43 protein-coding genes and 1 tRNA gene are annotated in these 57,671 nt (G+C 33.6%); 29 read left to right on the forward strand and 15 right to left on the reverse strand.

The window, feature by feature from the left end:
• Positions 1 to 334: 334 nt before the first annotated feature.
• The 14 genes from thrS to ACFSR1_RS08255 all read left to right on the forward strand — a co-directional run bounded on the left by thrS (position 335) and on the right by ACFSR1_RS08255 (position 15,948).
• Positions 335 to 2,281: a threonine--tRNA ligase gene (gene thrS, locus ACFSR1_RS08190; RefSeq protein ID WP_378291432.1), complete on the forward strand. Its 1,947-nt coding sequence runs from the start codon at positions 335 to 337 to the stop codon at positions 2,279 to 2,281.
• Between the two features lie 78 nt (positions 2,282 to 2,359).
• Complete coding sequence (gene infC, locus ACFSR1_RS08195; RefSeq protein WP_298549095.1) at positions 2,360 to 2,875, forward strand: translation initiation factor IF-3; 516 nt, start codon at positions 2,360 to 2,362, stop codon at positions 2,873 to 2,875.
• Between the two features lie 67 nt (positions 2,876 to 2,942).
• Entirely contained in the window at positions 2,943 to 3,140 is a 198-nt protein-coding gene (rpmI, locus tag ACFSR1_RS08200) for a 50S ribosomal protein L35 (RefSeq protein WP_027394180.1), read from the forward strand.
• 119 nt (positions 3,141 to 3,259) lie between these two features.
• Positions 3,260 to 3,604, forward strand: coding sequence for a 50S ribosomal protein L20 (gene rplT / locus ACFSR1_RS08205; protein WP_219010935.1), 345 nt, complete (start codon positions 3,260 to 3,262; stop codon positions 3,602 to 3,604).
• Positions 3,605 to 3,966: 362 nt separating this feature from the next.
• Positions 3,967 to 6,756, forward strand: coding sequence for a PAS domain-containing hybrid sensor histidine kinase/response regulator (locus ACFSR1_RS08210; protein ID WP_378291434.1), 2,790 nt, complete (start codon positions 3,967 to 3,969; stop codon positions 6,754 to 6,756).
• A 33-nt stretch (positions 6,757 to 6,789) separates the two neighbouring features.
• The gene (locus ACFSR1_RS08215) at positions 6,790 to 7,599 is read left to right on the forward strand and encodes a TrmH family RNA methyltransferase (RefSeq protein WP_378291436.1); all 810 of its coding nucleotides are present in this window, start codon (positions 6,790 to 6,792) and stop codon (positions 7,597 to 7,599) included.
• Between the two features lie 60 nt (positions 7,600 to 7,659).
• Positions 7,660 to 8,892: a M48 family metallopeptidase gene (locus tag ACFSR1_RS08220; RefSeq protein WP_378291438.1), complete on the forward strand. Its 1,233-nt coding sequence runs from the start codon at positions 7,660 to 7,662 to the stop codon at positions 8,890 to 8,892.
• Positions 8,893 to 9,028: 136 nt separating this feature from the next.
• Entirely contained in the window at positions 9,029 to 11,236 is a 2,208-nt protein-coding gene (locus tag ACFSR1_RS08225; protein ID WP_378291440.1) for a RelA/SpoT family protein, read from the forward strand.
• A gap of 84 nt (positions 11,237 to 11,320) precedes the next feature.
• Positions 11,321 to 11,788 carry a Fur family transcriptional regulator gene (locus ACFSR1_RS08230; protein ID WP_027394175.1) on the forward strand — a complete coding sequence of 156 codons (468 nt, stop codon included), beginning with the start codon at positions 11,321 to 11,323 and terminating at the stop codon, positions 11,786 to 11,788.
• Positions 11,788 to 13,059 (forward strand): adenylosuccinate synthase, encoded by a 1,272-nt coding sequence (locus ACFSR1_RS08235; RefSeq protein ID WP_378291441.1) that lies wholly within the window; start codon positions 11,788 to 11,790, stop codon positions 13,057 to 13,059. Before ACFSR1_RS08230 ends, ACFSR1_RS08235 begins: the two co-directional genes overlap by 1 nt.
• Positions 13,060 to 13,228: 169 nt before the next feature.
• Complete coding sequence (locus ACFSR1_RS08240) at positions 13,229 to 13,714, forward strand: DUF1203 domain-containing protein (RefSeq protein WP_378291443.1); 486 nt, start codon at positions 13,229 to 13,231, stop codon at positions 13,712 to 13,714.
• A 183-nt stretch (positions 13,715 to 13,897) separates the two neighbouring features.
• Positions 13,898 to 14,494, forward strand: a complete 597-nt coding sequence (locus ACFSR1_RS08245) for a hypothetical protein (protein ID WP_378291445.1) — start codon at positions 13,898 to 13,900, stop codon at positions 14,492 to 14,494.
• A gap of 135 nt (positions 14,495 to 14,629) precedes the next feature.
• Complete coding sequence (locus ACFSR1_RS08250) at positions 14,630 to 15,070, forward strand: hypothetical protein (RefSeq protein WP_378291447.1); 441 nt, start codon at positions 14,630 to 14,632, stop codon at positions 15,068 to 15,070.
• A 68-nt stretch (positions 15,071 to 15,138) separates the two neighbouring features.
• Positions 15,139 to 15,948 carry an OmpA family protein gene (locus tag ACFSR1_RS08255; RefSeq protein ID WP_378291449.1) on the forward strand — a complete coding sequence of 270 codons (810 nt, stop codon included), beginning with the start codon at positions 15,139 to 15,141 and terminating at the stop codon, positions 15,946 to 15,948.
• Positions 15,949 to 16,049: 101 nt separating this feature from the next.
• On the opposite strand, the gene ACFSR1_RS08260 is transcribed toward ACFSR1_RS08255, so the two are convergent.
• Complete coding sequence (locus ACFSR1_RS08260; RefSeq protein WP_378291451.1) at positions 16,050 to 16,895, reverse strand: helix-turn-helix domain-containing protein; 846 nt, start codon at positions 16,893 to 16,895, stop codon at positions 16,050 to 16,052.
• A 127-nt stretch (positions 16,896 to 17,022) separates the two neighbouring features.
• Between ACFSR1_RS08260 and ACFSR1_RS08265 the strand changes: the two genes are divergently transcribed.
• The gene (locus tag ACFSR1_RS08265; RefSeq protein ID WP_378291452.1) at positions 17,023 to 17,379 is read left to right on the forward strand and encodes a hypothetical protein; all 357 of its coding nucleotides are present in this window, start codon (positions 17,023 to 17,025) and stop codon (positions 17,377 to 17,379) included.
• Between the two features lie 335 nt (positions 17,380 to 17,714).
• Here ACFSR1_RS08265 and ACFSR1_RS08270 read toward each other — a convergent pair.
• The 3 genes from ACFSR1_RS08270 to ACFSR1_RS08280 all read right to left on the reverse strand — a co-directional run bounded on the left by ACFSR1_RS08270 (position 17,715) and on the right by ACFSR1_RS08280 (position 20,167).
• A tRNA-Pro gene (locus ACFSR1_RS08270) sits at positions 17,715 to 17,792 on the reverse strand.
• Between the two features lie 31 nt (positions 17,793 to 17,823).
• Positions 17,824 to 18,861, reverse strand: coding sequence for a cytochrome d ubiquinol oxidase subunit II (locus tag ACFSR1_RS08275; protein ID WP_378291454.1), 1,038 nt, complete (start codon positions 18,859 to 18,861; stop codon positions 17,824 to 17,826).
• Between the two features lie 7 nt (positions 18,862 to 18,868).
• A complete protein-coding gene (locus tag ACFSR1_RS08280; RefSeq protein WP_378291456.1) occupies positions 18,869 to 20,167 on the reverse strand; it encodes a cytochrome ubiquinol oxidase subunit I in 1,299 nt (432 codons plus the stop codon).
• A gap of 281 nt (positions 20,168 to 20,448) precedes the next feature.
• On the opposite strand from ACFSR1_RS08280, the gene ACFSR1_RS08285 reads away from it, so the two are divergent.
• The gene (locus tag ACFSR1_RS08285) at positions 20,449 to 22,365 is read left to right on the forward strand and encodes a tetratricopeptide repeat-containing sensor histidine kinase (RefSeq protein WP_378291458.1); all 1,917 of its coding nucleotides are present in this window, start codon (positions 20,449 to 20,451) and stop codon (positions 22,363 to 22,365) included.
• Positions 22,349 to 23,002, forward strand: a complete 654-nt coding sequence (locus ACFSR1_RS08290; RefSeq protein ID WP_378291460.1) for a response regulator transcription factor — start codon at positions 22,349 to 22,351, stop codon at positions 23,000 to 23,002. Before ACFSR1_RS08285 ends, ACFSR1_RS08290 begins: the two co-directional genes overlap by 17 nt.
• A gap of 241 nt (positions 23,003 to 23,243) precedes the next feature.
• On the opposite strand, the gene ACFSR1_RS08295 is transcribed toward ACFSR1_RS08290, so the two are convergent.
• The 8 genes from ACFSR1_RS08295 to ACFSR1_RS08330 form a co-directional block, all read right to left on the reverse strand.
• The gene (locus ACFSR1_RS08295) at positions 23,244 to 23,813 is read right to left on the reverse strand and encodes a hypothetical protein (RefSeq protein WP_378291462.1); all 570 of its coding nucleotides are present in this window, start codon (positions 23,811 to 23,813) and stop codon (positions 23,244 to 23,246) included.
• Entirely contained in the window at positions 23,740 to 25,371 is a 1,632-nt protein-coding gene (locus ACFSR1_RS08300; RefSeq protein ID WP_378291464.1) for a LysM peptidoglycan-binding domain-containing protein, read from the reverse strand. Before ACFSR1_RS08300 ends, ACFSR1_RS08295 begins: the two co-directional genes overlap by 74 nt.
• A 46-nt stretch (positions 25,372 to 25,417) precedes the next feature.
• Entirely contained in the window at positions 25,418 to 27,121 is a 1,704-nt protein-coding gene (locus ACFSR1_RS08305; RefSeq protein ID WP_378291465.1) for a DUF4280 domain-containing protein, read from the reverse strand.
• Positions 27,122 to 27,123: 2 nt separating this feature from the next.
• Positions 27,124 to 27,918 carry a hypothetical protein gene (locus ACFSR1_RS08310; protein WP_378291467.1) on the reverse strand — a complete coding sequence of 265 codons (795 nt, stop codon included), beginning with the start codon at positions 27,916 to 27,918 and terminating at the stop codon, positions 27,124 to 27,126.
• A gap of 31 nt (positions 27,919 to 27,949) precedes the next feature.
• Positions 27,950 to 29,740: a type VI secretion system Vgr family protein gene (locus tag ACFSR1_RS08315; RefSeq protein WP_378291469.1), complete on the reverse strand. Its 1,791-nt coding sequence runs from the start codon at positions 29,738 to 29,740 to the stop codon at positions 27,950 to 27,952.
• Between the two features lie 747 nt (positions 29,741 to 30,487).
• Positions 30,488 to 30,943 carry a methyltransferase family protein gene (locus ACFSR1_RS08320; RefSeq protein WP_378291471.1) on the reverse strand — a complete coding sequence of 152 codons (456 nt, stop codon included), beginning with the start codon at positions 30,941 to 30,943 and terminating at the stop codon, positions 30,488 to 30,490.
• Between the two features lie 73 nt (positions 30,944 to 31,016).
• Entirely contained in the window at positions 31,017 to 34,391 is a 3,375-nt protein-coding gene (locus ACFSR1_RS08325; protein ID WP_378291472.1) for a starch-binding protein, read from the reverse strand.
• Between the two features lie 620 nt (positions 34,392 to 35,011).
• Positions 35,012 to 37,342, reverse strand: a complete 2,331-nt coding sequence (locus tag ACFSR1_RS08330) for an ATP-dependent helicase (protein ID WP_378291474.1) — start codon at positions 37,340 to 37,342, stop codon at positions 35,012 to 35,014.
• A gap of 273 nt (positions 37,343 to 37,615) precedes the next feature.
• Between ACFSR1_RS08330 and ACFSR1_RS08335 the strand changes: the two genes are divergently transcribed.
• From ACFSR1_RS08335 to ACFSR1_RS08375, 9 genes are all read left to right on the forward strand, one after another.
• A complete protein-coding gene (locus ACFSR1_RS08335) occupies positions 37,616 to 37,903 on the forward strand; it encodes a hypothetical protein (protein WP_378291476.1) in 288 nt (95 codons plus the stop codon).
• A gap of 207 nt (positions 37,904 to 38,110) precedes the next feature.
• The gene (locus ACFSR1_RS08340) at positions 38,111 to 40,489 is read left to right on the forward strand and encodes an Ig-like domain-containing protein (protein WP_378291478.1); all 2,379 of its coding nucleotides are present in this window, start codon (positions 38,111 to 38,113) and stop codon (positions 40,487 to 40,489) included.
• Between the two features lie 137 nt (positions 40,490 to 40,626).
• Complete coding sequence (locus ACFSR1_RS08345) at positions 40,627 to 41,163, forward strand: DsrE family protein (protein ID WP_378291480.1); 537 nt, start codon at positions 40,627 to 40,629, stop codon at positions 41,161 to 41,163.
• A 13-nt stretch (positions 41,164 to 41,176) separates the two neighbouring features.
• Entirely contained in the window at positions 41,177 to 42,460 is a 1,284-nt protein-coding gene (locus ACFSR1_RS08350; protein ID WP_378291481.1) for an amidohydrolase, read from the forward strand.
• A gap of 11 nt (positions 42,461 to 42,471) precedes the next feature.
• A complete protein-coding gene (locus ACFSR1_RS08355) occupies positions 42,472 to 44,046 on the forward strand; it encodes an FMN-binding glutamate synthase family protein (protein WP_378291483.1) in 1,575 nt (524 codons plus the stop codon).
• A 10-nt stretch (positions 44,047 to 44,056) separates the two neighbouring features.
• Positions 44,057 to 44,578: a DUF7935 family protein gene (locus ACFSR1_RS08360; protein ID WP_378291485.1), complete on the forward strand. Its 522-nt coding sequence runs from the start codon at positions 44,057 to 44,059 to the stop codon at positions 44,576 to 44,578.
• Between the two features lie 107 nt (positions 44,579 to 44,685).
• A complete protein-coding gene (locus ACFSR1_RS08365; RefSeq protein ID WP_378291486.1) occupies positions 44,686 to 45,780 on the forward strand; it encodes a DUF695 domain-containing protein in 1,095 nt (364 codons plus the stop codon).
• 154 nt (positions 45,781 to 45,934) lie between these two features.
• Positions 45,935 to 46,537: a YkgJ family cysteine cluster protein gene (locus ACFSR1_RS08370; RefSeq protein ID WP_378291488.1), complete on the forward strand. Its 603-nt coding sequence runs from the start codon at positions 45,935 to 45,937 to the stop codon at positions 46,535 to 46,537.
• Between the two features lie 252 nt (positions 46,538 to 46,789).
• On the forward strand, positions 46,790 to 48,157 hold the full coding sequence (locus ACFSR1_RS08375; protein ID WP_378291490.1) for a hypothetical protein: 1,368 nt from the start codon (positions 46,790 to 46,792) through the stop codon (positions 48,155 to 48,157).
• A 190-nt stretch (positions 48,158 to 48,347) separates the two neighbouring features.
• Here the strand turns inward: ACFSR1_RS08375 and ACFSR1_RS08380 are convergent, their stop codons facing one another.
• Together ACFSR1_RS08380 and ACFSR1_RS08385 are read right to left on the reverse strand one after the other, a co-directional pair.
• Complete coding sequence (locus ACFSR1_RS08380; protein WP_378291492.1) at positions 48,348 to 49,271, reverse strand: patatin-like phospholipase family protein; 924 nt, start codon at positions 49,269 to 49,271, stop codon at positions 48,348 to 48,350.
• Between the two features lie 8 nt (positions 49,272 to 49,279).
• A complete protein-coding gene (locus tag ACFSR1_RS08385) occupies positions 49,280 to 51,400 on the reverse strand; it encodes a M1 family metallopeptidase (protein ID WP_378291494.1) in 2,121 nt (706 codons plus the stop codon).
• Between the two features lie 623 nt (positions 51,401 to 52,023).
• Here ACFSR1_RS08385 and recG point away from each other — a divergent pair.
• Positions 52,024 to 54,126: an ATP-dependent DNA helicase RecG gene (gene recG / locus ACFSR1_RS08390; protein WP_378291502.1), complete on the forward strand. Its 2,103-nt coding sequence runs from the start codon at positions 52,024 to 52,026 to the stop codon at positions 54,124 to 54,126.
• A gap of 370 nt (positions 54,127 to 54,496) precedes the next feature.
• Here recG and ACFSR1_RS08395 read toward each other — a convergent pair whose 3' ends face one another.
• Complete coding sequence (locus ACFSR1_RS08395; RefSeq protein ID WP_378291496.1) at positions 54,497 to 54,874, reverse strand: hypothetical protein; 378 nt, start codon at positions 54,872 to 54,874, stop codon at positions 54,497 to 54,499.
• 130 nt (positions 54,875 to 55,004) lie between these two features.
• Here ACFSR1_RS08395 and xerA point away from each other — a divergent pair, with 130 nt between their 5' ends.
• Both xerA and ACFSR1_RS08405 read left to right on the forward strand, forming a co-directional pair.
• On the forward strand, positions 55,005 to 56,135 hold the full coding sequence (gene xerA / locus ACFSR1_RS08400; protein WP_378291498.1) for a site-specific tyrosine recombinase/integron integrase: 1,131 nt from the start codon (positions 55,005 to 55,007) through the stop codon (positions 56,133 to 56,135).
• Positions 56,136 to 56,209: 74 nt separating this feature from the next.
• Positions 56,210 to 56,734 carry a hypothetical protein gene (locus ACFSR1_RS08405; RefSeq protein ID WP_378291500.1) on the forward strand — a complete coding sequence of 175 codons (525 nt, stop codon included), beginning with the start codon at positions 56,210 to 56,212 and terminating at the stop codon, positions 56,732 to 56,734.
• Positions 56,735 to 57,671: the final 937 nt, after the last annotated feature.

A 57,671-nucleotide genomic window follows, 5' to 3' on the forward strand; every position in this document is an offset into this window, starting at 1 on the left:
TTTGCGGGTGCAAACATACAACCCTTTTTCAATCCAACAACAAAAAATTAAAAGTATTTTTTAAAAAAAATATAAAGATTTTATAATACACTCTAAACAATAAACTTACACCAAGAAAAAAATATATTAATACCTAAAAATTAAACCAAAACAACCTCTAAAGTGACTACGATATCGATCCTTAATATATAGTATCACAAAAAACTTTAAAACATAGAATTCTTAATAGATACCAATGACAACTAATAACCTTCAATATTTTAATAAATGTACACTGTATTTATTGTGAGGATTTTATTATCGTATTATCTTTGCCTCTTTAATTAGAAAAATAATGATCAAAATTACGTTACCAGACGGTTCGGTTAGAGAATACGATAGCAGCTTAACTGTTATGGATGTAGCAAAAGATATAAGTGAAGGTTTTGCCCGAAATGTTATTTCGGCTAAATTCAATGAAACTATTGTAGAAACCTCAACAGAGTTAACAACCGACGGAAATCTAGTTTTGTTCACTTGGAGAGATGATGATGGAAAAAAAGCATTTAGACATTCTACTTCACACGTTTTAGCACAAGCTTTAGAAGAGTTATACCCAGGAGTAAAGTTATCTATAGGTCCAGCGATTGACAATGGATTTTATTATGACGTAGATCTTGGGGACCAAAGCATATCTGAAAAAGATTTTAAGTCAATTGAAGATAAAATGCTTGAAATTGCCAGAGGAAAGCATGAATTTAAAATGAGATCGGTTTCCAAAGATGATGCTTTAGCTAAATATAAGGAAGAAGGTAATGAATATAAGGTTGAATTAATTGAAAACCTTGAAGATGGAACTATTACTTTTTGTGACCACGACACATTTACAGATCTATGTCGTGGAGGACATATTCCTAATACCGGACTCATAAAAGCTGTCAAGATTATGAGTGTTGCCGGTGCTTACTGGCGAGGAGATGAGAATAATAAGCAACTTACCAGAGTTTATGGTACTTCTTTTCCAAAGCAAAAAGAACTTAAAGAATATTTAGAATTACTCGAAGAAGCAAAAAAACGAGATCACAGAAAACTAGGAAAAGAATTAGAATTTTTCACCTTTTCTCAGAAAGTAGGTCAAGGATTACCTCTGTGGCTACCAAAAGGAGCAGCTTTGCGTGAAAGACTAGAACAATTTCTAAAGAAAGCTCAGAAAAAAGCTGGTTATGAAATGGTAGTTACGCCTCATATTGGACAAAAGGAATTGTATGTTACATCAGGCCATTATGCAAAATACGGAGAAGATAGTTTTCAGCCAATAAATACACCTGCAGAAGGAGAAGAGTTCTTATTAAAGCCTATGAACTGTCCGCATCACTGTGAGATTTACAATAGTGGACCTTGGTCTTACAGGGATCTACCTAAACGATATGCTGAATTCGGTACTGTCTATAGATACGAGCAAAGTGGTGAACTTCATGGACTTACGAGAGTACGTGGATTTACACAAGATGATGCTCACATATTTTGTACTCCTGATCAACTAGATGAAGAGTTTAAAAAAGTAATAGATCTTGTACTTTATGTATTTGGGTCTTTAGGTTTTGAAAATTTTACAGCACAAGTATCGGTAAGAGATCTAGATAATCCTGAAAAGTACATCGGTGATGTAGAAAATTGGGAAAAAGCTGAAAATGCAATAATAAGTGCAGCCAAAGATAAAGGTCTTGATTATATTGTTGAAACCGGTGAAGCCGCTTTTTATGGTCCAAAGTTAGACTTTATGGTCAAAGATGCTTTGGGTAGAAGTTGGCAATTAGGAACCATACAAGTAGATTATAACTTACCAGAACGTTTCGATCTTGAATATAAAGGGAGTGACAATGAGATGCATAGACCTATCATGATCCATAGAGCACCTTTTGGAAGTATGGAAAGATTTATCGCTATTTTGCTAGAACATACAGCGGGTAACTTCCCGCTTTGGTTAATGCCTGAACAAGTTATTGTTCTATCAATCAGTGAGAAATATGAAAAATACGCTGAAAAAGTTTTAAATTTGTTAGAAAATAACGAAATTCGCGCCCTTGCGGATCATAGAAATGAAACTATGGGCAAGAAAATAAGAGAAGCAGAAATGAAAAAAATTCCTTACATTGTTATTGTAGGGGAACAAGAACAAAATGATAATACTATTTCAGTAAGAAAACATGGTGGAGAAGATGTTGGAGCAATTAGTATTGAAAAGTTTGCAGAAATAATTACAGAAGAAATCAATAGAACGTTAAAACCGTTTAACGGATAATATAAAATAATTAAGTTTAATTTAAATCTTTAAGTCATAGCAATAAGAAGAAGAAGGTCTCAGAAACCACTAAGAGTAATTAAAGAAGATGCTCACAGAATCAATCATAAAATAAGGGTTGATGAAGTACGTCTTGTAGGCGACAATGTAGAAGTTGGTGTTTACCCAACCAAAAAAGCACTAGCACTTGCTGAAGAGCAAGAACTAGATCTTGTAGAAATTTCTCCAAAAGCGGTACCTCCTGTTTGTAAAATCATGGACTATAAAAAGTTCCTGTACGAGCAGAAAAAAAGAGACAAGGCTCTTAAAACCAAAGCCACCAAAGTCACTATAAAGGAGATTAGGTTTGGACCAAACACTGACGAGCACGATTACGAGTTTAAGAAAAAGCACGCAATTAAGTTTTTGAGTGAAGGAGCTAAATTAAAAGCGTATGTCTTCTTTAAAGGACGTTCCATAATCTATAAGGATCAAGGGCAAATTTTGTTATTAAGACTTGCTCAGGAATTAGAAGAGTATGGTAAGGTAGAGCAAATGCCTAAACTAGAGGGTAAGCGTATGATTATGTTTATTGCTCCAAAAAAAACTAAATAATAAAAACTTCTTTATATGAAGAAGTTCTAAAGATAATAAGTGAGATTATTATAAAAACAAGGATACAATGCCTAAAATGAAAACAAAATCCAGTGCTAAAAAGCGTTTTAAGCTTACCGGTACTGGTAAAATCAAAAGAAAGCACGCTTTTAAGAGTCACATTTTGACAAAAAAATCTAAAAAGCGTAAGCTAGCTTTAACGCACTCTACATTAGTGCATAAAAGCGATGAAAATAGTATTAAAGAACAATTACGTTTGAAGTAATCGCTTTTTAATCAGGTTAAAATTATTATAAACCCAGGAGTTGGGCCTTTAAAAGAATTCAGAATTCAGAATTGCAAATTCAGAATTATTGAATCGCCTACTACTAAAAAATTTAAATTATGCCAAGATCAGTAAATTCTGTTGCAAAAAGAGCTAGAAGAAAAAGAGTTCTTAAGCAAGCAAAAGGTTACTTCGGACGTCGTAAAAACGTTTGGACAGTAGCAAAAAATGCAGTCGATAAAGCAATGTCATATGCTTATAGAGACCGTAGAAACAAAAAAAGAACTTTCCGTGCTTTATGGATCACTCGTATTAATGCAGGTGCACGTTTACACGGTATGTCTTATTCTCAATTTATGGGGAAAGTAAAAGCTAATAATATCGAATTGAACCGTAAGGTTCTTGCAGATTTAGCTATGAACAACCCTGAGGCTTTTAAAGCGATTGTAGAAAAAGTAAAGTAATTTTTAATAATATATTCTCTCACTTATAATGAAAACCCACTTTTACGAGTGGGTTTTTTTATTGCCATTCGTCGATAAAAAATGTATTTTATCGTTAAAAAATCCCTTTTTAACGATAAAAATAAAAGATGATTGACATTTTTTTACTACATTTGTCCGAGCTAAATATAAAGGAAAGCCAAAATATAAGGTAGTATACTATTGTAAAGTATGTATAAACCATATTCTGCCACCTGTTTTTTAACTCTTTTTTTAAAACGTGTTTTTTTTGGGGAAAAACAAAGGTTCATCAATTACCTGTAACTCTAATTTTTAGTATTAGATATTTACAAAACGGATGTAACTGATAAAAATAATGCCCCATGATCCAAAATTGGTTTAAAACTCTACCCAAAAAGAGAAAATCTAGGCTCCCTTCAAATAGGGAAGAAAAGGATATCTTGCACCTTATACACTTCTTGTGGAATGAGATTGATACAAAAACCAATACATCAGCAATAAAAGCCCAAATTGATGTTTTCACTAAACTTTCTTTTGAAAACAAAATCAAATCGCTACCCGAGATATATTTATTTTTAGAAGATCATTTAATTGAAAAAAATATAATTCGTAAGCATACAAAACGAAAATTAAGAGATAAAATACGAACAGCTTATCCTTCGCTATCTAACTATCCAAATTTTGCTCCTATACTATTAGACCTTAAACGGCAAGAACTATCCATCTGTAAGATATTTCTATCTAGAATAATTGAAAAATCTTTGGAATTAATCGGTGTTTTTAATGATCCTGATTTAGACAGCATAAAAATAGATTTGGACGCTTTTGACAATGCTTCTTCTATAGATATAATAGAGGGAAGAAAGAAATTATTAGAGTTTTCTTCAACAATATTCTCAAAGATGAAAGAGAATTTGGGAGAGAATGCAATTACCAACTTATATCTAAATGCATATAAACAACATTTTCAGTCCTATCACCTACTCGATTCTTTCACAGCTACATTAAATGTAATCCCCGAAGAGATTTTCGCAAAGGAACTTATAAATTTTCCTAGTAAACAGCAAATGCTCAAAATGCTTCAAAAGCAATTGCATAGCCTGGAAGAAGTTAATGAAAGACTTACTAAAGAAATTATCGAACGCAAAAAAATTGAAGATGATCTTAAACACAGTGAACACCTAAAATCCAGAATATTAGATACTGCATTAGATGGCATCATCCTAACAGACAAAAATGGTATCGTACTGGATTGGAACAAGCAAGCAGAAATCATTCTAAGAATAAACAAACAAGAGACAATAGGTCAGAGCATCTATTCTCTTGTTCCCTATAAATTAAGACAAGAATTACAGAATAGTTTTGAAAATTATATAAATACCGGAGAAGGACAGTTAATTAACAAAAGAGTAGAAACTTCGGTTCCTCTAAGAGATGGTACCATTGTATATGTAGAGCTTACCATAATAGCGATTAAAACCAAAGACGATTATTTGTTTAATGCTTTTTTTAGAGATATTACCAATAAGAAGCTTATTGATAATGAAATCAGGGAAGCAAAGGTTTTTGCAGAAAAATCCGCAAAAGCAAAATCGATATTTCTCTCTAATATGAGTCACGAAATTAGAACGCCATTAAACGTTATTTTAGGACTTACTGGCATTCTGCAGAAAGGTGGATTTTCCAACCCTGAAGCAGATAAAGCGAATCTGGATGGTATTCAGTTCTCGGCAGAAAATCTTCTAGTACTAGTAAATGATATTTTAGATTTTTCTAAAATAGAAGCAGGAAAACTTACTTGGCAAGAAACTGATTTTAACATACATGAACTGATTAATAATATTTCAAGAGGGTTTAAAATTAAAGCAGACGAGAAAGGACTTACCTATAAAACCGTTATAGATCCTACTCTACCTAAATTTATTGTAGGAGATCAATTCAGATTAAACCAAATTCTGACCAATCTTTTAGGGAATGCCATAAAATTTACTCACAAAGGTGAGGTTGTTATTAGTGTAACCGCAGAAACAAAAGAATTAGACGTGATCGCTATAAAGTTTTCTGTAAAAGATACTGGTATTGGTATACCAAATGACAAACTCGATAATATTTTTAGTAGTTTTTACCAGGTCCACGAGCCCGGAAAACATAAAATTGAAGGAACTGGATTAGGACTTTCTATTTCCAAACAACTTATAGAATTGCAAGGAGGTATTTTGCAAGCCGAAAGCACTCCAAATATTGGTTCAGATTTTACGTTTTCTATAGAATATAAGAGAAGTAAACTTACCACATTAAAAAGTATTTCCAATTCAAACATCACAACCAGGTTTCCGCAATCCATTTCCGGAATGAATGTATTAATCGTAGAAGATAATAGAATGAACCAATTCTTTATCCAGCAATTATTTTCTATTTGGAATATTAACGCAGATATTGCCGAAAACGGAAAAGTAGCTCTTCAGAAACTTGATCATATGAACTACGATTTGATTTTAATGGATATGCATATGCCGATAATGGATGGACCAGAAACTGCTATGTATATCAGAAATCATGAAAATCCAAAAATTAAAAATATCCCTATAGTAGCTTGTTCTGCAGACGTATTCCCTGAATCCAAAAAGACGGCTATGGATTCTGGAATGAACTTTTACCTAACAAAACCCATTAGAGAAAAAGCGTTAGAGGAATTATTATTTAGCTTAAAACCTTATTCAAATAAACAGGAAATAATAGCACAATCTTATACAAGTTTCACCCAGGAAATCATTGATGATAATGATCAAAAATTATGTGATTTCTCCGGATTACACCAAACATTTTCTGGTGATAATGAAATCATTCAATCTGTACTTGAAATGTTCATAGAAGAAACTCCACAAGATTATAATAAATTACAGGCGGCGGTAAAAGATCATAACCTAATAGCGACTTCAGAGCTTGCTCATAAACTAAAATCAAGTTTTAAGACAGTGGGACTATCAGAACAAGCACTTGTTCTTCAACAAATGGAAAAGTACGGAAAATCAAAACAAAATTCTGATTCTATCGTAGCACTAATGCAGGAATTAGATCATTCTTATTCATCTATCATTTCAGAAATTAAAAATGAAATTAAAAATTTAGTTTCTTTGAAAACTTTAAGTTAAACATTTCATATTTCTCTGGCTATATTTGCATTTATGCATACACAAATTACCAGCCATCAAAATCCTAAAATAAAACGCTTGCATCTGCTTAAGGAGAAGTCTAGAGTGCGTAAAAAAGAGAATCGTTTTTTTATTGAAGGTAAACGCGAAATAATCCTAGCTATTTCTGGAGGATATCGACTAGAACAGATATATTATTGTGCTTCTATTATTTCTAAAGAAGAGGTTTTACGAATTACAGAAACAAGTAATAATCAAATTGAGTTTTTTGAAGTTACCTCGGATATTTATCAAAAGCTTTCTCATCGATCTACAACCGAAGGTGTTTTGGGAATAGCGTTCTCAAAAGAAACCTCCCTGAATAACCTAGACCTACATACTAACAACCCCTTAATACTGGTTGCAGAATCCCCAGAAAAACCTGGAAATATCGGTGCATTACTTCGTACTGCCGATGCAGCAAAAGTGGATGCTTTTTTAATTGCCAATCCCAAAACAGATATTTATAATCCAAATATTATTAGATCGAGTGTAGGTTGTGTCTTTACAAATAAAATTGCTTCTGGTACTACAGAAGAAATCATTCGTTTCTTAAAGGAAAGAAAAATAAATATTTACGGAGCAGCATTACAATCTTCTGAAAATTATTACACCCAAGATTATAATAAACCTACTGCAATTGTCGTTGGTACAGAAGATAAGGGCTTAACCGATGAGTGGTTAAAAAACACTACACAAAATATTAAAATCCCCATGAGTGGTGTTATAGATTCAATGAATGTTTCAGTAGCTGCAGGAATATTAATTTTTGAAGCAAAACGACAACGTGATTTTGTTGTCTGATACTTAAAAAATCATTAACTTTCTAAAACCTACAAATCCCAAAGCTACAAACCTATACAAATGACATCAAATTTGCTCTTTTACCTATTGATTGCTATTATCATAATAGTATTTCTGATAGATTCTTTACTAGATATTCTTAATGCCAGGCACTACAATAACAATATACCGGAAGAACTTTCTGATGTGTATCCAGAGGATGAATATCAAAAATCAATAGCTTATAAAAAAGCTAACTATAAATTTAAGATGGTTTCTTCATCCATTTCTTTATGCATTATGCTATTGTTCTTTTTTCTGGATGGTTTTGCATGGGTAGACAAAATCGCAAGAAGTTTTTCGGATAATTCTATTGTAGTAGGTCTCATATTTTTTGGTATCATAATGATTAGCAGTGATATTTTGTCGACACCCGCATCGTATTATAGAACTTTTGTTATAGAGGAAGAATTTGGATTTAATAAAACTACAGTCAAGACATTTTTTATTGACAAAATAAAAGGAATTATTATGATGATCCTGGTTGGTGGAGGATTATTAGCTTTAATTATTTGGTTTTACGAGATTACGGGAAATTATTTTTGGGTGTACGCCTGGATATTGATTTCAGTTTTCACACTAGCCATGAATATGTTCTACGCGAAACTTATAGTACCTCTATTTAATAAACAAACACCTTTAGAGCCTGGAGAACTAAGAGATACTATCCAAGAATATTCTAAAAATGTAGGATTTCAGCTAAAAGATATTTTTGTTATCGATGGATCTAAAAGAAGTACTAAAGCAAATGCATATTTTTCTGGTTTAGGTAGTGAAAAGAGAATTACACTTTATGACACCTTAATAAAGGATTTAAATAAAGAAGAAATTGTTGCAGTACTAGCGCATGAAGTTGGACATTATAAGAAAAGGCATGTCATCATTAATCTTCTTTTATCCATTCTGCTTACCGGAGTAACCCTTTGGTTTTTATCACTTTTTATAGCAAATCCTCTTCTCTCTGAAGCTTTAGGAGTAGAAATACCCTCATTTCATATTGGATTGGTCGCATTTGGAATTCTGTACAGTCCAATATCAGAGGTTACTGGTTTGATAATGAATGTTGTTTCCAGAGCATTCGAATACCAAGCAGATGATTATGCAAAAGACTCTTATAATGGTGAAGCGCTGATTAACAGTCTAAAAAAACTATCAAAAAACAACCTTAGTAATTTGACTCCACATCCCGCTATGGTATTCATACATTACTCACATCCAACGCTTTTACAGAGGATCAAAAATATAAGAAAATAAATCCAACAGCATAGACTTGGTCATTACAATTCTTAGTTGTATTTTTATCTATAACTCGAAGTTAAGACGAAGGTTTTATGTATCGAGAAGTCACACAATGAGATAATAAAAGGGCTTTCTAAGAAAACTTTATAGTATGACTGAAGCCGCTATAGAAGAGGAAAACAAGCAAATTGCCAAGCAATATAAAGAATTGCTTCGTATTAGTTATCGAGATCTAAGCAAAGATGATAAAAAACTAATACGACAGGCATTTGATATTGCCGTAGATGCGCATAAAGACCAACGACGTAAAAGTGGAGAAGCCTACATCTTCCACCCTATAGCTGTGGCTAAAATCGTAGCCAGTGAAATTGGGTTGGATGCAACCTCCATTGCAGCTGCATTATTGCATGATGTAGTAGAAGATACAGAGTACACACTGGTTGATATCGAGCAAATGTTTGGAGAAACTGTTGCTCGTATAGTCGATGGACTTACAAAAATCTCTTCTTTAAAAAAAGATAAAGATATATCCCTTCAGGCAGAAAACTTCAGAAAAATGTTACTTACCCTTAATGATGATGTTAGGGTAATTATTATAAAAATCGCCGATCGTTTGCACAATATGCAAACTATGGACTCTATGCGTCCTGATAAACAAGTAAAAATTGCCTCAGAAACCTTATACATTTATGCTCCATTAGCGCATAGGATTGGTCTTTACAATATCAAAACTGAGTTAGAAGATTTAGGTCTAAAATACACAGAACCCGAAGTATACAAAGATATACTTGAGAAAATAAAGGAGAGCAAGGAAGAACAAGATGCCTACATAAAAAGATTTTCTGATAAAATTAAAGAAGGGCTTGATAAAGAAGGGCTTGATTATGAAATCAAAGGTCGACCAAAGTCAATTTTTTCTATCAGGCGTAAAATTCTAAAGCAAAATATCTCTTTTGAAGAAGTCTACGACAAATTTGCCATTCGAATTATCTACAAAGCAGATGATATTGAAAACGAAAAATTCGTAGCCTGGAAAATTTATACTATTGTAACGGATTATTATCGCCCTAATCCAATTAGACTAAGAGATTGGATTTCACAACCCAAGTCTACTGGATATGAAGCATTGCACATTACGGTAATTGGTCCGGATAGTCAATGGGTCGAAGTTCAGATACGTAGTGAACGAATGCACGAGATTGCCGAAAAAGGATATGCAGCGCATTATAAATACAAAAACACAGAAGAAAAGCAGGATCAAGGTCTTGATGGTTGGCTAAACAGACTGCAAGAAGCATTAGAAAACTCTGAAGCAAATGCAGTAGATTTTGTAGAAGAGTTTAAACTTAATCTATATGCTAAAGAGATTTTTGTTTTTACCCCAGAAGGTGACCTCAAATCCTTACCTAAAGGGGCAACAGCATTAGATTTTGGGTTTAGTGTACATACCGAAGTGGGTCTCCGTACCAGAGGTGCTAGAGTAAATAACAAATTGGTTCCTTTAAGTCATGAACTTCAAAGCGGAGATCAGGTAGAGATCATCACTTCCACCAAATCAAAACCATCCTCTAACTGGTTGGATTATGCGACCACAGCTAGAGCAAGGTCAAAAATAAAATCTGCTTTACGTGATGAAAAGAAACAAATTGCAGAAGAAGGAAAAGTAGTGCTTAAACGTAAACTACGTTCGCAAAAAATTACGATGAGCGAAAAAGTAGTGAACGAGCTTGTATTATATTTCAAGCTAAAAACTAGCCAGGATCTATTTTACAGAGTGGGTATCGGTACCATTGATAATCAAAAAATCAAAGAATTCGCTACCACTCGCAGTAATGTATTTATGAATTTTATTAAAAATAAAATTCGAAGAGGAAATGCAAAAGATGTTAACAAAGATGAGATTACGTCTAAGTATGACTTGTTAGTTTTTGGTAAAGATTCTGAAAAACTAGAATATAAATTATCCAACTGTTGTAATCCGATTGCCGGAGATGACGTTTTTGGGTTTATTACGGTAAATGAAGGGATTAAGATTCATAAAAAAGATTGCCCTAATGCATTACAACTGCAAAGCAACTATGCATATCGTATTATTCAAGCTAAATGGATAGACTCCAGTCAGGAAGAATTTAAAGCGGTTATAAGACTCAATGGAATTGATAATATAGGTGTTGTTAATGAAGTGACTCAGATCATATCAAACAATATGCATCTGGCTATTTACAATATGAATTTTGATACCAATGATGGAGTTTTTACCGGTAAAATTACCGTAGGCGTTAAAAATAAAAACACCTTAAAAACAGTCATTCAAAATCTATCCAAAGTAAATGGTATTGATAAAGTGGTAAGAGAATAAATCATTCATTTTTTTCTGAATAACTATTTATAAATTGGTCTCTCACTAATAAAAAAATAATGTAAATTTGCTTTTTAAAGCATTATGAGTACCAAAACAACTACGCAAAACGATCAAAACATCGTTAAAAATGTGTTTACTAGTTTTCTAGAGGAAAATGGTCATCGAAAAACACCTGAGCGCTACGCTATACTCCAGGAAATTTATGAAAGCGAAGAACATTTTGATATAGAATCCCTTTATATCAAAATGAAAAATAAAAACTATCGTGTTAGTAGAGCAACTCTTTACAACACCATAGAACTTTTGCTAGATTGTAAACTAGTACGTAAGCATCAGTTTGGTCAAAGTCAGGCACAATACGAAAAATCATATTTCGACAGACAACATGATCATCTTATTCTAACGGATAGTGGTGAAGTTCTGGAGTTTTGTGATCCCAGAATACAATCCATAAAAAAAACAATCGAAGAAATTTTTGATGTAGAAATCACCAATCATTCACTGTATTTCTACGGAACTAAAAAGAAACCAACTAATCAAGAAAACTAATGGCGGTAAACTTATTACTTGGTCTTCAGTGGGGAGACGAAGGTAAAGGAAAAATTGTAGACGTTCTAACAAAAAATTATGATATTATAGCTAGATTCCAAGGCGGACCAAACGCCGGACATACATTGGAATTTGATGGTATTAAGCACGTATTACATACGATTCCAAGTGGAATTTTTCACGATAAAGCAATTAACTTAGTAGGAAACGGTGTTGTTATCGATCCGGTAATCTTCAAAAAAGAATTAGATAACTTGGCTAAGTTTAATTTAGATTATAAATCAAAGTTAGTCATATCCAGAAAAGCACATTTAATATTACCTACTCATAGAATTCTTGATGCGGCATCAGAAGCCTCAAAAGGAAAAGCAAAAATTGGTTCTACTTTAAAAGGTATTGGTCCAACTTATATGGATAAAACCGGTAGAAATGGTATCCGCGTAGGAGATCTGGAATTAAGTGACTGGAAAGAGCGTTATCGTAATCTAGCCAATAAACACGAAGCGATGATCGATTTCTATGATGCAAAAATAGAATACGATCTGGAAGAACTAGAAAATGAATTCTTTGAAGCCATAAAAACTTTAAAATCTTTAACTTTTATTGATAGCGAAGAATATTTGTATCAGGCACAAAAGGAAGGAAAAAAAATATTGGCAGAAGGAGCACAAGGATCTTTATTAGATATTGATTTTGGAACATATCCTTTTGTAACATCTTCCAATACAACTGCTGCTGGAGCTTGTACTGGATTGGGAGTGGCTCCCAATAAAATTAAGGAAGTATTTGGTATTTTTAAAGCGTATACTACTCGAGTAGGTAGCGGACCTTTTCCGACAGAATTATTTGACGAAGACGGAGAAACGATGGGACGTGTAGGTAATGAATTTGGTGCTACTACCGGAAGAGCTCGCAGATGCGGATGGTTAGACCTTGTTGCTTTGAAATATGCTGTACATGTAAATGGAGTAACACAGTTAATGATGATGAAAGGTGATGTACTAAGTGGTTTTAAGACCCTAAAAGTATGTACTGCTTATAATTATCAGGGAAAAACTATCACTCACCTACCCTACAATATCGAACCAGAAAATGTAACTCCGGTGTATACAGAGATGAAAGGTTGGTCAGAAGATCTTACCAAAATGAATGATAAGTCACAATTCCCTAAGGAATTAAATGACTACATCGACTTTTTGGAAAAAGAACTAGAAACTCCAATCACTATAGTTTCTGTTGGACCTGATAGAACACAGACAATTCATAGATAAGTTTTACTTACCAATAATATTAAAATTACACTCCTCAAACATACTATGTTTGGGGAGTTTTTGTTTCATATAATCATATTAAAAATTTAAAATAGCAGATTAAGCAAGAATCGGATTGCATTGAGATTCCTTTTAAATGAACTTTGTGACCAAATAAAAGTATATTCAAATGAATCGCATACAACATGATTTTCAGGTTAAGGCTATTAACCAAAATACAATCTCTCCACTGTTTGAATTATCTGATTCAGAATTGGTAAAACAGAACGTTATAAAACTAGTAGTAGACAAAAAACCCGGATTTCCATGTCGCGTAAGCTTGGAAGACGCTAATATTGGAGAAGAAGTACTATTATTTTCATATCGACATCACGATGTTGATTCACCATACGAAGCATCCGGACCCATTTTCGTTCGCCAAAAAGTAAAAACTGCAACTCTAAAAGTTAATGAAATTCCGGCCATGCTAACAGATAGGCTTCTGTCCGTTAGAGGGTATGACAAGAATGCTATGATGATTGATGCCAAAACGGTACACGGAACTACCTTATTCGATACCATTCAACATCTATTTAATGATTTAAAAATAGTATACTTACATATCCATAATGCCAATCCCGGTTGTTATAATTGTAAGGTGGATCGAATAAATTAAATTAGTACTATGTGTTTGCGAAAAATATAAGAGTAAAAAACTACAGAAATCGCTACCAAATGACACTTCAAAATCCGCAAACAACTGAAAAACATAAAAATATATCGTATATTTGACATACCTCCCACAGATTTTATAACCAATTAAATTATAAACATTGTTCCCCTAATAAATAATCATATTATGGGCAACGAAAATTCAAATGAAACTAAAGAACTTCAATCACAGGTTTTTGATTTAGAAAAGGAAATCAAAAATATTTCTAAAAAAGTACAAAAACTACATATTGAAAAAATAGGAGAGCTTTTAGTTTTGGAAGAAGCAATGCTAAAGAGTCGTTTCAGGTTAGTTATACTTATTTTGACTTCTTGCATAATACTAACTTCTTTAGTTATTATTTTAGATTATAAATTTTTTCTGGAGACTATTTGGATCTGTATCTCATCAGGAATACTAGGTAGCAGTATCTCCGCATTAGTTTCTGCACTTCAGCGAAAAGCTAATGGTTGGGAATTTAAAAACGGTTTGAAGTATCCTAATGAATCTCCAAAAGATAAATTTAGTATAAGGATATCTTCTTTTTTTATGGTAAGACCTCTACTGGGTATTTTATCAGGTTTTGTAATTAATTATGGTTTTCAGGCTACAAGGAGTTTTAAGCTTCATTCAGAAGGATTGGATGAAGCTAGTTTAATTTTTTGGTCAATATTAGCTGGGTTATTTGCTAAATCTTTGATTGAAAAACTAAAAGATCTTTTTAAAAATCTAGTTGGCGTATAAACATCTTAGGATAATTTCATCAAATAAGAAAATAATCTGTATGCTTTGTTTAATCCAATCATAATTTAATAAAGAGATGATATTTTATGATTCGATGGAAAAACAATACATTTGAATCACAAAAGAATAGTACTTATGAAACCTATTAAATTATACTTCTTCCTGTTAATTACAGGATTTCTATTCAACTTTTCCTGTAATCAATTATCCAAAGAAGAACAGGAATTTGATACCTTAATGCAACAAGTAATCGATGTCCACGATGAAGTAATGCCTAAAATGGGAACAATGAGTTCCTTAATCAAGGATCTAGAACCCAAAATTGATACTACCTCAACTGGAAAATCATATGCAAAAGCACAGAAAGACCTTAAAGACTCCTATGATTTTATGATGGATTGGATGAGTGATTTTAGTAATAAATTTCCTCACGGAGAAGAAATTACAACTGATGACTTAGAAAAGTTTACCGCCAAGATGAAAATGCTAAAAGAAGAGGAAGTAGAAGTTAATAAGCTAAGAGATCAAATCAATTCTAGTATTGATAACGCAAAGAAACTATTAGAAAAGTCATAACCTCTGGTTTTTGGTTATAGTTTCTAAAATTGTTTTATTTTTGCTGCTGCAACAAATCGCTTAAACCAATGAGAAAAATTATTTTATTTGCCTCTGTACTACTATTAACTAGTTCGGTTGTACACGCTCAAAAAAAGAAAGATCTATTAGCAGAAATTGATAAACTAAGAAAAGAGTTAAAAACTACTGAAGGAGAATTGACTGAAGCTCGTAAGAATGAAAAAGTAGCTCAGTCCAAAGTAAAAACAATGGAGACTCAAGTAGCTGACCTGAAAGAAACTAATGCTACGCTATTAACTAATATGAGTAGTTTTACAGAGCTTTCTAACAAAAAGGCTAGTAACCTTCAGACATCTCAGGAAATCATTAAAGTAAAGGATCAGCAACTCAATGCTATCAATGATGCTATAACCTCTAATGACTCTATCAATTTAGCGGTGTTTAGTAAGTTCAAAAATGCTATTGGAGGTGATAATATAAAAATCAGTAACGGTACGATATATATAGTTTTACCAAATACTACTCTTTTTGGGGAAAATGATAAGAATTATATTGTAGATGAAAAAGCAAAACCAACTTTAGAAAAGATTGCTGCTACGCTGAATGCTAATCCTGATCTAAATATCTTAGTAGAAGGAAATAGTAATGCTTTGAAGCTTGATGGTAAAAATCTAATAGATAATTGGGATTTAAGTTCTCGACAAGCAGCATCTGTGGTGAGGGTACTTCAATCAGATTATAAAGTAGACCCTAAAAGAATGGAAGCTTTAGGAAAAAGTGAATATGCTACAGAAGGTATTGAAACAGTAACGAGAATTATAATTGATCCAAAATTTGATAAGTTCTACAATATGGTCAAAGATAATATGAAGAATTAATCAAAACGTTAATTCTACAATTCATACAAAAGACCAACTATTTCTAGTTGGTCTTTTTTGATATTACATATTCAATGTTATATAGTTTAGCAATATCTTGTCTATGAATTCCTGGTTTTTTTAGTTTTAAACTCTGTAGGATTCATTCCCACATGTTTTTTAAAAAATTTTGAGAAGTGCCCCGCTTCTTTATATCCCAACTCATACGCTATTTCTTCTGAGGTTTTATCCGAATATAACAGTAACCGTTTTGCCTCTAGCACAATACGCTCGTTAATAGTAGCTAAAGGTGACTTATCGTTATATTTGTGAAACAAATTAGACAACGTTTTAGGAGATTTAAATAATAAAGCTGCATAATCAGCAACTTGATGTTTTTCACGAAAGTGCTGTTCAATTAAAATATTAAATTTTCTGATAATATCTAATTGATTATTCGGTAAATCCGGCTCCGGCAAATCTTCTTTTATAAGTCTTCTCGATTTAATAAGAAACCTTTTTAAAAGCGTTTGAAGCATTTCTCCTTGTATCTGATCTTTGTTTTCAAATTCTTCTCTAAAAGAATCAAACATCGCCGAAAAACTAATTTTTTCTTTTTCATTAAGAGACACTATTTGAGGTACAGAGGAACCAAAGAACAAAAATCCGTTACAAGAAACTTCCTGATCGTGATCCCTGATACAATAGAATTCTCTATTAAATACCAGTGAAATCATTCCGTCTGTGTTTTTTTGGATCTCCAATACATTCATCGGCGTACAAAAAATGATTTGATCTTTTTCTAACTCAATAAGAGATCCATCTACACGAAAACTAACCGCTTGATCCTTACTCCATATAATCTTATACAGTCCTTTATCTCTTAGTAAATCTAATGCAGGAGAACAATTAAAATCTGTTAGAATAAAAGAACTCTCATCCTTTATACTTGAATAATCTAATCTCATACTCAAATTAACAAATAAATTTTATCAAAAAAGAAAAATCTATCAGTCTTAAGGAATAATTTACATTTCACGGCCTTTACTTCTGATCTAAATTTGCAGGTATAATTAATCTAAAAACAAAACACATATGGAAACTATAATCGAAAACAACCTGAAACACGTTCACCAATTATTATCTAAAGGAGCTTTTATTGAGGCAATGGAAACATACTTACACAATGATGTGGAACTTAGAGAAAGTAATGATGCTCCTAAAAAAGGAAAAGCGTTTAATCTAAAATTCGAACAAGATTTTATTGATAACCAACTTTCGGAGTTTATCCGATATGATGTGATAAATTATGCAGTTAATGGTAATCATTCTTTTTATGATGCGATCATGGAATTGAAGTTAAAAGATGGAAGCACAATGCTTTCTGAACAAACTGTAGCTACAGAATGGAAAGATGGAAAAATCTACAGAGAGCGCTATTATCACGCATAGTAAATACGAGTAATAATAGAAAATCCAATTGCTTTCACAATTGGATTTTCTTGGTCGGGTAGAGAGGATTAACTGTGTTGATCCTCCACAGAGATCAGAACTGAAAAAAATCCAATATTAGCTAGCGCCCTATTTGTCTTTTCTATTTCAAAACATAAACTCAAGTAAGCTTGATTCAGGATTAACTGCGTTGATCCATCAAAGGGATCGGTGCTCAAAAAAATCCAATATCGGCTAGTGCCCTATTTGTCTTTTCTATTTCAAAACATAACTTCAAGCAAGCTTGGTTCTATTTTAAAATAGAAAATCCAATTGCTTTCACAATTGGATTTTCTTGGTCGGGTAGAGAGGATTCGAACCTCCGATCTCTGGTCCCCCAGACCAGCACTTTAACCGGACTAAGCTACTACCCGAAATTGGGTGACAAATATAAAAATACTTTTGTTAAACTGAAGGATTATTATTCTGTTCTAATATCTTAATCATTTTAAATGATTTTAACAAATGAAACAGTCCAGGAAGAATTACAGCACCACCGATAATTAAAGATATTCCTAAAACATTAATCACACTATCAGGCGCAATATTGTCTAATAAACTTACGCTATTAGATTCTGTAATTATGATATTAGGGAAATGAGATACTAAAGCCGCTAATAAAATCAAAAACACCTGCAACCCTGCAAAAAGTCTACTTAATACTCTCCTGCCCTTTTTTATGGTAAACCATAACGGAATCAGTAACAATCCAGAAATTACCATTGCTATAATAGCATAAAAATTGGTAACAAATCCACGTACAAATAAGTAATCATTAGCATATCCATAAATAAAAGTCAATAACCCCATGACAAATACTACAATAGTGGCAATGGTGGCTTTTCTAACATAAATATTTTCTTTTCCCAGCTCGGATTCTCCTATCAACAAAACTGCTGACAGAAATGCACAAAGAGCAGCAAAAAACAACCCAACTAATATGCTAAAAACGTTAAACCACGGTTTTACAAAAACTTCATAAAAAGTTAAGGTGCTTACATCATCCGTAAGTTGAATTTTTCCACTTATCAATGCACCGAAAACCATTCCTAAAAATATTGGGGTAATTAGACTTGATACTTTAAACATAGCATCATATAACTTCTGAGAATTATCAATCACCGCGTCATAATGTCTAAAAACAAAAGCAACACCTCTCAATGTGACTCCTAGTAAAACTATAGTAAGTGGGATATGTAAGTTAACTACTAATATATTGTAATATGCCGGGAAAGCGATCCATAAAATCACGATCAAAATAATAATCCATATATGATTTGCTTCCCATACAGGTCCCATCACACGGTAGATCGTTTTTTTGGTGATTTTTTGATTTTCTTCTGACGAAAACAACTCAACAATCCCAGCCCCATAATCGGCACCACCCAAAACAACATATAGATACAAAGAGAATATCAAAAAGAATAATACAACGTATAGCATAAATCAATTATTTTTCGGCATTGAGAACTTTAATCTGACGAATCATTAACCAGGTCACAGCGACAGATAAGGTTAAGTATACCACTATGTACGTATAGAAACTAAAAACGATTCCAGGCATTGGTGTTACTGCATCCTTGGTTCGCATGATTTTATGAATGATCCAGGGTTGTCTCCCTACTTCTGTTACGATCCAACCAGCTTCTAACGCTATAAATCCGAGAGGTGCTAAGAAGACAAAAAGCAACCAATACTTGTTACTTTTAAACCATTTTTTCTTTCTTAAAGAAATAAAATATAATAACCCGGCTAACATCAATACACCACCAATACCCACCATTGTCTGAAAGGCATAATGGACTATAGGTACATTAGGTCTTTCATCCTCAGGAAAATCATTTAATCCTTTTACCTCAGCGTCAAAATCCCCAAATGCTAAAAACGATAACATACCCGGAATAGCGATTTTATACTTAACTTCTTGTGTTTCGGCATCTACGATACCTCCAATATATAATGGAGCTCCATTTTCTGTATTATAATGCGCTTCCATCGCAGCTAGTTTAACCGGTTGTCTCTCTGCGATATCTTTTGCCGATATATCTCCACTAACAGGTTGTAATATCGCTGCAACGGCACCAAAGGTTAATGCTATTTTAAAAGCTTTTGTATGTAAGGCTACTTTTCTTCCTTTATAAACCTGATAGGCGTGGATTCCTGCTACTGCAAAACCTGTAGCCGTAAAAGCTGCCAAGGTCATATGTAATGCTTGTGTAAACCATGCAGGGTTTAACATAGCTTTTACGGGATCTATGTTCAGAAACTGTCCATCTATGTAATCAAATCCGCTCGGAGAATTCATCCACCCATTGGCAGCCACCACTAAAATCCCTGAGGCTACTCCTGATAATCCAATAATGATACCAGTAAACCAATGAAATTTTTCAGGTAATTTGTTCCAACCGTACAAATAAAATCCTAAAGCTATAGCTTCTACAAAAAATGCTGCTCCTTCCAGCGAAAATGGCATTCCTATGATTGGGCCTGCGTGTTTCATAAATTCTGGCCACAACAATCCTAATTCAAACGACAATGCAGTACCCGAAACAGCACCAGTGACAAAAAAAATTGCTACTCCTTTTTGCCAAGCTTTGGTAAGGGTTAAATAAACTTGATCTTTGGTTTTTAGCCATTTATAATGTGATACTACCATAAAAAAAGGCATCACCATACCAATACAAGCAAAAATAATGTGAAATATTAGGGTAAATGCCATCTGGAGTCTTGCCGCATCAAGGTTTTCCATAGAAAATATTTAGAGAAAGATTGGGTTTCTAATTACCCTCTAAAGATACGACGCAAGGATGGTTTTAAGAAAGAAAAAGCAGGTGTTTTTTTGTTATTTTCAACACTTAAAATTGAATTTAAATTTAGTATAACACAACTCGCCTACTTTGTAGTTTATTTCATTGGATTGAAATTCTATGATGTTAAGTTTTATTAAATATGAACTTCATTAACCAAACTTCATTACGGAATCTTTACCTTCGTATATAAGACCAATTTATTATATTAACATCAGCCCAAATGGATATCACATTCCTTAGAAAAACTTTAACATCTGTATTTCTATTGAGTACGTTTATTTGTTTTGGCCAGGAAATATCGTCACTACTACTCGATAGTGCAATTGATTCTTTAGATAATAACCCTACATATTCCTACACAGTATTATCCAAAATTTCGAAGCATCAAAAATATCAAGATTCTATTAGAGCAAAAGCAAAACTTTATTTAGGAAGTTATTTCAATTCTATTGGTGTAGTAGATTCCTCAATGTATTATACCAGAGCGTCTTTAATACATCTGAGAAACAAAAAATACTTGGCTAAGGCATATAGACTGTTAGGATCTAGTTTTCGTAGAAGCGGTCAAATGGATAATGCTATTGAAATTTTATATAAAAGTCTTACAATTTCTGAAGAAATAAACTATAGGGATATGATAGTCAAAGTAAAATCTGATTTAGGTTTACTTTATGCTAATAAGAAAAAATATACTAAAGCAATACAATTTTTAGAAGAAAGCATTGACCACGCAGAAAATGAGCAGGCGATTTATGGTAATTATGTAAATATTGGCGCTATATATTATTTCCAGAAAGATTTTGAAAATGCTGAGCAATATTTTCTCAAAGCTTTTGAAATGATGCCACCGGACAAAGACCCCAAGGTATCAGCCACAATTGCTCTAAATTTAGGATCTGTGCTTTATGAAAACGGAAAGTACAACCAGGCTATTGAATACTATGAAAAAAGCAAAGAGATAGCCGATAAGCACGGTTTTGTAGATAAAAATCTGAATGCTACAATACATAAAGCACTTGTAGTAGGTATACTGGGAAATCATTCTGAAGCTATTCAAACCCTTAAAAATTCTATAGTAAAAGCTGAGGAAATTTCTAATCTGGAAATACAAAGAAACATCTATGACAATCTAGCGATTGTATACAAAGAAGCAAAGGATTACAAAGCTTCTAACGAAGCCTTAATTCAATATCACGTATTCAGGGATTCATTAAATAACAGAAAGCAAAGAAAAGAGATCACCGAATTGGAAGTAAAATATGAAACTGCTACCAAAGAAAAAGAAATTTTAGAGCTTAAAGAAAATCAGTTATTAAAAGATGCTGAAATTAAAAGACAAAGATTATTAAAGCGGTTTTATGTTTTTGGTTTTATATTGGTTCTTATTCCGATCCTTGGGTTACTTCTTGTTTACTATCAAAAATTACAAGTGAAAAACAAGTATAATGCTCAAAAAGAAGAAATTAATAAACAAAAAATTACTTCTTTTTTAAAAGAACAGGAATTAAAACTTGCGAATACTTATGTGATTGCTCAGAATGAAGAGCGCAGCAGAATCGCCAGAGAATTACACGATAGTATTGGTGGTAATCTTGCGGCTATAAAGCTCCAGATGAAAGATATCCAAAAAGATAAAGACATTCAGAATACAATTATTGATCAACTGGATGACACCTATGAACAAGTACGGGAAATATCACACAATCTGATTCCTAAGAAAATTAGTCAGACAGCATTTGCAAACTATATCGCTGATTATATAAATACCATAGAAAAAGTAACAGAACCGGAAATTACTTTTATACCACATCCTGAAGAAAAAATTAATTCTATTGATGACCATCAGAAGGTTGAAATTTTTAAAATCATCCAGGAGTTAATGACAAACGCATTAAAGCATGCTAAGGCCAAAGTAATTGAGATTTGTCTAAACGTATATAATGATTCTATAGAAATTATTTTTGAGGATGACGGTATCGGTTTTGATGTTAAAAATACAAATACCGGTATTGGCCTGCAAAATATAAAAAAACGTTTGTCGTTATTAAAAGCAAAAATAGATATTGATTCTGCAATCAATCGAGGAACAGCTATACGGATCGAAATTCCTACTGAACTAAATGACAAAAAAATATAAATACAAGTTAGTTGTGGCTGATGACCATAAGATGTTTCTGGATGGTCTACTCAGTATTATATCTCATGAATCAGATTATGAGATTGTCTACACAGCGAGTAACGGTTTGGATCTAAAAAAGTATCTGGATATTAATGCTTCTGACCAAATTGACTTAGCTATTTTGGATATCAATATGCCAAAAATGGATGGAGTTGCTCTTAATCAATATATAAAAGAACATCACCCTTCTATAAAAACATTGATCGTTAGTATGCTATCAGAACCACAAAAAATTTATGAATTAACACAAGATCAGGTAAATGGCTATATCCCCAAAAATGCTAAAAAAGAAGAGCTTTTAAAGGCCATTGAAACCATCTTAAACGGTTCTAATTATTTTTCGGATAGTATTAAAGAAGTCTACACCAGAAGCATTTTTGAGCAAAAGCAAAACAATGAGATAAATCTTAGTAAACGAGAAAAAGAAATACTTCAATTAATCGCTAAAGAATACACCACACAAGAGATAGCAGACCAGCTTTTTTTAAGTAAGTATACGATTGAAGGATATCGTACCAGTTTGATTTCTAAACTCAATGTAAAAAACGTGGTAGGCCTAGCTAAACACGCTATTAAATTGGGACTGGTGGATTAAGATAACTTATTTTTTATTAAATGAACTTAATATAATATAACCTTAAAGAGTTATATATAGTTTTAAAGAATTCTTCCGAAAGGTATTAAAAGCTTCTGTTTTGGAATGTTATTTATTACTTTTTGTATTTAAAAGTATCGCCGAGATTAAGACATACATCTATGGGTTTCTTAAATATTTGCTTTTTTAAATACTTAATTTTTGGGATAGTGTCTAAATTCTAAACGCCATCTACGTCTAATCACCCAATACAGTTTACTGATTTTAACTCCATATGATTATTATCAATTTTGAATTTGTAAAGTGTTGTTGATTCTATTTCTTCACCCTTTGTATTCACTGGAATAACGAGAAGTTTATTTTCCATTATTACAGTATCATAGCTTCTTAGTACGTTCATTAAATCTTGTGTAAATACTTTTTTGCTTACTATTTTTTTCTTTAACAAAAAGATATCTCCTCTTTCATATAACTCTTCTAATTCCAATTTATGAAAAATACAATCCCCATAAATTGTATCAGATAAATAGCGATTATTAAGAGATTTGTTATCTATATTCTTATAATCTTCTTGTAGAATTTTAATAAGTTCTTTAATACTAACTGAGTCTGAATCTGTCTTTTTAAAAGAACTAATTTTTGTAGTATCTTTTTTAGTATCTACAAAAGATATAGCATTGTTTTTAGGACTCCCACAGGAAGAGATCAATAGACAAATCAAAAGTAGGAGTAACAAATTACTCAGTAGGGCCAGCTTCGCTTGAAGAAGCTTCACTACGATATTGATAAAATATTTCATTTCTTTCGTCATATATATATTCTTGAGGTAATACGTACCCTAAAAGTTTAAAGTTACCTTTAAAATAATCAGAACCAGATTTAACAAAAACATACGTTTCTACCTGAACTCTGTGGGTTTGATTACCTCCTAAAAGTTTAAAAGTTAATTGATCTCCAGAATTTACATAATCTATCACAAAAGCTGCGTGACCAGAGTGACTATTTCGTTTTTTCATGATTAGAACACTGCCATAAGGAGGCTTTTTATCCGGTGATAATCTTACTCCTCCCGGATATCTAGACGGGTTATACCAATTAATAGCAAGAGCAGGGTTATTAATATTTGCATTTAAAGGGATGGTAGAAAAATTTGTTCCTTTCACCTTGTTCGTCTCGATAAATACCCAATTGGTAAAACTAGAACACCAAGCGTGATTAATGGGATGTAATGCCTGTCCTGCACCATTCAAGAAAAATTCTTTTACTCTATTAAAACCGCCTGTAGCAGTATCCCCCTCATATACACCTAATTCAGCCCAAGCAATCACCATCCAAGGCGCAATTTCATTTTGTAACTGAAAATATTCATTAGTAAGCTTTAAAAACTCTTCTTCATACGAATTGTTGTCTCCTTGCACTTTTACTAATAACCATAGTGGATCAGATACAGTTGCTGGAGGATTCGGAGTATAATTTAAAACATTTGTTCCATCGACATTTTCTGAAGTATACGTTCCATTAGCGCTTTCCATAGTTATTCTATTTCTTTCATTTTCCGTTTCTGGGTCTAACATAAAATCCGATGTATCAACCGATGCCAAATCGTTTTGATCAGAATTTGGTTCTATCGTAAAGTCTTCCAGCGGATCTTCTGGAGTAAACTTTTCTTTCCACGCATTGAACACCTTGTCTTCTGCATTTTCTCCTTCAGGTTTTTCAGGTCTTAATTGAATTTTTACTACCGCTTCACCTTTATCATTAAATTTGGCTTTTAATTCTATTCTATTTTCATTCACAGGTTTTTCCGCATCTACAGGATCATATTGAATTACCGTAAGAGGTGTTTCATTTTCCATTAACAAATAAGGACTCTTTTCGTAAATTTCTATAGTAGCTTCTTTATCTTTTAATGCAAAACCTTTTGCTAAAATATACACATCTCCTCCTAACACCCCACTATTTACCTTTTCGTAAAAAACCTCAGTTATTGTTGGAATCTGATTAGGTATTGATAACTGTACACCGACACCAATATTATAATTCGGTCCAGGACCAACCTCATCCGGATTAGCCAGTGCTATATCTTCTACGCTTACTCCAGAATAGTTTCCGGCTATCTTAGTAAGGTTATCTCCACTTACTACCGTATAGATTACGGGCTCAGTTTCTGCCGAATTACTTACAGGAACTTCTCTTTCTTTTCGTTCTGCAAAGTAGGCATCCAATAATCCTTCTTCTGCTTCATTAGTAGCAAAAGTGGTTTGATTTGCATAATCTGCCCAATTGCGATTAATCTCCTCAATTCTTTTAGAGCGAGCCTCTAACAACTGTTTTGTTAGATTTTGTGATGCTTCATCATGTCCACTCATATTAATATCTTTTATTATATAATGATCTTTTTAAAACAGACTATGCTTACTGTAAAGCCTTATTATCTTCATAAACCAAACTTTTATCTTCTCTCATAATATCCCATTGCCATTTAAAAAAAGAATGCATATTACCTTTAAAAAAATTATCCGCAGCTATTTTGTTTAGATCTGGTTCAAACTGAGTTGGATAATCCAGGTAATTATCCGTAAAACCTCTATAAAAAAAGAAAGGTGTATTTAATTCCTCTTCAAAAGAATGAGGTAATGAAAGAGAATGCCCTATTTCGTGAGGAACGTTGTGAATTTCTGACAATCCCCCGCCAAATATAATACATGCATTCCCCCATTTTACATTGGATACATCCGTTTGATCAGCAGTTGCCAAACCTCTCCACTGCAAAGGAGGTAACCCCTCCCGTTCAAGAATCCCGGTAACATTGGTATAAAACATAAATGTTTTATTATGTCCAAATTCTTCAATACCAGTTACTGGTTTATAATGCCCGTATTTATCATACAACCTAACCAAATCATTTAAAAACCCATTTACAGAATCAAACTGAACTCCAATATCTAAAGTTTCTGTAATAAAATCTTCTTTAAATTTCTTTACATCTGGATCGTCATCAGGTAAACTATCAATATCAAAATTATCATCAATAACTTCTGCTTGTATTAAACATTGACCTAAGGATTTATATTTAATTGCCGTCTTATAATTAGGGTTCAAACTTGCAGATTTTCCGTCTATAATCACATTAACTGCGATAATACTAGCATTAGCAATATCATTATTTTTATACACCATCAGTTTTCCAACTTCTTCTTTTTCTCCATCTAGTTCTGCGAAAATTTTAATTTCTTCGTGATTTTCTAGTGGCTCGCCATCACATTTTATATTGATTACTTTTTCGGTTACATAAAAATCCTTTGTGGCAGTGCCTAAATCCTTAGTTTGTTTTTTTCCTAAAAGTTCACTCAAGCTTAGTTCGGAAGGAGTGATTATAAGTGAATCATTAGCAGATTCAAAAATGATTTGCGTTCCATCACTTTCTAACGGCTCAATTTCTTCAATTTCAATATTTAAATCGACTTCATTAATATAACCATTAGATGCATAGGAAAAAATAGATAGCCACGCTGGATAATACTCTACTCCATAAGGTGTGATAGGATTTACAACATCCTTTGTTTTATACTCATTCTTTAGATCTTCTGGATTTTTACAGATTGGCACAAGTTGATTTAAGGAGGTTCCATCATTATCAAATACTACGGTTTCGATAGGATAAATATACTCATCACGCAACCAGTCAAATCCGTATTCTCCTTTATAGTCATCTGGTCTTCTAACATTAACCAAAAACTTTTTTAATAAAGCATTCTCGATATCTGGCAAATCTGTAGGAGCATCCATTTGTGCAGTATCTTCGATAGCGATATCTACACCACCTGTACTGCAGGTTATGGTAGAATCTTCTAATAACATAAACTCTCCATCGATTTCCACATCTATTGCTACTCCAGCCCATTGGGTCGGTGAAATCACACTGGCACAAGGTGGTGGGCTTTTTCTCCATTTTTTACAAACACCGCTAAAAACAAGATTAGACTTACTTCTATCTCCATTAGTGGCACAAGGTGTGTCTTGTAGTTGTACTTGAGTATGTGATACGACTAATGTACCACTACTAGAACAAAGTGGACATTTTAACGTAGCTCCGTTTTTAACAAATTGTCCTGCCATTATTACAATTGAATTACACTAACAGTATTGTGATATTCTTGTCTGCCATATTTTTCGATGCTAGAAATTACGGCCCGCTGCAACCACGACTCAAGTATACCTTTAAAATTATAAGTCCCGTTTACAGAAACATATTCTTCATTTTTGGGATAATGTGACTGTAATTGTAACTGAATTTCTTCTGTTTCTTTTACCGATTGTAATAAAACATCTTCTTTCATAAAAATTTTCCCATACTTTGTGGATAAATACTGAGATGTGTTACTACACGAGTCAGAACTATATTTTTGGTACATTGATTTTATTAATCCTCCAAAGTTATGATATAGAGAGATGTCTTTAATGGCTTCTTCTTCAGAGTTTAATATAGTGTCTGTTTTTACTATAAAGCGCTGTATCTGATTTCCTTTAAATTTACTTTTAAAATATATTTTCAATTCGCTCCAATTTTCCTGTAATTCTTCCATATTATCTATTGCCAAAATCTCTCCTAGATAAGATAAACGTAAATTAAGTTTGGCATAGACGGAAGCCGTTCTCTTTATGATATCTTGCATTGCAAAAGACCCATCAGAAAATTTAAAACTATTACTTTCAATCTCAATATGAACAAAACGAGTATAAGGTTGGTCTTCATTATATTCGAGAGAAAAAGAGATTTCTTTCTTATTAGAACAACGTATTTCTCCGGTATAGTTAATATAGTTTGTACTTTCTATCAAATACTTACGTGCTCCTTCTTTTGGTATATTTAATTGAACCTCCGTTGTTCTGAACTTATATTTACTTGAAATCATTGAGTTATGAATTGTATATTTTACGTTATGTCTACCCTTTACTAATTTTTACATTTCCACCTCCTTGAAATGAAGCGGTTGCTCCACAAGCAATCTTCATATTTCTTTTACTCTGTATTTGCGCATTTCCACTATTTTGAATTAGATCTCCCCCAATAGTAGTTTTCATTTTATTTTCTACGGTATTTGTATGATCAGAAGAAGAGGTATTAAAATTCTTTTCTGTATAAATTGTAGTATTCCTACCAATATTAAAATTAGCATCTTCCTGAATGTTCATTTCAAAATTTTTAGCATTCAAAGTCATCTTTTCTATTGCCGTGATAGTTATATTATTATTAGCTGTGTCAATATGAATAGTATTAGCATTTTGATCGATGATCGTAATGAATTCTTTTCCTTCGGTATCATTGAACTCAATCATATGACCACTACGAGTTCTGATTGCTTTAATATCGTTATTATCGGTTTTCCATCCGGCAGATTTTGCATTCCCATTATAAAGTGTGCCCATCACGTAAGGCCGTTCTGCATTTCCTCCTTCAAAACCTACCAATACTTCTTCACCAATTTCCGGTATAAAGTGAAACCCTTTTTCTCCACCTGAATGCGGTGTCATCACTCGTAACCAAGGTGTGTATTCCCCTAATGGTTTCTGCCAGGGAAATTGCACTTTTACACGACTAATCCCGTCAGGGTCCACGTTATCTGTAACAATTCCTACTTGTGTTTCGCTTTTAGGTGTCTTAAAAATATTAGTATTTGGGTATACATCCTGATCTACTGCGATTCCTTCAAAATGATTTACATACTTCCCGTTTTCTGTAGCTGTATGTGTTATTTTTATAATTCTATAAATCCCTTGATCATTATTCTTTTCTTTTATTTTTACTTTCTTCCCTAAGCTAACTCCCGGATTATCGCTTTTACCAGTGACAATAACTTGCTTAATCTCTTCAGCTTTTTTTTGTTCTTTTACAAGGTTGCTGAGTCTTTGTTTAGTTTGAGTATCATTATATGTATTTAAAAAAACCTGAGTCTTATGAGGAAACATTTCTTTACTTTTATTAGAAGCGTATCCGTTATGTCCGTTTATGGAGCTTGTAATTTCTGAAGTAGTTACTTCGTGTTTTTCATCATTTAAATAATCATTCGTAAAAAAGGAATAACTATTAGACCTAGGATGCAAACTTCTTGAAAACTCTTGCAGGTCATATCCATAAGTTAGGTGTACCTCTTCGGATTCTGAAGGTTTACCAAAAACCAGATTCTCTCCATCGTAATAAAACCACTCGCCATATTGAGCAGATAATCTACTGGCAAACTCAAAACTGCTTTCTCCTTGTTGTACACAATAATGCAAACTACTGTCAGACCTTGTTGATAGTATTGTATTCAATTTCGAACGATCATACTTCTGAAAAACATTGGAAAGAATTGATTCTAAATTTTCATCACTAAATGATGCATAATGGGGTCCGTCATCGGTTAGTATTGAATTACTTTTGGCTCTAATCAAAATAGAATCTCCCATCGATTGATGGAAGCCATTAGTAACCTTCACCTCAGTAACTACTCCGTTAAATTTAAGCTCCTTATACAGATCTATAGCATCAAGAGAAGATATGGAAAGAATAATTGTTTGTCCTAAAAAATCATTGCTTTGATCGTCATTTTGATCAGAAATATTTTCCAGAACATCTTTTCTACATAATAATTCGAGTGTATGATGATTATCAATTTCCTGCTGAAGGGTAAGTCCCTTGAATGCCTTTATAGAAATTCCACCAATGAATAATTGAATGTTAGACTGAAGTGCCATCGCTGAGTTTTAAGATTAATTTGTGTACACCCAAACAGAACATCAGAAATTAGCTAATATTTCTATAAATAACATATTCATTGACAACAAAATAGATTGTTAGAATATAGAACAGTTCTGTGTTTCGGTTATATCAAATTTAAAAAACTATAGATGCAAAATCACCCAGATTTTCAGTGGAAATATACCCCTGAAAACAACCGCACTAAATAAAGGTTTGTTTCTAGAGAAACTAGGGTTTAGCCATAAAACACTTTAATTGGTTTAAAAAAACGGAAAGAAAAACTGGATATAAAATAGAATTTATATCCAGTGATTAAAAGTAATTTGTAAACATTTTGTTTGGGGTTTAGTTAGAAAGTCTATCTGTGAATTGCATGGCTACTCGCTGCTGGTAATTCTTGTAAAAACTTTCTTAAAACGCTCCAATTGATTTTGAATGAAATAAAATTTGTCATGATTTCCTTATTTTAAATTAATAAACATTTTTTAACTGATATTATAATTGCCCTATCAGTTGCTTAGTAATTTTCAAAACGCGTGCCAAACTTTTGTAAGCAAAACCAAAATATTCGCAAAACATTGGTAATCATTATTTTATATGGTTAAAAATATTTTTAAAAACGACCACACTACATGTATTAAGACACGCACCTTGTGCATTTAAATTAAAAAAAATAATACTTTATTAACCACTAATATGGATTCATAAGAGTTATTAGAATCATAATTACTAGGGTAACTCTTTCAAAAAATCTTCGGAAAAAACCGTCCCACTCTTTTCTTATATTTTTTATATCCTATATATTTTTTAAAGAGTAATTCTTCTTCATAAGAACTTTTAAAATAAAATAAGATGAGTAATGCAATAGAAATTATCATCTTGAAACCCGAACAACTATATAAAGCATAAAAGAAACAACTGATCAATATTCCAGAATAAATAGGATGCCTAGAAAATCTATAAAAACCATTCTCTATCAAAACTCCATCCTTCAAAGGTGCTGGAAAAGGCGATAATTGATTTCGGAGTTGTAACATGGAACCAAGAATTATAACTCCTCCGATTATGGTTGCTACTAAAAACAGATAACGAATAGATGGGAAACAAAATATCTTCCAATCATAGATCGGAAGTATATACAATAAAAACAGGGTAGACTGAATCAATACATAAATGAAACCTTTTTTATCTTTTTGCATAGTCTAAAAATAAAAAAAACCTGCCAAGGATAATCACTTCCTCAACAGGTTTTTACTTCAGCAAAATAATCGTCTACTTTACCATTTTCATCACCTTCACATTTTTATTAGAAGTCATCTTTAGAAGATAAATTCCTTTTGGAAGATTGGTTGTATTTATGGTAATAGTGTTTGTTTTAGTATCTTTTGTCTGCGCGGTATTGGTTTTCTTTCCCGTTAAATCAAACAATTCTATCCTTACGAAATTATCTTTCATATTTCCGGTAAAAGATAACGTCAACGATTCATTAAAAGGATTAGGCCAAGCTTTGGCAACTTGTAATTCGTTGCTTACAGGATCCTTATCAGAGAAAGAAGCTTTAATGTCATCAACAGATGGACAATCACTTGGACAACTATCAAACCATTGGTTATCATACCATCCATCTATAGTTCTAAACAGATCCCCAGTTTGTGCTCCTCCGTTATCATTAAATACAATTCCTACCTCAACAGACTCATCTATTGTAGAAGAATACCAAGGAGATCCATTGATAGCGTTCATAGGTGCACCAGGCCAAGCCGGAGCTCCGGGAATAGCTGCATTTGCATTTTTATCATAGATGTAGATAAAAGCAGTATTCCAGAAAGATGGTTTCTTAAAGTATACATCGAAAGAAGTGTCTGGAATAATTCCCGGACATTCTCCAGGGCAGGTATCTGTCCATACGTTATTAAACCATCCTTCAGTGTTTCTGAATAGATCATCAGTTTGTGCTCCTCCATTATCATTGAACACTATTCCTAACTCAACAGATTCGTCGATATCATAAGTAAACCAAGGAGAAGTATTTAACTGCGTCATTTGAACTCCTGGCCAAGCAGGGAATCCTGGAATCGCTGCATTTGCATTTTTATCATATACATAAATATAAGCCGTTCCCCAGTTATCCGGTTTTCTGAAATTTACCGTATATCCAGGTGTATCTTGTATCGTATATGTTCTATTGATTTCTAAAGAGCTTCCAGCATCATTTATCGCTACTGCCTTTAATTGTGTAGTTCCTGTAGAGGATATTGTAAATGTTCCTGAGTACAATGTACTTGTTGCATTAGGAACAGAACCATCTAATGTATAATATATGACTCCAGAATTGGTAGCACTCATGTTTACTTCTACGCTTCCATTAAATATACCTGAATCAGGAGATACGTTTAATACTGGTGGTTGTAGTCCTGTTGGACAATCACTTGGACAATCATCAAACCATTGGTTATCATACCAGCCTTTGGAAGTTCTTGTTAGATCATCGGTTTGATCTCCTCCATTATCATTAAATACAATACCAACTGGTACATTTTGATCAATAGTATAGGTAAACCAAGGAGTTCCCGGCACGCTTTGCATTACTTCCCCAGGCCAAGCTGGAAATCCAGGTAATGCATCACCGGTATTTTGATTAAATAAGTAAACATTAGCAGATGACCAAGTGGATGGTTTTTTAAAATATATATCGAATGGAGATCCATCACCGATTACATAATCTCTAGGTACTATATTAGAATCATTACCTTCTGAATCAAAGGCTATTGCCTTTATCATAGTAGAAGTGGTTACACTAAAAGGAGTTGTATATAATGTACTGGAAACCGAAGGATCAGAACCATCTGTTGTATAGAAAATATCTACTGTAGCTCCTTGTGCGGTTGTGGATGCAGTCATTTCTACGTTTACAGCATCCGTATAAAATCCTGAAGCTGGATTTACAGATAATGATACGGAATTGGGGACTTCAAAAGGTTCTCCTATCAAAACAATTCCGAAAGTAGTTCCAAAAGTTATTGTTCCTCCGGTAACTGTTGCCGTAGTGTCAGAAAAATAATCTTTAAGTACTGTTCCGTCAGACCACATTCCGTAAACATTGAGCGCTCCAGCGAAATCGTTATCCTGTCCCTGAAACACTAGTGCTTTATCAGTTTCCCCATTACGGTTATATTCACGCTTAAAAATGTATGGCGCATCACTTAGTTTTTGATGCGAACCAGCACCAATAGAAATATGTTCTCTTCTGAATGTTCCTAATTTTCTCCAGTGTAGCAACATAGCATCATTCATATTATCCCAGTTCATAAAACCACGATATCCTGCATCAACGTATGTTTCAGCATTAAAAAATTCTCTTCCGGATTCATCGCCATAATAAATTTGAGCACCTCCGGGCGACAACAGTAACTTTACCGCACCTTCAAACATATTCCCTCTGTAATACTCACTAAAATCATGAGATCTTAAATAACTAATCATATTATACTCACCAGGAGTATTAAATCCTGCATCCTGGTTAAGTTTTGCCGCAAAAGAACTAAAAATCTCTTCTTGTCCCATACTGTCATAAGCTTCTATAGGAGATCTAAAATTGATCATACTATTAAATTTACTCACAGTAAAATCTTCTGGTAACGGATCATTTACATTGTTTTTAATATTCAAAGAGGAATCCTCTCCTGTCATATAAAAATCAAGATCATCCGGTTTTTTGGTAGGATTATTTTGTTTCCATTCTCTTAATGCAAGAACCGCTTCTTCTTTCAGTTCTTTCCAAACATCAGCTCTTACATGACGCTCTGTATCTACACGGAATCCATCTATACCGTATTCTCTAACCCAATCGGTTAACCATTTAATCAAATAGTATCTTGGAGTTCTTGGCTTGCCCGTTCTAGCAAAATAAGCATCTAATTCATTTAGTTCTTCTTGCTTTCTTCCTTCAGTTTCCCATTTATCCAATAACCACTGTGGTAAACTTACTGTATTAAAAGACTCCGTTCTTACATCTGGCAAGCCATAAAGAGGTTGTGTATAATCATCACAAGGTAATTCTCCATTACTAGGTTTCCCATCTTCCTGGCATTGTAATCGTACCCAATCCAAAGGATAATCTTGGTCCACTGGTATTCTCTGACCATTTATATCCTTATAGGTAACATAGCCAGAATGGTTCATTACGATATCCAACAAAACTCTAATCCCGTGATTGTGTGCCTCATCTATAAACTCCTCAAACTCTTCTGCAGAAGTAAAATTTGGATCAAAAGCTGTCCAATCATTTGTGTGATATCCGTGGTATGGATAATCATTAAATTCTGTTCCTATATACCCGTGTCTGTTTTCTACTACCGGGGTAACCCAAATAGCACTTACTCCAAGGTCATTAAAATATCCTTCTCTAATTTTTTGTGTAACTCCCGGAATATCACCCCCTTGAAAATCAAGTTCATTAGCTGTACTGTTTTTTTGACGATCAAAGCTGGTATCATTCGTTGGATCACCGTTATTAAAACGGTCGGTAATAAGAAAATAAACCGTAAGATTATCCCAGGAAAACGGGAGATTTCTTTCGGATTGCGCAACGCCTAGTCTAGGTAAACAAAGGCAAATTAATAACCCTAAATAGAGTAATTTTTTCATAATTAAGTCTGGTTTGTGTGTTAATAAAATAACGATCAAGAAAACTTCTACTGTAATATCATTTCCTCAAACGTTGTAATAAATATTTCAAAAAAAAACTGGGATATTATAATAATCAAAGAAGCGTTTTTTACCGAAAACGTTTGAGTGTTGATATTTTGTTATAAAAAGGTTAAAAAAGTAATAAATGAGTAAAAAATTAGCGGATAATTTACTTTTCTATCTGGAGAAAATAAATAATTAAGAATCTTCAAAAACAAAGTATTTATTATAAAATAATCTACTTTGTTTTTGAAATTAATTGAAGGATTAAAAATTAAATATGATTATCCATTTTGTGTAATGATGCATTATTTAGCGTCATTCCGAATTTATTTCGGAATCTCATTATGCTAATAAACAATGATTTATAATAAGAACTTGAAACAAGTTCAGGTTGACGATTATGATTTATTATAGTTTACGGATATTCAATTAGCAAATAATCAAGAATCAAAACCAAGATGTTTGAGACTTGAGGCAATTAGAATTTTTAGTTTATGTAACTACCACTAGAAAATCCAATTAGAAGAACAACTTTACTATGATTACTAGTAATAAAATCTTAGAGGAACTATAAGTTATCCAATGACTTTGAGCTTTGCAAATCGTAATAAGAGCTTTTTAATTCCTCCATTTTCGAAGTTAATCTCTGCTTTTTTATCCTGCCCTACTCCTTCTAGCTGAAGAATTTTTCCTTTGCCAAAACGCATATGTTCCACAATAGTTCCGGGTACCAAATCTCCGTCAAAAAGATTTGTTTTAGGAGTGTTCGTAGTACCATTAGACACAGGTCTTAGTTTACGAAGCTTACGTAATTGTTCCTCTGAAGGTTTATGAGAAACCGGAGGCGATCCTGAAACTGGTTTTTTAAGTCTTAATTTACTTTTATCAACATCGCCAAAAATATCTGTATCGACCAAAGGTTTATAACGATAAGTATCGATCGGAGTAATATATTCTAAGTATTGAGGATCAATTTCTTCTATAAAACGACTTGGTTCTGCATCTACAAGTTTACCCCATCGGTACCGAGATTGTGTATAGGTCAAATACGCTTGTTTCTCTGCTCTGGTTAGCGCTACATAAAACAATCTTCGTTCTTCTTCCAGTTCCGACCTGGTATTCATACTCATCCCTGAAGGAAACAAATCTTCCTCCATACCTACGATATACACATAAGGAAACTCTAGCCCTTTTGCTAAGTGTATAGTCATTAAAGCAACCCTATCATCATCACCGGTATCCTGATCCAAATCTGTTGCCAATGCTACATCTTCTAAAAACTCTGCAAGAGATCCGGTTTCATCCGCCAATTCCTTTTGTCCTTCAACAAAATCACGAATACCATTTAATAGTTCTTCTATATTTTCGATACGGGCAATTCCTTCTGGTGTTCCATCTTTCTTAAGTTCCTGAAGTAAACCGGTATTTTTAGCAACCATCTCGGCCAATACAAAGGCATCAGAAGTTTGATTGGTTACTTGAAAACTCTTGATCATATTCATAAAGTTTTCTAACCTGGTTTTTGTTCCACTGTTAATTTTGAGATTTATGCGATCTAGATTTTCAATAATTTCAAAAATAGATCGATCATAATGATTAGCAGCTACTACTAGTTTATCCACTGTAGTTGCTCCAATTCCTCGCGCAGGATAATTGATAACACGTTTTAGTGCTTCTTCATCCTTTGGATTGATGATTAATCTAAGATACGCTAAAACGTCTTTAATCTCTTTTCTTTGATAAAAAGATAACCCTCCATAGATTCTATACTTAATATCTCTTTTACGCAAGGCATCTTCCATGGCACGAGACTGTGCATTGGTTCTATAAAGAATAGCAAACTGACCATTAGTCAATTGATGTTGCATTTGATTCTCAAAAATCGAACTCGCTACATAGCGTCCCTCATCACCATCTGTTAGCAATCGATTTACGAAAATTTTAGGTCCCGGATCGTTCGCAGTCCAAACTACTTTATCAAGTTTTGTTTTGTTTTTATCTATAATTGAGTTTGCAGCTTCTACTATATTTTTCGTAGAACGGTAATTTTGCTCTAATCGATATTGCTGTACATTATCATAATCTCTCTGGAAATTAAGGATATTATTGATATTTGCTCCACGAAACGCATAGATACTTTGCGCATCATCTCCTACCACACATATATTCTGAAACTTATCCGATAATGCTTTTACGATCAAGTACTGAGAGTGATTGGTATCCTGGTACTCATCTACCAGTATATATCTAAAACGATTTTGATACTTAGCCAACACCTCAGGAAAACGATTTAATAACTCATTAGTTTTGAGTAATAAGTCATCAAAATCCATCGCTCCAGCCTTAAAACAACGATCTACATAATGCTGATAGATTTCCCCCATTCTAGGTCTTTTTGCCATAGCATCAGCTTCTACCAACTCAGCATTTTGGAAATACGCTTTTACGGTAATCAAACTGTTTTTGTATGAAGAAATACGCGATTGAACTTGTTTATACTTATAAATATCTTTATCCAATCCCATCTCTTTTATTACCGAGGCAATTAATCGTTGAGAATCTTGTGTATCGTAAATTGTAAAATTAGAAGGATATCCCAATTTGTCTGCTTCAATTCTAAGGATTTTGGCAAAAATAGAATGAAAAGTTCCCATCCAAAGATTCTTTGCCTCACTTGCACCTACAATATCCGCAATACGCTTTTTCATTTCTCGCGCTGCTTTATTGGTAAATGTTAGAGATAAGATATTAAATGCATCCACTCCCTTATGCATAAGGTAGGCAATCCTATAAGTTAATACTCTTGTTTTTCCTGAACCAGCACCTGCGATAACGATCATAGGACCATCTTTTTGCAATACAGGAGCTCGTTGCGCGTCATTTAATCCAGCTAAATATTCTTCCAAGTCTTCAATTTTTATAAGCCTCGAAATTTAAGTAAACTATACATTTTATAGAACTTTTATCAAGTATATTTATAAACAAATCATCAACGTTTGCTAGATCAAAATATCAATCAAGCCCTAATGACAACAATTAACTATTTCTTACATTGTTAATATCTTTTTATACAAAAACATCGTTTAAATGCAATAAATTAAGATAAAATACATATATTTAGGAATCTTTTGATAAAAAAGTAGATTTTTAACCCCAAAATATAACCTAATATTATAGCTATGTCCCCAAACACAAATGTTCAGCCAATTGAAAAAGAAAAAATCAAATTTCTGACCTTTCCAAAAGAAGATGTGCTTAACAAAAGAAAAGATCAAATAGATCGAATTTTAGAGCTACAAAGAGCATTATCTCTTGGTAATTTAGAACGCCATAAAGTAAAGATAGTATTTGTTGATAATAAAGGATTCAAAAAAGTGGAAACTACCATATGGGGAATCACCGACAAAGAAGTAATACTAAAACAAGCTACTATTATACCGCTGGAAAGAATCATAAGTATTTCTTAAAATTTTAAGTGTTATTGCCAAAACTCTCGATATTATCCTTGTGATGTATGGAGAGTTTTTATTTATAAAGGTTTCATGCAATAAACACGCTCTTAATTTGTTATGCAATAATTGATGATAGTTGGTTTTGCATAGGTGAAATCAACAAACAAAGATCAAAAACTAATAAATCCTTTTATAAAACTAATTTGCCCAACGAAATCCAAAATGATTAAAATCTACTTTAAAAGAATCATTCTGCTTTTAATTATGATAAGCAATGTATTCATCCACGCTCAGGATAAAACCCCTATACGAATAGCAGAAAGTTCAGACAGTTTTATTCAAAATCTAACAAGTAATAAGACCCAAGGATTATCTCTAACAATTTCTAAAAAACAGCCACTTCTATTACATATAAAGGTGCAAAAAGAAAGTGAAAAGAAGACAACACTCATTGGTACTATTAATAACGAGAAACTATCTTCTTTTACCCTGCATAAAACCGAAAATCAAATAGAAGGAAACTTAGTACTTAGAGAACAAAAAACAGCTTATCAAATATTTACAGATGATCTTGGACAAGTATATATAAAGGAAGTAGACATTAATTCCTTAGTTTGTATAGACTTCGAAAAAGTTGAGGAAGAAAGTGATGATGACACCAATGAAAATGAGGTTTTTTCTAAAATGGCTCCTCAATTAGAGAGTCTTCCGGGAGCACCCGGAATTATTTATCTTGATTTTGATGGAGAAGTGGTTTCAGGAACCAGCTGGGTTAGCGGTGGAACGATCAATGCACAATCTCCTAATTTTTCAGACCAAAAAATTATCGCTATTTGGGAAATAATGGCTGAAGATTTCAGAGCCTTTAACCTTAACATAACTACCAGAAGAGATCTTTATGATGCTGCACCGCAGAATCGTAGGATGATGTGTATTTTCACTCCTACAAAAGATGCCGCACCAGATGCAGGAGGAGTAGCCTATTTAGGATCTTTTTCTTCAACCCGTACAGATAATCCTTGCTGGGTTTATAATTTATCTACAAGAGCTGCAGGAGAAACCGGATCTCATGAAGTTGGACATACTTTGTGGCTTAGCCACGATGGACGTCCTGGAGAAATTTATTATAGAGGTCACGATCAATGGTCTCCTATTATGGGATGGAGCGCAAGTAAGCCCATAGGACACTGGAGCAAGGGTGAATATGATAACGCTAATGAACAAGAAGATGATATACAAATCATAGCCGGAACACAAAATGGAGTTGGTTTTAGAGATGATGATCATAAAGATATAATCACGGAAGCTACACCTATTCTAGTAGATACGGATGGAAATGTTAGTTCTGATCAAAACTATGGTTTTATACACAATCGTGATGATAAAGATGTATTTTCATTTGTGATTGAAACAGGCAATGTTTCTTTTGATTTTGAACCAAATCCAGATCACCCCAATCTCAATATCCAAGCCAGAATTCTTAATGGAATAGGAGAAGAAATTGCAGTTTCTGATCCTTCAGGTCTATCGGCAAGTATTGATCTTGATCTTACCTTTGGTACATATTTCATCGAAATTGATGGTGTGGGAGAAGGTAATCTTAGTAATGGCTACTCTGATTATTCCTCGATCGGTAATTATTTCATTTCGGGTAAATACATTCCTGGTGATAATAACCAACCTCCTATTGCCAATTTTGAAGCAGCTACCAATTGTGCTACGGTTACGTTTAATAGTACTACTATTAATAATGTAAATACATATTTATGGGATTTTGGAGATGGTATCACCTCTTCAGAACAAAACCCAACACATACCTATGCTAATAGTGGCACCTATAGTGTATCGCTTACTACCTCTAATAGTGCCGGACAGGATACTCGTCAAAGAGATGATTATATCTCCATTAATATTCCTGAACAGCCGGTTGGAGAAGATCAACGTATTTGTATTGGTGAATCTACTTCATTAACCGTTACCGGAAATAGTAATTTTGAATGGTATGATTCTCCCACTGGTGGAGATGTGTTATATACCGGAGCTACTTTTGAAGCTCCCGAGTTACAATCAAGTCGCACCTATTATGTAGCAGGGTCTTTTGATAATTGCACAACCAATAACAGAACGGCTATTAATATTATCGTAGAAGAAAATCCACAACCACCAGTGATTACAATACCTGATACCAAAAACTTATCTGTCGATGCTACCTATGCACAATATCAATGGTATCTTGATGGTGAGGTTATCGCTGATGGCAATGATTCTCAATATACACCTGATCAAATTGGTGAGTATCGTGTAGAAGTATTTAACGAAACCGGGTGTAATGCTTTTTCTGAAGTATTTTCTGTGGACTTATCACAACTTAATCTAAGTCAAGGAACCAGATTTTTTAACTACTACCCTAATCCAACCAGAGATATTTTACGCATTGAAGGCCTTACGGTCAATCAAAAGGATATAAGAATCGTAAATACTTCGGGACAAATCATTATAGAATCCAATGTAACATCAGAAATTGACTTAGGTAAATTATCTAGTGGACTCTATATCATCCTAATTGATAATAAATCTATAGGCAAATTTGTAAAAATATAAATGCAATCCAGCATAGCTAAAAAGCATATTTTGGTACTTCTGAAATATGCTTTTTTTATTTCTTTAAAGATCAAAAACACATTTTAACTTTCCTTTAATAGATTTTTGAATATCTTTAGAAACCAAAAAGTTTAAGCTTGAAACACTCTATTTTATTTCTGCTGCTTGCACTACCAGCAGTAATTTTTTGTCAAAAAGAATCTAAAACAGGAAGCGTTATCACAGAATTTGGTAAAACGTATGAAGTAAAAAATCCTGATTTTAAAACAGACACTAAAAATGATTTGAAAGTTGTATTTGATGTTGGACGCTCGTTTGGAGATAGCACCAAAGTCAATCCTCTAATTAACACGGCAGCCAGATATCTCAATATGCACGTAGATGCGGGAGTTCCTTTAAAAAACCTAAAGGTAGCCTTGGTCATTCACGGAAACGCTGCTAATGAACTCTTAAATAATAAAAGCTACCAGAAAAAGTACGGCATAGACAATCCTAATATACCATTGATATCAGCACTTGCCGAAAAAGGAGTTCAAATCATTTTATGTGGTCAAACTGCCGCATATCGAAACATTCCAAAATCAGATGTACATCCTACTATACGATTTGCATTATCTGCTATGACAGCTTTAGTACAATTACAAAACGAAAATTACAGACTCATTAATTTTTAACTCAACTCACTCTATGAAAAATAAGATATTTATTGTCTTTCTTATATTATGCTGTGCTATGCAGGCTCAGGAAATTGATCCTGAGGTGAAATCAATGTCAGAAAAGATTGAAAGTAAAGTAATCAAATGGCGAAGAGACTTTCATCAAAACCCTGAACTCTCTAATCGCGAATTCGAAACTGCAAAAAAAATAGCAAAACACCTCAAAGATCTCGGTTTTGAAGTAACAGAAAATGTAGCCAAAACAGGCGTGGTTGGTATCCTAAAGGGAAGCAAACCGGGCAAGGTAGTTGCTTTAAGAGCAGATATTGATGCACTACCTGTAACCGAACGTGCAGATGTTCCCTTTAAATCAACCGTAAAAACCACTTTTCTTGATACCGAAGTTGGCGTTAGCCACGCGTGTGGTCACGATACACATATTGCAATCCTAATGGGAGTTGCTGAAGTATTAAGCAACAACAAAGATAAAATATCAGGTACGGTAAAGTTTATTTTTCAACCTGCAGAAGAAGGACCACCACCAGGAGAAGAAGGTGGTGCAAAATTGATGATTAAAGAAGGAGTTCTTAAAAACCCCGATGTTGATGCCATTTTTGGATTACATATTAATTCAGGAACTCCCGTAGGTATGATACGCTACAAACCAGGTGGAACCATGGCAGCTGTAGAACGCTTTGTGATTGATGTAAAAGGAAAGCAAACTCACGGATCTGCGCCGTGGACCGGTGTTGATCCTATTCTGATTTCAGCAAAAATAATTGATGGTTTACAAACCATTATCAGTAGAGAATCTCCATTAGTAGATGAAGCCGCAGTCATTACCGTTGGAAAAATCACAAGTGGTGTACGATTTAATATTATTCCGGAAAGTGCAGAAATGATCGGAACTGTAAGAACATTGGATCCAAAAATGCGTAAAATGATTATTCGCCGTATGAATGAAATGGTACCTGCAATCGCCAAAGCCTATGGCGGTGAGGCAACTATTACCTTCCAAAACAATACTTCAATTACCTATAATGATCCTACATTGGTAAAACAGATGTTACCAACGATTCAGGGAATTGCAGGAAAAGAAAATGTGATTTTATCTAAGGCTACAACAGGAGGAGAAGATTTTTCGTATTTTCAAGAAGTAGTTCCCGGATTTTATTTCTTTTTAGGAGGAAAGTCCCCAAATACGATTAAGGCTGCTTCACACCATACCCCTGATTTTTATATTGATGAAAGCGGTTTGGTGCTAGGTGTTAAAGTAATGTCTCAATTGGCAATAGACTATTTAAACGCACAATAATTTAATTTATAATGGATGCTATCTTAGATTTCTTAGGCTCAATATCATGGTGGGTGTGGATTTTGGTTGCGCTTGCTCTAGTGGCGATACGAGATATATTCTTTAACCGGAAACACACCATAAGTCATAATTATCCTATTGTAGGGCATTTACGATATCTATTAGAAAGTATCGGACCAGAAATGAGGCAATATTTTGTAGCCAATAACAGAGAGGAACTTCCATTTAATAGAATCGAGAGAGGTTGGGTATATGCTTCTTCTAAAAATGAAAACAACTACGAAGGTTTTGGAACTGATAGAGATATTTATCAGCACCAACATATTTTTGTAAAGAATTGTATGATTCCCTTCCAGATGGATAAGGATCATCCTAATAAGATTGACAAAACCTTCTTGCCCTGTGCAAAAGTGATGGGCGAATATAATCAACGTAAAAAACCGTATCGTCCTGCTTCTGCCATTAATGTATCAGCTATGAGTTTTGGTTCACTTTCTGCAAGAGCGATTGATTCCTTAAATATTGGGGTAAAAAATGCAGGTGCTTATCATAATACTGGAGAAGGTGGGTTGTCGCCCTATCATAGTAATGGCGGAGATGTTATTTTTCATTTCGGGACCGGTTATTTTGGAGTACGAACTGACGATGGAAATTTTTCTATGGAAAAGATGAAGGATTTGGTTGAAAAAAATCCTTTTATCAAAGCAATCGAAATCAAACTATCACAAGGAGCTAAACCAGGAAAAGGTGGTGTGTTACCAGGTGCCAAAATCACTCCCGAAATCGCAAAAATAAGAGGTGTAGAAGTAGGTAAAGATGTGTTATCACCCTCGACTCACAAGGCATTTACAGACGTTCCGGAATTATTGCAACTGATTGAAGACATCGCTTCAGAAACAGGATTACCGGTTGGAATTAAAGCAGCCATAGGTAAAACTGAGCAATGGGAACTCTTAGCAGAATTGATGGTCAAAACAAATCGAGGTCCAGATTTCATTACAATCGATGGTGGCGAAGGTGGAACCGGAGCTGCACCACCAAGTTTTGCAGATCACGTATCATTGCCTTGGATATATGGATTTACGGCGATTTATAAGATATTCCAAAAACATAATCTTACTGATAGAGTGGTTTTTATTGGTAGTGGAAAATTAGGCTTTCCGGCAAAAGCTGCGATGGCATTTGCAATGGGTGTAGATTGTATCAATGTAGCCCGTGAAGCGATGATGAGTATTGGTTGTATACAAGCACAAGTGTGTCACACCAATCGGTGTCCGGCAGGAGTGGCTACCCAAAGTAAATGGTTACAAAGAGGAATCAATGTGCCACTTAAATCCGATCGACTGGCACAATATTTTAAATCCTTTAGAAAAGAACTGATAGAAATCACGCACGCAGCCGGCTATGAACATCCATGCCAGTTTACAATGAAGGACATAGATGTGAATGTCGATGACGGAGAACTTACCAAAACACTCGAAGATTCTTTTAAATACACAAAAACACCTGTAGCATTTAGCTGTGCTCAAGATCTAAAAGATTGCTCCTATCTGGGAGGACATTATAAAGAAACAAATCAATCCTAAAACAATATTCATGAACATAGAAATCATACCGCTATTAATCTCACTAATTCCTTCTCTTTTTATCACACTTTTGGCGTTGTACTATTTTAAAACACATACGGATAATGAAGAAAAAAGACGACGATTCTTATTGCATAAAGAACATCAAAAACAATCACTACCGCTTAGATTACAAGCGTATGAACGTATGGCATTGTTTCTAGAGCGAATTTCTCCGGGCAAATTATTATTAAGAACACCTCCACTTGGAGACGATAAAAAAAGTTATGAGTCCTTATTAGTCAATACCATTGAGCAGGAATTTGATCATAACCTTACGCAACAAATCTATATATCAGATGAATGCTGGAATATTGTAAAGGCGGCGAAAAACGGTACCATTGCATTGATCCGTAAAACGGTTTTAAAAGAAGACGTAGATTCTGCAGCTAAAATGAGGGAAGTAATGTTAATGACCACTGTAGAAAAAGGTGCACCCAGTGATACAGCCTTAGCCGCTATTAAAAGTGAGGTAGAGGATTTGTTTTCGTAGTTTAGACAAGTTTACAATTAAAAAGATAAGAAGTATCTAATTACCTTTTGTAACTATACACACGGATATTATTTGCAAAGTGAAAAAAATATAGTTAATAAGTGGATATGAGTTTTTTAAAATCAATATTTAATAGAAAGGAGCAGCCAATAAACTCTTACGCTGACTTTTGGAATTGGTTTCTGGAAAATGAAAAAAAATTTCATAACGTTCTTAAAAATCAAGGTGATATTAAACGTGTTTTCTTTGACAAGTTAGCACCAAAACTGAATGAGCTAAAAGATGGATTTTGGTACTTAGCAGGAATGTATGACGACAATATATCTGAATTAGTATTTACACCGGATGGGATAATCAAAAATATCGTTTTTGTCGAAGAGCTTGTTCAGGCAGCTCCCAAAATGATAGACTGGAAATTCACAGCATTAAAACCAGCTATTGACATAGAAAATGTAAGACTAGAAATGGCAGGCTATACTTTTGACAGTGATAATTTATCATTTTATTCTATTGACCATAAAAACTATCCTGATGAAATTGATATCGTAGTTGTGCATAATGATTACAATGAACAAGACGAGTCGACTATAATAAATGGTACGTATATTTTTCTCGACAATTATCTTGGAGAACTAAACTCAGTAACCACTATTGACAACTTGAAAGTAATTTCTAAGAATCAAGCAGAAAAAGAACTTATCTCGATTTCTAAACTGAAAGATTTTCTAATTTGGAGAGAAAAAGAATTTATAGAAAAGTATAAAGGATTAAGACACAATACTGATAATGATAATTATTCAAGCCTAGAAGCTACATTGGAAAATGGTCTTCCATTACTCGCAATCGTTAATTCTGATTTGTTATGTTGGGATAGTAAAGCATCACATCCTTGGATAACCACTGTTGAAATAAAGTATGATGGAAAAAACAATAATGGAATGCCAAATGATATCTCATATCAGCTTCTAAATGAAATTGAAGATAAAATAATGATAGAATTAAAAGATTCGGATGGTTACCTAAATATTGGGAGACAAACAGCAGATTCGGTACGAGAAATTTACTATGCCTGTATTGATTTTAGAAAACCATCAAAAGTCTTACGTCGAATCAAAAGAGAATATCAAAACAGTATTGAATTCGACTTTGACATTTATAAAGACAAATATTGGCAATCTTTTAATAGATTTATTACTAAATAAATGCCCATAACATTTATATAATTGATGCACCCTTTTAGGTGAAAACGTACAATACTTCAAACGCTACCAATAATCATATCTAAACCATCTTCATTTCTTTTCAAAAAGAAATCAACGGTCATAGTAGTAAATAGTCTACCTTCGGTAAAAAATAATGTCGATAGAGCGAAAAGTTCAATTAGTAGAAAGTCTTTTTTCTAAATTAGAACTAGAAACCGCTCAGTTTGAGCAATCATCAGGACTTTGTTGTGTCTCTGGCTGTGGAAAATGTTGTACTTATCCAAACGTAGAAGCTTCTCCTATAGAATTTTTACCGTGGGCATTTCACTTGTTTTTAAATGGAGAAGCAGAAAACACCATCATTCAGCTTAATAAAACCAAAAGCTTAACGTGTTTAATTTATAAACCTTTATCTGTTATTGATCAAGGTCGTTGTAGCAACTACAAATACCGCGGTTTAATTTGCAGACTCTTTGGATTTGCAGCCAACACTGACAAATACGGAAATTTAAGATTGGCTACTTGCAAAATTATTAAAGAAGGTCAGGCCGATAACTACAATTCAACGGCAGATGCGATATCTAAAGGACTATACATCCCAATATTTACAGAATATTATATAAAATTAAATCAAATAGATTTTAAATTGGGAAATATAATTTTACCCATAAATAAAGCCCTTAAAATGGCTTTAGAAGAAGTTTTACATTATTATGCATACAGATCTTTTCTTCATTTAGGAAAAAAATGCGGCTAAAACCGGAGTTATTTAAACCTGCTCTTAGAAGTAACTAAAGTAAAACATATCTACTCATATAACTCAACCAATATCAATATATTCTAAAATATAAATTACAGAAATAAATTTCTGAATAAAATACTCCAACCTTTAGGTAACAATTCATTCTTTTTAGACACTAAATATAGAAGTAGAAGATTAGTTTGTTTGAAAAACAAAATTCTAAGATTGTTTTTACTATAATTTAGTTTAAGAAATAAGGAATATGATATGGCGCATCCTAAAATAACGAGAACCAGAACTTTTGTGGACGACTTTGAAGAAACACTCTCATTATCGTTGAATCAAGTACATCATATTGATGAACTGACGTATTTATATCTAAAAGAGAATAAATTTAGTATAGATCCAAATTATGAGGAGAAGAAAGCCAGATTCAGATATTTTTTATCAATAGCACGAACGCTAGATGATGCTCAAAAAAGGAAACTAAAAACTATCAAACAGGATCAAAAAGAAAAACAGGCTTCTTTTAATTTTGAAACTATTAAATCCGAACGCTATTTAAAAAAATACAAAAGCCTTAATCTATCAGAAAACAGATACCAACAATTTAGAATAAAGCTAGATGAAATAGAAAAGCTCAGCGGAAAAATGTTTGACGAGTCCATGACAAACCATAAGCTCAGAAAACCGTATCACCAAAGATTTAAGGAAGCGGCCAATAATATTCTAAAAGATTTTTTTACGCTTGAAGAGTTAAAAACCTTTAATGAAATTGAAGAGAAGGATTATCAATTCATTGTAGATACCAGAACAGGGGTAATCTTACAAGGTTATGCTTCAACTCTAGATCTAAACAAAAAACAAGCAACACAAATTTTTCTGTATGAGGAAAATGAGCCGATCCTAAATGAAAAAAATAAATATCTAAGTGAGTGGGAAAAACTGGATCTGTACAAGCAATTTATGAAATCTCTTCTTAGCAAAGAACAGTTTGATCGCTATCAGCCAATCTGGAATGAGAGAAAAAGTGTCCTAGAAGAAGGTATAATTAGTAATAACCAAAGTAAAAAACAAGAAATAACCAGGCTTCAGAATAAAAAACAATTTTTATTAACTCAGTATCTACCTGCCTTATGCAACTGGCGGTCAGAGATAGAAACACTTCTTGATAAAAATCTAAAGAGGCAATTATCTGTTTTAAAAACAGTTTACCAAGAAAAAATAATCAGTATATACACAAAACATAAAAAAGAAGCGATGCGTCGCTATAAAGATTTATTCCCAAATCATTTTTTACAACTAGAAATAGAATTACAACTCAAAGCACTCATACCAAACGCAGGATATCTTGAGGATACCGGAGACATATTTTCATACATTTCACCAGAATTAAGAAAAGTAATTTTAGAATCCATAGAAAATACCAAAAATATTAGAATAGCTCTTAATGAATTCGAAATCGAAAATTACGAAAATACCGGAGGTACTTATGGAGGTTGGACAATAGTAAAACGACATCCCCGAAACGAAAGATCAGAAAACCTTCATATGCTATCTATGTTACTTCTAGATTCTGAACCAGAAAATAATATCACTGCAATGAATAAGGTACTACATCAAGTTAGTGGTTAACAAAAATGTATTTGAGGAATTTGTTTCAAATCATATTTATCTACTCTACAAACTGTGTTAGGGATAGGAACCCTTCGACAGGCTCAGGATAAGTCTAATATTATTTTGGTAAGTACCCTTCGAGAGCCTCAGGGCACTCATAAAAAAGATATAATGGATAGCCCGCCAGGACGCTATTAAAATAAATAAGTTACCCAGCCATATCAATATCCTTCAGCTTATTCTCTTCTGCATGTTTTGCTTTTTCGGCAGCATAGTCAAATCCTTGTTGCCACCAGCTTCGCATTAATTTTTTATTAAAAACTAACGAATTTTCGGTAAGTTTAGACGGCGTATAATATAAATTGAGCACTACATCTTTGTTCTTTGCAGCTAGTTTACCCACCACGGTATCGTGCCCTTCTACCTGATCAAACATATAGCTAAACAAATTGACCATCAACGAAAATGGATTTTTGCCTAACACCTTGTTGTGCTCCATATTCTCGGACTCTAAGATAACGGCATCTACTTCTTTGGCTCCTCTTCGGATCGCTTCTCTAATTGGGACCATACAACCGAAACCTCCATCTGCATATTCGCACCCATTTTTAGTCACCAAACTCATAAACGGAACATAATTACAAGAAATCCAGATCCAATCACAAAAATCCTCATACGAGAAATCATTAATGGATTTATATTCTGTCGTATTTTTTGTCAAATTAGACACTGTTACCACTACGTCCTTCACTTTCTTTTTTGCCAGTTCAAATTCTATTTCAGAAAAATTTCTACGAATATTTCTTCTTAGGTTTTTACTTTCCCCAAAAGTTCTTTTACGTTTCAGGAACTGTACAATGGTGTTAAAGAAGTTGATAGAAACAAACTCTCGGTTTCCTTTCTTGCGTGTCCTAAAAGGATTGACGCTAAAGATTGTATGCTGATTTACATTGGTGTAGATATCATATACCTTATCTATGTTTCCGAGTGCTAACTGAGGTATTAACAAACTTCCGGTAGATGTTCCCAGAAAAAGATCGTACGTCCTACCTTGCTCCTGCATTAAATACTGAGCCACACCACCTGCATAAGCTCCTTTACTTCCTCCTCCGGAAATTACTAATGCACGCATATTCTCGTTTATGGGGTTAGTTTTTTTTCTAAAAATTCTTGTTGCCGTTTTGGCAATTTAGTCTTTAAATCTACATATTTCTTTTGAAACTTGGAATCCTTCAATAAGTTATCTAGTATTTTCCTGCAAAAGTTTCGAAATCTCCAATTGTGATGTACTGCACCATCCACCAAATTCAGTAGTGATGGATCAGAAAAAGCCTGTAGACTTTCTAAATACGTAAACGCATTCTCGCGAGTGCTAAAATGATGTATCGGAGATGAATACCCTGATAATTCTGCATAAAACTCCTGGTGCTTCTCTCGCTGGTACTCCGGAGTATTGAGTGCTAATACTAACCAAAGTACTCTTACGTTTTTATCATGAAAACCAACAATATCTTTGGTTTGCTCTAAATATCGACTTCTATCTGAAGGAAAATTAGCCCATAGATGATACAATGCCGGTTCTATCGTAGCGTACGATTCATCTTCTAATAAAGATTCATATTCCTTTTGTAAACTCTTTGGGATCGTACTCATCGTATTAGCAATTGCCTGACGAACATAGATGTTATTCGTTTCAAAAGCTTTGGTAAATAAAGCAATAGCTTCTTGAGAGGTATCGCTTTCTAGCTGATATATAACTTCCTGACCTAAATACTCATTGATCGGAAAATCCAATGCTGTTGCCAATGTCCCCCATTTTCCTGCTAAGGGTTGTGTGCGCTCACCAGCTAAACTTAAATATTTTTTAATAAAGGGAGAGCTTGTCAATATATCCAATGCTTCTTGAGAAGGAAATGCAATAGCTTCTAACCATATTTTCTGATAATCCGATAAATCCTGACCACTCACCTGCTCTGCTATCTTCATAAAATCTGATGTAGTGACATTCCCAAATTTGTGTTTCTCCAGATAGTTAGTAATAGTAAGCTTAAAATTAGCATCGCCGATTATATTCTTTAGTGCGTGCAATGCCCAAGCACCTCGTTGATAAAAAGTTAAAGAACTTGCCTTAGGATCTAGTAAAGAAGTAGCATCTGTAGCCTTTGCTTGCTCTGTGAGTTGCTCAGCACTTTCATACAATTTATATTGAAAATACTCTTCCCCAAAAACCTCTCTTTCTGCTAACAATGCGTAGTAAGTGGCAAAGCCTTCTTGTAACCAATGATGCTTCCCTTCGGTTTCGGTGACCAAATCCCCAAACCACTGATGTGCCAATTCGTGTGCATTGACATTGATATAGTTGCGATCGTTAAATCCGATATTGTCGACTACAAAAGCATCAGAAAAAATCGTTGTTCCGGTATTTTCCATTCCGGCATATAAAAAATCTTTTACAGGAATTTGTTTATAGTTTTGCCACGGAAACGCATATCCAATCTCCTTTTCGAGAAAATCAAACATTCGTTTGCTATGTTTGTAAGTAGATTCAAACTTGTCCTTATCCTCAGGATAATAATACATTTCTAACGGAATTCCACTTTCCGAATTCTCCACTACTTTTTCGTATTTACCAATGGCCAAAGCCAATAAATAACTACTCATAGGCTGTGTCATATCATACTCCCATTGTTGGATAGAATCATTAACAGCTTTCTTATTCATCAACTTCCCATTAGCGATCACTTCATAATCCGAATCATAATTGATCGTCATATCAAACTCTACCTTTTCATTCATATCGTCAAAACTAGGCAACCAATTAGAGGTGTATTTGCCTTGTCCTTGTGTCCAGATCTGATCATTACCCTGATAATCCTTCAAAAAATACAATGCTTTTTGTGGCACAGCGATATATTGAATTTCGACAGTATGTTCTGAATCTTTCTCAAAAACTGATGAAACCTTAATGGTTTTATTGTCATAGGCCGCATCTACTTTCTCACCATCTAACAAAACTCCCATAATTTGCATTTTCTGGGCATCAATAGTAATAGAATCTATGGGTTGAAGTGTTTTAAAAGTATATATAACCTTTCCTTCTACTTTTTTGAAATTAGATTCCAGAAATATATTCACCTTACTTGTTAAAAAATCGACAGCACTTTGTTCTTTCTTGTCATTTTCCTTTTTGTCAGAATCTACCTCTTGAGCAGATATACCAACAGAAATAAAGCATATAATCAGATATAAAATAAATCGCATACAGATCAATAATCAAATGTTCTGCCAAAATAACGATTTTAGTCTGGTTATGTGACAAAGCTTTTCATCTTTAATAATATACTGCTTGATTGTATTTATCAAGAAACGTTAATGAAACAGTTTAATTAAAAAACTGGATGGCAGTCTGAGACATCCAACAAAAATTTTATCCACTGAATATATTGACATTCCAAAACAGAGCTTTTGAAAATCTTTTTTCACCAGTATAAGATTGGTTTTGCGTTAAAAAATCTTGAAGCCTTGGAAAGATTTTAGCAAAACTAATCTGGTTTTCAGTAAAACTGAAAAATACCTTACGACATAGCGTAAGCTGTGGGCGAGGTGGTGCGAAGGAGTGCCTTTCCTTCCCGCCTTCCAAAGTACGCAAGTACGGCGGACAGGTTGGTTCGTTTCCTTTGGGCAAGCAAAGAAAATGAACAGAAAGTCAAATCAAAGAAAAAAGGACGAAAATTAAATACAATTAAAACTGTGAAAAACAAATTGTTAAAAAATACGTCGATCTATTTTGTCAAAGACTAATCAAACTCTAAATAATCATTATACACTCAAAACTTCGAAATTGATACTTTGAACTTTAAACAGTGAAGTTTATCTTCGCTCTAATGAATCCGAATATCTTACAAACTCCTATCGATTATCTAAAAGGTGTTGGACCTTCTCGTGCAGATTTGTTACGAACAGAATTAGGGATTCATACCTATCAGGATTTGGTTAATTTATTTCCGAATAGATATATAGATAAAACCCATTATTATAAAATCAATGAGTTACAACGCACCTCGGCAGAGGTACAGATCGTGGGTAAGATCGTTCATCTTAAAACAGTAGAGCAAAAACGCGGAAAACGATTGGTAGCCAAATTTATTGATGATACCGGAGAAATGGAATTGGTATGGTTTAGAGGACATAAATGGATTAAAGAAAACCTTAAAATAAACGTGCCCTATGTAATCTTTGGAAAGACTAAGTATTACAATGGTTATAGCATGCCACATCCCGAAATGGAACTACTTTCTGAGCATGAAAAAAATCTGAAAGTAATGATGCAACCGGTATATCCATCTACCGAAAAACTATCCAACAAAGGAATTACAAATCGGGTGGTTAGTAAGATGGTGCAACAGTTGTTTCTGGATACCAAAGCTCGATTTTATGACACCTTATCAGAAGAAATTCGATCAGAATTGAAACTGATCCACAAAGGTGAAGCGATGCTCAATATTCATTTCCCGAAAAATCAAGAATTATTGGCGAAAGCACAATATCGCTTAAAGTTCGAAGAGCTATTTTACATTCAGTTACAGTTGATTACTAAAAAGCTGATCCGCAAACAAAAGATCAAAGGATTTCCTTTTACAGCAGTCGGAGAACACTTTACTAATTTTTATAACAACCACTTACCGTTTGAATTAACCAATGCTCAAAAACGTGTGATCAAAGAGATTAGAAAAGACATTGGTAGTAGCGCACAGATGAATCGATTATTACAGGGAGATGTAGGATCCGGAAAAACTATTGTGGCATTGATGACCATGTTGTTAGCTATGGACAATGGTTTTCAGGCTTGTTTAATGGCACCAACAGCCATTTTAGCAAATCAGCATTATCAGGGGATATCTGAACTCACCAAAGATCTTGATATCAATGTGAAACTATTAATGGGTAGTACTAAAACCAAAGAACGCCGTATAATTCATCAAGAATTAGAAGAAGGTTCACTGCACATTCTTATTGGTACACACGCAGTGCTGGAAGATAAAGTACAGTTTAAAAATTTAGGACTCGCTATTATTGATGAGCAACATCGTTTTGGAGTTGCACAGCGTTCTAAACTTTGGCATAAAAACACTTATCCACCACATATTCTGGTAATGACCGCTACCCCAATACCGAGAACATTGGCAATGAGTCTCTATGGAGACCTGGATATCTCTGTGATTGATGAACTACCACCAGGAAGAAAATCTATCAAAACCGTACATCGGTATGATAGTAATCGTCTGAAAGTATTTAAGTTCATTGCCGATGAGATTAAAAAAGGAAGACAGGTTTATATCGTATACCCATTGATACAAGAATCTGAAGCATTGGACTATAAAGATTTGATGGATGGATATGAAAGTATCGCTCGCTCCTTCCCTGCTCCGGATTATCAGATATCCATTGTTCACGGTAAAATGAAACCTGCCGACAAAGATTATGAGATGGAGCGTTTTGTAAAAGGCGAAACCAATATTATGGTAGCGACCACTGTGATTGAGGTTGGGGTCAATGTGCCTAATGCCAGTGTGATGATTATCGAGAGTGCAGAACGTTTTGGATTATCGCAGTTGCATCAGTTACGAGGTCGTGTAGGTCGTGGTGCAGAACAGAGTTTTTGCATCCTAATGACCAGTCATAAACTTTCATCGGACAGTAAAACAAGGCTGGAGACTATGGTTCGTACCAACGATGGTTTTGATATTGCCGAGGTAGATCTTAAACTAAGAGGTCCCGGAGATATTATGGGCACGCAACAAAGCGGAGTTCTTAATCTAAAGATCGCTGATATTGTTCGAGATAACGATATCCTAAAAACAGCCAGATATTATGCCATGAAAATTCTAAAAGAAGATCCATCGCTGTCTCTGGAAAAGAATAAAGTATTACTCTTTACATATCAGCAACTCGCAAAGCATAAAAATATCTGGAATTACATTAGCTAAACTGTTAAAAAATTAACGTTTCCTGAACTAAAGGAGGTACTTAAGAACTACCCTCCTCCTACCTGGACAGTACCTCTCCCCATGCTAAAACAGAGGTCAGTCCTGTATCAAACACAAGTGATACTTAGCTCTGGCACAAGTGACACTTCTGTTTATACCTAGCCATGTTTCTGTTTGAAGTACCCTTACCCTGTTTTGGGAGTACCCCAAACGAACCTTTGACACGAATACACCCACTTGTATAAGTACCCCAAGTGATGTGCTAATTGTGAAATACCCACTTATATAAGTACCCCCACCTAGGGCTGGAAGTGGGTTTTGGCAAGTTTGCTTCGAAAAGAGCATTTTTTTTAACAGTTTTTGTTAAAACTTAAGAAGTATCCATATACGATTGCCAAATCACCAAAAGGTATTTACTTTTAGCATTATCCTTTAACTCCAGAAAGCCATATTCATAGCAGAAAAGGTACACTTGTCCTTTGCTGTTTTTCCAATAATGCGTAAAATACTTTGGATCAAAACCTTCTTTAATCAACTTTCCTTTGCGAATAGTAACAAGCCCGGCTCGATTATAATTTTTAAGAATCTTACGGTTTGTCTTAAGCTGTTGATCTATTTTTTTAAACAAAGAATATTCTTTCTCTTTATTTTGTTGATAATAAAAAGCCGATCTACAATAAGAAGAACAGTACTTTTTACCAACTCTTCCTTCAAGCTTCTCATTACAATAGGTACAATTTCGTTTCATAAAACATCTTTCTAAGATAGTGTCATTATTTTTAAAAATGTTACCTATCCATCGAATTAAACGTTTATTAAACGTTTAATTCGATGGCTTTAATTGCGATTGGTTATATAATCAAACATATTTGACATGCATGAAACATATTAGCAAACATATCACGCTGAAGCACCTAATGATCGATCAACAAAAAATGATCGGTTTGCAGTTCTACCCGGATAAAGTGATCCAGGCTTTGATTAAAGAGTTACCAAATCCCAAGTGGAGCGAGCAATTCGGGATGGTTTACATAGCTAATACTAAGAAAAATTTAGACTTGATTTTTGAGAAGTTTAGAGGTGTTGCCTGGGTTAATTGTAATTTCTTTTTTAAGGAAAAAGTGATTAGAGAGAATGAGGTTGTAGACATTAATTGGTATAGAAAAAGGGCTGAAACAGCTAATTTTAGGTACGTTCCAGAAGCATATCTATTAAAATTAGAGCTTAAAAGATATGCTATAAACACTTGTAAAACCTACATTTCGCAATTCGAAAGATTCATAAACAGGTATTCAGACAGAGAAATTAACCAGTTGTCAGAAGATGAAATACGTAACTATTTACAATCACTCATACATCAAAACAAATCTAATAGTTATATAAATCAAGCTATCAATAGTATTAAGTTTTATTATGAAGTAGTGATGGAAATGCCGAATCGATTTTATGCAATAGAAAGACCTCATAAACAACAAAAATTACCTAAAGTATTATCAAAAGAAGAAATAATTAGTATTATTGAACATACCAATAACCTAAAACACCGTTGCATTGTAAGCCTTTTATATTCAGCAGGATTAAGAAGAAGTGAGTTGTTGGATTTAAAAATTGTAGACATTGACAGTAAACGGATGTTGATAAGAGTAGAAAATGCAAAACGTAATAAAGATAGGTACACTCTACTTTCTGAAAATTTACTAAAAGATTTAAGATTATATTATCAAGAATGGAAACCCAAAAAGTACTTATTTGAAGGGCCAAAAGGTAACAGATATAGTACAACAAGTGTAGAAAACATCATTATAAAATCTGCCAAAAAGGCTGGGATATACAAAAGAGTTACTCCACATATGATGAGGCATTCATTTGCAACACATCTTTTAGAGAATGGTACAGATTTACGCTATATACAAGTTTTATTGGGTCATAGTTCTAGTAAAACAACAGAAATATACGCTCAGGTAGCGACTAACAATTTGCAATCGATCAAAAATCCACTAGATTTGTAAAGAATATAATGGAAATATACCACATTGGGTATATTCACATGTTGTGTGTCATACCCAGAAAAAATCAAAACTAAATGAAATTGAGGAATGTTAATCTGAATTTACAATTTTACGGAATAATAGTTCTGATGTTTTTTACGTCTTGTAATAACGGAGATTATTTACAAGAATTTAGGAATTTTAATGAATTCGATAAAATTGAAAATCCGAGATTGACGGGTTGGTTTCCTGTCGAAATAATAAAATCTGACGCACAGAATATAAAAAACATATCCTATTTAAGTACAAAATGTGTATTTGGAGCTTTTGATTACGAAAATGAGGAACTTTATGATTCAATCTTTAATAAGGAAAATCATATAGACAAAACTTACATTGGAATTTTCCAATCACAAATAAAATTAGTGGGAAATATTATACCTGAATGGTTTCCGAAAGTTGACTATTGGAAAACAAAAAATAGTGGAATAATACTGTTCGATAATTGCTATGCATATAGGGATTCAAAGAGAAAGCAGATTTATTATTTTCACCCTGAAGAAGAAAGCACTAGATTCAATGGAAAAATGTATCCTGGAATTAGGGAAACGATTAGATAAAAAAGTACGAACACACAACACTATATATAGCAAATAGGGCGATTAGTGTTTAATCAAAAGGTTATTGTCTATTTGCAGAGTCGCCAAATCTTTTGATTTGGTATTAAAAAAGAAAATTAAAACAAAATACAAAAGTTTTGGCTTGTGGCTAAACCGAAAATAATCGCTTGTTTTCTGCCCCACTTGCCATATATTTAACGTTGTATGCTATTGCCCAATTCGATCGGACAATTTTTTCGGAGGAGTACGCTGGAAAATACGGAGTTTTCTTCGGATAAGCAGAACGGACAAATACTTTGCTAAAAGGATCTGTCCAAGTATTTTGCGATGGTATCGTGGAGAGTTACACTATCCAAACGTTAGCACGTTATAAAATACTTGTTCAAGGTCGCGAAAAATTTTTACAAAGTCAAATTTGAAGTGGAATTGTAGTGTGGCTAATCTGAATGAAAACGGAATCTTAGTTCCCTGTGCCAACAGACCATACATGGATATGTATATTCCATAGGCTTGGGTAACTCCGAAAAAATTGGGGATTAAAATGCTACCGAATCTGAACAACAGTCCCTTAATTTATTATTAATTTTGGACTCAATGAAAAATTAAAATAAAAACAGCACACAACATTGTGTAAGATTGCATTGATAAAATAGTTTGCCTTCGCTATCGCTACGCAAAACGATTTGATCAACGACGCTAAAGCTCATCTTACACCTAACATTATGCACAAGCATGTGGAATCTGAAAAGCAGAATGAATAAGCGGACGGGGTAATGGTCAAAGACCTGAGTATTTTTATAAAAATAAGTTCTGACACAAAGATTCTCCCCTATCAGCATCGGACGGAATAAAGGTCATCGCTATTTTGTGTTGGTAATCGCTAAACCCAAAGTCGCAAAGCGATCGCGGGAATGGAAAAAAATATAACGCAAATAGT

It is taken from the genome of Aquimarina rubra, from assembly GCF_042684305.1.
Taxonomy (GTDB): Bacteria; Bacteroidota; Bacteroidia; order Flavobacteriales; family Flavobacteriaceae; genus Aquimarina; species Aquimarina rubra.

Excerpts from the sequence above, each read along its gene's own strand:
- thrS (WP_378291432.1), top strand. The coding sequence starts at position 335 with ATGATCAAAATTACGTTACCAGACGGTTCGGTTAGAGAATACGATAGC.
- rpmI (WP_027394180.1), top strand. The coding sequence starts at position 2,943 with ATGCCTAAAATGAAAACAAAATCCAGTGCTAAAAAGCGTTTTAAGCTT.
- rplT (WP_219010935.1), top strand. The coding sequence starts at position 3,260 with ATGCCAAGATCAGTAAATTCTGTTGCAAAAAGAGCTAGAAGAAAAAGA.
- ACFSR1_RS08210 (WP_378291434.1), top strand. The coding sequence starts at position 3,967 with ATGATCCAAAATTGGTTTAAAACTCTACCCAAAAAGAGAAAATCTAGG.
- ACFSR1_RS08215 (WP_378291436.1), top strand. The coding sequence starts at position 6,790 with ATGCATACACAAATTACCAGCCATCAAAATCCTAAAATAAAACGCTTG.
- ACFSR1_RS08220 (WP_378291438.1), top strand. The coding sequence starts at position 7,660 with ATGACATCAAATTTGCTCTTTTACCTATTGATTGCTATTATCATAATA.
- ACFSR1_RS08225 (WP_378291440.1), top strand. The coding sequence starts at position 9,029 with ATGACTGAAGCCGCTATAGAAGAGGAAAACAAGCAAATTGCCAAGCAA.
- ACFSR1_RS08230 (WP_027394175.1), top strand. The coding sequence starts at position 11,321 with ATGAGTACCAAAACAACTACGCAAAACGATCAAAACATCGTTAAAAAT.
- ACFSR1_RS08235 (WP_378291441.1), top strand. The coding sequence starts at position 11,788 with ATGGCGGTAAACTTATTACTTGGTCTTCAGTGGGGAGACGAAGGTAAA.
- ACFSR1_RS08240 (WP_378291443.1), top strand. The coding sequence starts at position 13,229 with ATGAATCGCATACAACATGATTTTCAGGTTAAGGCTATTAACCAAAAT.
- ACFSR1_RS08245 (WP_378291445.1), top strand. The coding sequence starts at position 13,898 with ATGGGCAACGAAAATTCAAATGAAACTAAAGAACTTCAATCACAGGTT.
- ACFSR1_RS08250 (WP_378291447.1), top strand. The coding sequence starts at position 14,630 with ATGAAACCTATTAAATTATACTTCTTCCTGTTAATTACAGGATTTCTA.
- ACFSR1_RS08255 (WP_378291449.1), top strand. The coding sequence starts at position 15,139 with ATGAGAAAAATTATTTTATTTGCCTCTGTACTACTATTAACTAGTTCG.
- ACFSR1_RS08260 (WP_378291451.1), bottom strand. The coding sequence starts at position 16,895 with ATGAGATTAGATTATTCAAGTATAAAGGATGAGAGTTCTTTTATTCTA.
- ACFSR1_RS08265 (WP_378291452.1), top strand. The coding sequence starts at position 17,023 with ATGGAAACTATAATCGAAAACAACCTGAAACACGTTCACCAATTATTA.
- ACFSR1_RS08275 (WP_378291454.1), bottom strand. The coding sequence starts at position 18,861 with ATGCTATACGTTGTATTATTCTTTTTGATATTCTCTTTGTATCTATAT.
- ACFSR1_RS08280 (WP_378291456.1), bottom strand. The coding sequence starts at position 20,167 with ATGGAAAACCTTGATGCGGCAAGACTCCAGATGGCATTTACCCTAATA.
- ACFSR1_RS08285 (WP_378291458.1), top strand. The coding sequence starts at position 20,449 with ATGGATATCACATTCCTTAGAAAAACTTTAACATCTGTATTTCTATTG.
- ACFSR1_RS08290 (WP_378291460.1), top strand. The coding sequence starts at position 22,349 with ATGACAAAAAAATATAAATACAAGTTAGTTGTGGCTGATGACCATAAG.
- ACFSR1_RS08295 (WP_378291462.1), bottom strand. The coding sequence starts at position 23,813 with ATGACGAAAGAAATGAAATATTTTATCAATATCGTAGTGAAGCTTCTT.
- ACFSR1_RS08300 (WP_378291464.1), bottom strand. The coding sequence starts at position 25,371 with ATGAGTGGACATGATGAAGCATCACAAAATCTAACAAAACAGTTGTTA.
- ACFSR1_RS08305 (WP_378291465.1), bottom strand. The coding sequence starts at position 27,121 with ATGGCAGGACAATTTGTTAAAAACGGAGCTACGTTAAAATGTCCACTT.
- ACFSR1_RS08310 (WP_378291467.1), bottom strand. The coding sequence starts at position 27,918 with ATGATTTCAAGTAAATATAAGTTCAGAACAACGGAGGTTCAATTAAAT.
- ACFSR1_RS08315 (WP_378291469.1), bottom strand. The coding sequence starts at position 29,740 with ATGGCACTTCAGTCTAACATTCAATTATTCATTGGTGGAATTTCTATA.
- ACFSR1_RS08320 (WP_378291471.1), bottom strand. The coding sequence starts at position 30,943 with ATGCAAAAAGATAAAAAAGGTTTCATTTATGTATTGATTCAGTCTACC.
- ACFSR1_RS08325 (WP_378291472.1), bottom strand. The coding sequence starts at position 34,391 with ATGAAAAAATTACTCTATTTAGGGTTATTAATTTGCCTTTGTTTACCT.
- ACFSR1_RS08335 (WP_378291476.1), top strand. The coding sequence starts at position 37,616 with ATGTCCCCAAACACAAATGTTCAGCCAATTGAAAAAGAAAAAATCAAA.
- ACFSR1_RS08340 (WP_378291478.1), top strand. The coding sequence starts at position 38,111 with ATGATTAAAATCTACTTTAAAAGAATCATTCTGCTTTTAATTATGATA.
- ACFSR1_RS08350 (WP_378291481.1), top strand. The coding sequence starts at position 41,177 with ATGAAAAATAAGATATTTATTGTCTTTCTTATATTATGCTGTGCTATG.
- ACFSR1_RS08355 (WP_378291483.1), top strand. The coding sequence starts at position 42,472 with ATGGATGCTATCTTAGATTTCTTAGGCTCAATATCATGGTGGGTGTGG.
- ACFSR1_RS08360 (WP_378291485.1), top strand. The coding sequence starts at position 44,057 with ATGAACATAGAAATCATACCGCTATTAATCTCACTAATTCCTTCTCTT.
- ACFSR1_RS08365 (WP_378291486.1), top strand. The coding sequence starts at position 44,686 with ATGAGTTTTTTAAAATCAATATTTAATAGAAAGGAGCAGCCAATAAAC.
- ACFSR1_RS08370 (WP_378291488.1), top strand. The coding sequence starts at position 45,935 with ATGTCGATAGAGCGAAAAGTTCAATTAGTAGAAAGTCTTTTTTCTAAA.
- ACFSR1_RS08375 (WP_378291490.1), top strand. The coding sequence starts at position 46,790 with ATGGCGCATCCTAAAATAACGAGAACCAGAACTTTTGTGGACGACTTT.
- ACFSR1_RS08380 (WP_378291492.1), bottom strand. The coding sequence starts at position 49,271 with ATGCGTGCATTAGTAATTTCCGGAGGAGGAAGTAAAGGAGCTTATGCA.
- ACFSR1_RS08385 (WP_378291494.1), bottom strand. The coding sequence starts at position 51,400 with ATGCGATTTATTTTATATCTGATTATATGCTTTATTTCTGTTGGTATA.
- recG (WP_378291502.1), top strand. The coding sequence starts at position 52,024 with ATGAATCCGAATATCTTACAAACTCCTATCGATTATCTAAAAGGTGTT.
- ACFSR1_RS08395 (WP_378291496.1), bottom strand. The coding sequence starts at position 54,874 with ATGAAACGAAATTGTACCTATTGTAATGAGAAGCTTGAAGGAAGAGTT.
- xerA (WP_378291498.1), top strand. The coding sequence starts at position 55,005 with ATGAAACATATTAGCAAACATATCACGCTGAAGCACCTAATGATCGAT.
- ACFSR1_RS08405 (WP_378291500.1), top strand. The coding sequence starts at position 56,210 with ATGAAATTGAGGAATGTTAATCTGAATTTACAATTTTACGGAATAATA.